This is a genomic window from Erythrobacter sp. S249, assembly GCF_057364975.1.
In genome coordinates, this window is sequence record NZ_CP200287.1 from 2,967,504 (window position 1) to 3,025,174 (window position 57,671).

Annotated in this window: 49 protein-coding genes and 1 pseudogene (2 of these 50 cut by a window edge); 32 read left to right on the top strand and 18 right to left on the bottom strand. The window is 57.7% G+C overall.

All coding sequences use genetic code 11. The features are described 5' to 3' along the window. Positions 1–313, bottom strand: a pseudogene (gene folE, locus AC0V6V_RS14015) (GTP cyclohydrolase I) (its annotated part extends 176 nt beyond the left edge of the window); the annotation flags it as partial. A gap of 432 nt (positions 314–745) precedes the next feature. Between folE and AC0V6V_RS14020 the strand changes: the two are divergent. Further along, positions 746–1,708, top strand: a complete 963-nt coding sequence (locus tag AC0V6V_RS14020) for an RICIN domain-containing protein (protein WP_486165931.1) — start codon at positions 746–748, stop codon at positions 1,706–1,708. Continuing rightward, the gene (locus tag AC0V6V_RS14025) at positions 1,708–2,706 is read left to right on the top strand and encodes a hypothetical protein (protein ID WP_486165932.1); all 999 of its coding nucleotides are present in this window, start codon (positions 1,708–1,710) and stop codon (positions 2,704–2,706) included. The genes AC0V6V_RS14020 and AC0V6V_RS14025 overlap by 1 nt, the downstream gene beginning before the upstream one ends. A 46-nt stretch (positions 2,707–2,752) precedes the next feature. Here AC0V6V_RS14025 and AC0V6V_RS14030 read toward each other — a convergent pair whose 3' ends face one another. Beyond that, the gene (locus AC0V6V_RS14030) at positions 2,753–3,406 is read right to left on the bottom strand and encodes a LuxR C-terminal-related transcriptional regulator (protein WP_486165933.1); all 654 of its coding nucleotides are present in this window, start codon (positions 3,404–3,406) and stop codon (positions 2,753–2,755) included. 65 nt (positions 3,407–3,471) lie between these two features. On the opposite strand from AC0V6V_RS14030, the gene AC0V6V_RS14035 reads away from it, so the two are divergent. Beyond that, positions 3,472–5,466, top strand: a complete 1,995-nt coding sequence (locus tag AC0V6V_RS14035; protein WP_486165934.1) for a sensor histidine kinase — start codon at positions 3,472–3,474, stop codon at positions 5,464–5,466. A 146-nt stretch (positions 5,467–5,612) separates the two neighbouring features. Then, positions 5,613–7,520, top strand: a complete 1,908-nt coding sequence (locus AC0V6V_RS14040; protein ID WP_486165935.1) for a hypothetical protein — start codon at positions 5,613–5,615, stop codon at positions 7,518–7,520. 118 nt (positions 7,521–7,638) lie between these two features. Here AC0V6V_RS14040 and AC0V6V_RS14045 read toward each other — a convergent pair whose 3' ends face one another. Further along, on the bottom strand, positions 7,639–9,543 hold the full coding sequence (locus tag AC0V6V_RS14045) for a DEAD/DEAH box helicase (protein ID WP_486165936.1): 1,905 nt from the start codon (positions 9,541–9,543) through the stop codon (positions 7,639–7,641). 202 nt (positions 9,544–9,745) lie between these two features. Between AC0V6V_RS14045 and AC0V6V_RS14050 the strand changes: the two genes are divergently transcribed. Further along, the gene (locus tag AC0V6V_RS14050) at positions 9,746–10,168 is read left to right on the top strand and encodes a YidH family protein (RefSeq protein ID WP_486166110.1); all 423 of its coding nucleotides are present in this window, start codon (positions 9,746–9,748) and stop codon (positions 10,166–10,168) included. A gap of 51 nt (positions 10,169–10,219) precedes the next feature. On the opposite strand, the gene AC0V6V_RS14055 is transcribed toward AC0V6V_RS14050, so the two are convergent. After that, a complete protein-coding gene (locus AC0V6V_RS14055; protein WP_486165937.1) occupies positions 10,220–11,734 on the bottom strand; it encodes a DUF4403 family protein in 1,515 nt (504 codons plus the stop codon). Positions 11,735–12,026: 292 nt separating this feature from the next. Between AC0V6V_RS14055 and AC0V6V_RS14060 the strand changes: the two genes are divergently transcribed. The 8 genes from AC0V6V_RS14060 to AC0V6V_RS14095 all read left to right on the top strand — a co-directional run bounded on the left by AC0V6V_RS14060 (position 12,027) and on the right by AC0V6V_RS14095 (position 26,128). Continuing rightward, complete coding sequence (locus AC0V6V_RS14060; protein WP_486165938.1) at positions 12,027–13,028, top strand: hypothetical protein; 1,002 nt, start codon at positions 12,027–12,029, stop codon at positions 13,026–13,028. Positions 13,029–13,052: 24 nt separating this feature from the next. Then, the gene (locus tag AC0V6V_RS14065) at positions 13,053–13,529 is read left to right on the top strand and encodes a hypothetical protein (RefSeq protein WP_486165939.1); all 477 of its coding nucleotides are present in this window, start codon (positions 13,053–13,055) and stop codon (positions 13,527–13,529) included. Between the two features lie 71 nt (positions 13,530–13,600). After that, positions 13,601–14,668 carry a hypothetical protein gene (locus AC0V6V_RS14070; RefSeq protein ID WP_486165940.1) on the top strand — a complete coding sequence of 356 codons (1,068 nt, stop codon included), beginning with the start codon at positions 13,601–13,603 and terminating at the stop codon, positions 14,666–14,668. A 59-nt stretch (positions 14,669–14,727) separates the two neighbouring features. Continuing rightward, complete coding sequence (locus AC0V6V_RS14075) at positions 14,728–19,890, top strand: hypothetical protein (protein ID WP_486165941.1); 5,163 nt, start codon at positions 14,728–14,730, stop codon at positions 19,888–19,890. Positions 19,891–19,895: 5 nt separating this feature from the next. Further along, positions 19,896–22,070: a DUF11 domain-containing protein gene (locus tag AC0V6V_RS14080; RefSeq protein ID WP_486166111.1), complete on the top strand. Its 2,175-nt coding sequence runs from the start codon at positions 19,896–19,898 to the stop codon at positions 22,068–22,070. A 70-nt stretch (positions 22,071–22,140) separates the two neighbouring features. Next, complete coding sequence (otsB, locus tag AC0V6V_RS14085; RefSeq protein ID WP_486166384.1) at positions 22,141–22,908, top strand: trehalose-phosphatase; 768 nt, start codon at positions 22,141–22,143, stop codon at positions 22,906–22,908. Continuing rightward, entirely contained in the window at positions 22,905–24,719 is a 1,815-nt protein-coding gene (locus AC0V6V_RS14090; protein ID WP_486165943.1) for a glycoside hydrolase family 15 protein, read from the top strand. Before otsB ends, AC0V6V_RS14090 begins: the two co-directional genes overlap by 4 nt. Positions 24,720–24,763: 44 nt before the next feature. Continuing rightward, a complete protein-coding gene (locus tag AC0V6V_RS14095; RefSeq protein ID WP_486166385.1) occupies positions 24,764–26,128 on the top strand; it encodes an alpha,alpha-trehalose-phosphate synthase (UDP-forming) in 1,365 nt (454 codons plus the stop codon). A gap of 15 nt (positions 26,129–26,143) precedes the next feature. Here the strand turns inward: AC0V6V_RS14095 and AC0V6V_RS14100 are convergent, their stop codons facing one another. Next, positions 26,144–26,602: a response regulator gene (locus tag AC0V6V_RS14100; protein ID WP_486165945.1), complete on the bottom strand. Its 459-nt coding sequence runs from the start codon at positions 26,600–26,602 to the stop codon at positions 26,144–26,146. A gap of 153 nt (positions 26,603–26,755) precedes the next feature. Here AC0V6V_RS14100 and AC0V6V_RS14105 point away from each other — a divergent pair, with 153 nt between their 5' ends. Further along, positions 26,756–27,580 (top strand): tyrosine-protein phosphatase, encoded by an 825-nt coding sequence (locus AC0V6V_RS14105; protein WP_486166386.1) that lies wholly within the window; start codon positions 26,756–26,758, stop codon positions 27,578–27,580. A gap of 61 nt (positions 27,581–27,641) precedes the next feature. Further along, positions 27,642–28,616: a thioredoxin-disulfide reductase gene (gene trxB, locus AC0V6V_RS14110; protein ID WP_486166112.1), complete on the top strand. Its 975-nt coding sequence runs from the start codon at positions 27,642–27,644 to the stop codon at positions 28,614–28,616. A gap of 83 nt (positions 28,617–28,699) precedes the next feature. Here the strand turns inward: trxB and AC0V6V_RS14115 are convergent, their stop codons facing one another. From AC0V6V_RS14115 to AC0V6V_RS14125, 3 genes are all read right to left on the bottom strand, one after another. Then, positions 28,700–29,137, bottom strand: a complete 438-nt coding sequence (locus AC0V6V_RS14115; protein WP_486165947.1) for an MAPEG family protein — start codon at positions 29,135–29,137, stop codon at positions 28,700–28,702. Continuing rightward, complete coding sequence (locus tag AC0V6V_RS14120) at positions 29,134–29,586, bottom strand: MAPEG family protein (RefSeq protein ID WP_486165948.1); 453 nt, start codon at positions 29,584–29,586, stop codon at positions 29,134–29,136. The genes AC0V6V_RS14115 and AC0V6V_RS14120 overlap by 4 nt, the downstream gene beginning before the upstream one ends. Before the next feature lie 84 nt (positions 29,587–29,670). After that, on the bottom strand, positions 29,671–30,645 hold the full coding sequence (locus tag AC0V6V_RS14125; RefSeq protein ID WP_486165949.1) for a threonine ammonia-lyase: 975 nt from the start codon (positions 30,643–30,645) through the stop codon (positions 29,671–29,673). A gap of 44 nt (positions 30,646–30,689) precedes the next feature. On the opposite strand from AC0V6V_RS14125, the gene AC0V6V_RS14130 reads away from it, so the two are divergent. After that, a complete protein-coding gene (locus tag AC0V6V_RS14130) occupies positions 30,690–31,901 on the top strand; it encodes a saccharopine dehydrogenase family protein (protein ID WP_486165950.1) in 1,212 nt (403 codons plus the stop codon). A gap of 22 nt (positions 31,902–31,923) precedes the next feature. Here AC0V6V_RS14130 and AC0V6V_RS14135 read toward each other — a convergent pair whose 3' ends face one another. Then, positions 31,924–32,700: a hypothetical protein gene (locus AC0V6V_RS14135; protein WP_486165951.1), complete on the bottom strand. Its 777-nt coding sequence runs from the start codon at positions 32,698–32,700 to the stop codon at positions 31,924–31,926. Between the two features lie 77 nt (positions 32,701–32,777). Here AC0V6V_RS14135 and AC0V6V_RS14140 point away from each other — a divergent pair, with 77 nt between their 5' ends. Continuing rightward, a complete protein-coding gene (locus AC0V6V_RS14140; protein WP_486165952.1) occupies positions 32,778–33,953 on the top strand; it encodes a carboxynorspermidine decarboxylase in 1,176 nt (391 codons plus the stop codon). Positions 33,954–33,957: 4 nt separating this feature from the next. Here AC0V6V_RS14140 and AC0V6V_RS14145 read toward each other — a convergent pair whose 3' ends face one another. Further along, a complete protein-coding gene (locus AC0V6V_RS14145) occupies positions 33,958–35,007 on the bottom strand; it encodes a DUF3137 domain-containing protein (RefSeq protein ID WP_486165953.1) in 1,050 nt (349 codons plus the stop codon). Positions 35,008–35,119: 112 nt separating this feature from the next. Here AC0V6V_RS14145 and AC0V6V_RS14150 point away from each other — a divergent pair, with 112 nt between their 5' ends. From AC0V6V_RS14150 to AC0V6V_RS14160, 3 genes are all read left to right on the top strand, one after another. Further along, on the top strand, positions 35,120–35,692 hold the full coding sequence (locus AC0V6V_RS14150; protein ID WP_486165954.1) for a LemA family protein: 573 nt from the start codon (positions 35,120–35,122) through the stop codon (positions 35,690–35,692). Positions 35,693–35,899: 207 nt separating this feature from the next. Continuing rightward, positions 35,900–37,120 (top strand): type III PLP-dependent enzyme, encoded by a 1,221-nt coding sequence (locus AC0V6V_RS14155; protein WP_486165955.1) that lies wholly within the window; start codon positions 35,900–35,902, stop codon positions 37,118–37,120. Positions 37,121–37,231: 111 nt separating this feature from the next. Next, positions 37,232–37,915 (top strand): hypothetical protein, encoded by a 684-nt coding sequence (locus AC0V6V_RS14160; protein WP_486166387.1) that lies wholly within the window; start codon positions 37,232–37,234, stop codon positions 37,913–37,915. 85 nt (positions 37,916–38,000) lie between these two features. Here AC0V6V_RS14160 and AC0V6V_RS14165 read toward each other — a convergent pair whose 3' ends face one another. From AC0V6V_RS14165 to murI, 3 genes are all read right to left on the bottom strand, one after another. Beyond that, complete coding sequence (locus AC0V6V_RS14165; RefSeq protein WP_486165957.1) at positions 38,001–38,693, bottom strand: nitroreductase; 693 nt, start codon at positions 38,691–38,693, stop codon at positions 38,001–38,003. 91 nt (positions 38,694–38,784) lie between these two features. Next, complete coding sequence (gene hemA / locus AC0V6V_RS14170; RefSeq protein WP_486165958.1) at positions 38,785–40,005, bottom strand: 5-aminolevulinate synthase; 1,221 nt, start codon at positions 40,003–40,005, stop codon at positions 38,785–38,787. A 113-nt stretch (positions 40,006–40,118) separates the two neighbouring features. Next, positions 40,119–40,955: a glutamate racemase gene (gene murI, locus AC0V6V_RS14175; RefSeq protein WP_486166113.1), complete on the bottom strand. Its 837-nt coding sequence runs from the start codon at positions 40,953–40,955 to the stop codon at positions 40,119–40,121. Between the two features lie 87 nt (positions 40,956–41,042). On the opposite strand from murI, the gene plsY reads away from it, so the two are divergent. The 7 genes from plsY to AC0V6V_RS14210 all read left to right on the top strand — a co-directional run bounded on the left by plsY (position 41,043) and on the right by AC0V6V_RS14210 (position 47,138). Next, positions 41,043–41,639 (top strand): glycerol-3-phosphate 1-O-acyltransferase PlsY, encoded by a 597-nt coding sequence (gene plsY, locus AC0V6V_RS14180; RefSeq protein ID WP_486165959.1) that lies wholly within the window; start codon positions 41,043–41,045, stop codon positions 41,637–41,639. Next, on the top strand, positions 41,636–42,781 hold the full coding sequence (dprA, locus tag AC0V6V_RS14185; RefSeq protein WP_486165960.1) for a DNA-processing protein DprA: 1,146 nt from the start codon (positions 41,636–41,638) through the stop codon (positions 42,779–42,781). The genes plsY and dprA overlap by 4 nt, the downstream gene beginning before the upstream one ends. Before the next feature lie 72 nt (positions 42,782–42,853). Continuing rightward, positions 42,854–42,991 (top strand): hypothetical protein, encoded by a 138-nt coding sequence (locus tag AC0V6V_RS14190; RefSeq protein ID WP_486165961.1) that lies wholly within the window; start codon positions 42,854–42,856, stop codon positions 42,989–42,991. Between the two features lie 90 nt (positions 42,992–43,081). Then, positions 43,082–45,643, top strand: a complete 2,562-nt coding sequence (gene topA, locus AC0V6V_RS14195; protein ID WP_486165962.1) for a type I DNA topoisomerase — start codon at positions 43,082–43,084, stop codon at positions 45,641–45,643. A 267-nt stretch (positions 45,644–45,910) separates the two neighbouring features. Next, positions 45,911–46,240 (top strand): hypothetical protein, encoded by a 330-nt coding sequence (locus tag AC0V6V_RS14200; RefSeq protein WP_486139493.1) that lies wholly within the window; start codon positions 45,911–45,913, stop codon positions 46,238–46,240. Positions 46,241–46,296: 56 nt separating this feature from the next. Beyond that, positions 46,297–46,890: a response regulator gene (locus AC0V6V_RS14205; RefSeq protein ID WP_486165963.1), complete on the top strand. Its 594-nt coding sequence runs from the start codon at positions 46,297–46,299 to the stop codon at positions 46,888–46,890. Positions 46,891–46,955: 65 nt separating this feature from the next. Further along, positions 46,956–47,138: a hypothetical protein gene (locus AC0V6V_RS14210; RefSeq protein WP_486139491.1), complete on the top strand. Its 183-nt coding sequence runs from the start codon at positions 46,956–46,958 to the stop codon at positions 47,136–47,138. A gap of 11 nt (positions 47,139–47,149) precedes the next feature. On the opposite strand, the gene AC0V6V_RS14215 is transcribed toward AC0V6V_RS14210, so the two are convergent. From AC0V6V_RS14215 to lepB, 4 genes are read right to left on the bottom strand one after another with little or no spacing between them, the layout of a single operon-like run. After that, positions 47,150–47,794 (bottom strand): DUF2971 domain-containing protein, encoded by a 645-nt coding sequence (locus AC0V6V_RS14215; protein ID WP_486165964.1) that lies wholly within the window; start codon positions 47,792–47,794, stop codon positions 47,150–47,152. Then, positions 47,791–48,699, bottom strand: coding sequence for a GTPase Era (gene era / locus AC0V6V_RS14220; protein ID WP_486165965.1), 909 nt, complete (start codon positions 48,697–48,699; stop codon positions 47,791–47,793). The genes AC0V6V_RS14215 and era overlap by 4 nt, the downstream gene beginning before the upstream one ends. A gap of 36 nt (positions 48,700–48,735) precedes the next feature. Then, entirely contained in the window at positions 48,736–49,446 is a 711-nt protein-coding gene (rnc, locus tag AC0V6V_RS14225) for a ribonuclease III (protein WP_486165966.1), read from the bottom strand. After that, entirely contained in the window at positions 49,443–50,330 is an 888-nt protein-coding gene (lepB, locus tag AC0V6V_RS14230) for a signal peptidase I (protein WP_486165967.1), read from the bottom strand. The genes rnc and lepB overlap by 4 nt, the downstream gene beginning before the upstream one ends. Positions 50,331–50,380: 50 nt before the next feature. Between lepB and pgi the strand changes: the two genes are divergently transcribed. After that, complete coding sequence (gene pgi / locus AC0V6V_RS14235; protein ID WP_486166388.1) at positions 50,381–51,925, top strand: glucose-6-phosphate isomerase; 1,545 nt, start codon at positions 50,381–50,383, stop codon at positions 51,923–51,925. Between the two features lie 317 nt (positions 51,926–52,242). On the opposite strand, the gene AC0V6V_RS14240 is transcribed toward pgi, so the two are convergent. After that, a complete protein-coding gene (locus AC0V6V_RS14240; RefSeq protein ID WP_486165969.1) occupies positions 52,243–52,629 on the bottom strand; it encodes a helix-turn-helix transcriptional regulator in 387 nt (128 codons plus the stop codon). Positions 52,630–52,871: 242 nt separating this feature from the next. On the opposite strand from AC0V6V_RS14240, the gene AC0V6V_RS14245 reads away from it, so the two are divergent. From AC0V6V_RS14245 to AC0V6V_RS14260, 4 genes are all read left to right on the top strand, one after another. After that, positions 52,872–54,383, top strand: coding sequence for a DEAD/DEAH box helicase (locus AC0V6V_RS14245; RefSeq protein ID WP_486165970.1), 1,512 nt, complete (start codon positions 52,872–52,874; stop codon positions 54,381–54,383). Positions 54,384–54,486: 103 nt separating this feature from the next. Next, positions 54,487–55,833, top strand: a complete 1,347-nt coding sequence (gor, locus tag AC0V6V_RS14250; protein ID WP_486166389.1) for a glutathione-disulfide reductase — start codon at positions 54,487–54,489, stop codon at positions 55,831–55,833. Positions 55,834–55,880: 47 nt separating this feature from the next. Continuing rightward, on the top strand, positions 55,881–56,603 hold the full coding sequence (locus AC0V6V_RS14255) for an SDR family oxidoreductase (protein WP_486165971.1): 723 nt from the start codon (positions 55,881–55,883) through the stop codon (positions 56,601–56,603). 70 nt (positions 56,604–56,673) lie between these two features. Further along, positions 56,674–57,671: the 5' portion of an acyl-CoA carboxylase subunit beta gene (locus tag AC0V6V_RS14260; RefSeq protein WP_486165972.1), read on the top strand. Its footprint extends 535 nt past the window's final position; only the first 998 of its 1,533 coding nucleotides appear in the window; the start codon lies at positions 56,674–56,676; its stop codon lies off the right edge, out of view.

Below are 57,671 nucleotides of genomic sequence, written 5' to 3' on the forward strand. Positions count from 1 at the left end.
AGATGCAGGCCGCGACCTCTGCCGTTAGCCGTTCCTGGATCTGCAATCGGCGGGCATAGCCATGCAGCACGCGGGCGAGCTTTGAGATGCCAACGACCTTCTTATTGGGGAGATACGCAATCGCCGCCTTGCCGGTGATCGGCGCCATGTGGTGCTCGCAGTGCGATTGGAATGGAATGTCCTTCAGCATGACGATCTCGTCATAGCCGCCGACTTCCTCAAATACCCGGCTCATGTGAATAGCGGGGTCTTCCTTATAGCCCTGGCAATATTCAAGCCATGCGCGCCCCACCCGCTTTGACGACGAGGGCAAGGCTGGGCAGAGGAATGGCAATCTGCTACTGCTATTGCACAAATGCACTCCATGATTTCGATGGTAATGCTGGCGTTCGCTCTAAAACCGTTTGTAGCAATGCCGCGCTCCCAAACTTTCCGATCAACACTTAAGGCGAACAATAAGCGGATATCACAGCTGACAACGGCGGGCCGCTTTTGAGCTTCTTCCAATGCGAGGGACATGTCAGCTCAGATTACTCGAGCTTTGGCGGCAAATTCGTTGTGAAACTAAAGCTCTGGAATGTGAGCTTGGCTGGCCTGAAAATTGCGTACCGGCCAGGTACTGAATGAAGCAAAGAGCTGAAAACGACTAAGCTATCTTCACTCGTGCACCAAATTGGGGGATGCACCTCATTCGCATCGCTGGCGATCTGTTGCACAAAGGTTGCCATATTGAGGGGCAACAGCAGTGCTAAATAGAACTATCAATCTGAACAAACAGGCCCAGCTGCGCCTTTGGCTGTGGGCGATTTTGGCGGCGATTGGCATCGCGATCGCAGCTCCCGCTGCGCAGGCGCAAGACAACCGGCCGCGCGCGGCGCTGAGAGATTATACGCAGGTTGCGCCCGGTGAACCGCTGCCGATTGATGGTGTCTGGCGGCTGCGCGAACTGGGCAAGCAGGTCATCATTGAGAACGGCGTTGTTATCGCGATGGAGGAATGGACCCACCTGTTCATTTGGGTGGTTGAGCCTGGCATGGTCACCTCTTCACGCTTGCGCCAAACCGACCGCCAGAAGATGGTCGCCTATGATGAATTGCTGCAGCGAGAGATGGAATGGACACTTCGCGAAGACGGCACTTTGTTTGCCTCGGGCGGTAATGGGCTATTTGATCCGAAATTCACGCTGGCGCCGGTTGAGCTCTCCTATCCCGGGGCATTTGAAGCGATGCGGATCGGCGAAGAGATTGTCCTCACTGAAGATGGCTTTGCCGGGCGGAGCCGCCCCGATCCGATGGAACTGCCGCCAGAGATGACCAGCCCGATCCAAAGCGGCGACGGCATGTGCCTTGATCTGCATGGCCCGGACGTTGGCCAGCAAGGTGGTAGACTGCAGGTGTGGGAATGCCTTGGCGGTGCCAATCAGAACTTCATTTATCTTGAAGATGACGGCCTGATCGTGACGGCCAGCGGGATGTGCCTCGAGGCTGTCGGGCCAGACAATGGCGCGCCTGTACGGGCCTTCGGTTGCGACGGGAACCCGGCGCAAATCTGGTCTGCAAGGAGCGTTGGAGCGCCGGGCGCGGTGAGTTTTGTGAATGAGAACACAGGGCGCTGTCTCGATGCCCATGGGCCGGACTCAGAAACCAATGGCGGCAGAATTCAACTGTGGGATTGCCTTGCCGGTAAAAACCAAAGCTGGAGCCAGTGATGCGCAGCCTTGGAGTATTTATAGCATTGGGGCTTGCGCTTGGAGGTCTGGCCTCAAGCCCTGCGCTTGCTGGGCCAAAGCATCGCCCGATTGAGCTGGTGCGCTGTCACACGCCGCTTGGTTCCGCTGCTATTATCGAGGGAGAGGCGCGCAGCTGGGTCGACAAGAACCTCGGCAGCCCAAAGGCTATGATAGAGGCCTTGGTTGTGCAGTCGGGTTGCTTCACGATCTATGATCCCAGCACCGGGGAGCCTGCGCAGTTCATGCTGAATGTGGTGGCCGGCGACAAGGTGGAAGTCGCGACAGCCACCAATCTCAACAATGCGGGCGTCGCGAATGCGGCCGCTCTGGCGCAGAACAGTGGTTATCGCAGCGGGATGGGCACGGCTGGCGATATCGCTGGCATGGTCCCTCTGGCCGGGGCGGTAGTCAATGGGCTGGCTGGCATGGTTGGGATTGGCAAAAAGAATACGGTGATCACCGGTCTCGCGCTGGTCGATACCGCGCAAAATGCCGCGATCGCATCGGGCACCGGTCTAGTTCAGAAAACCAAACTCAAATTCCATGACGGCGATGACGATGCCATGGCTCGGTCACCGGAGGGTTTTTGGATGCTGGCGGTCGAAGAAGCGGTGGAAGGTAGCCGCTACACCAAGAAAGAGGACGGGCGCGAGATGATCCAAGGGTTCGTCATCGCCTACAACAATATGGTTGCACAGGCGCAAGCTTTGGGCGTGGGACAAACGGCTAGCGATGCGGAGCTTGCCGACGCTCAGGCGGTTGCAGATCCCGAGCCAGTTGAACCTGCTGGGCCGCCACCCGTGGTCGTTGCCGCTGCATCGTTCCTGTATCTGGAGCCGACCCGCGAAGCGGAGACCGTGCGGAGCATCCGGCCCGGCATGGAGCTTACGCCGATCGGTGATTTGCATGGCATCTTCCTGCCGGTCAGTGATGCCTATGGCGTGTTGGGCTGGGTCAGTGTTGAAGACCTGCGCTAACAAGGCCGAGGTCGCCGAGAAAGCGATTGATGCCCGATGTGCCTCTTTAAGTAGAGCTCGCCTCAACCAAGCCTTCGCGCAGTGCATAGGCAATCAATTCAGCCGCCGAGCGCGCCTCAGCCTTGCGCATTACACTGGTCCGGTGCCGGTCGACCGTCTTGATGCTGATACCCAAGGTCTCGCCGATTTCGCGGTTGGTTTGCCCGCTAACGACGAGGTTCAAAACCTGCCGCTCTCGGCTGGTCAGAGGTTCGATGTCCGCCGCGTTTTCAAGCATTTCAGTAAAGCGCCGGCAGACCACCCGGCCGCCCTCCATAATGCGCGGGATCGCAGCGGTGAGTTCGTCCAGATCATCGCTTTTGCAAAAGAGCCCGTCTGCGCCAACTTCGACCAGCTCAGCGATCTTGCCGCTTGCCTCGACACCGGTGAAAACAATTACCTTGCAATCCGGCAGCCAGCGGCGGGCTTCGATCAACACCTCTGTGCCGCCCGCATGGGGCATGGTAACATCCAGCATCAGCAAATCGGGCTGATGTTTTCGGATCGCGCCAATCGCACGAATGCCGTCGCAAACTTGGTCACAAACTGCGAAGCTGTAGCCTTCCAGTGCGTCAGCATTGCTCAGCAATTGGGCCAAGGCCCCGCGAATGATGCTGTGGTCGTCAGCGATCACAGCTTTGAATTCCCGGCCAAATGTCATGGAGCCCCCCGGACCATCACGATCTCCCCCTGCTGCTCACCAGCAAATTGTGTATAGCACAAAAGATGGGTGAGGGGGTAAATCTTTGGGTCGGGCGCGCATGGACATTTGGTCTGTTTGCTGCTGTCGTTTGTGCGGCCTTGGGGTTCGCTGCGATGGCGGCTCCTGCTGCAAATGGGCAAGAAGTCTCAGCGGGCGAAGCCAGTTCCGTGCTGCTGAAGCGGGGCGAACCTGCCGAGCAAGTAGAAGGCAGTGCTTGGTATTTCGTAACGCAAGAGGGTGAAGAGCTCACCAGCCAGCAAGCCTTGACCAAGTTTAGAAGCGGCGGTTTTTCGCGCGGTTACCAATCAACGCAGTCCGAGATTCTGGACGAGCGCCGGCTGTGGATTGCATTGCCGATCAAGGCGGCCGCGGACAATGAAACGAGCATCCGCCGCAGCGTTGGCCTGGGCGGTGTGTTCTATGTCAGGCCCGATGTCTATTTGGTGCAAGGTGGTGCCGCACCGGTTCAGATCCTCGGCGGTGACGCCACCAACAATGCGGAACTGTTAGCGCGCAAGCTCACCTACGTGCACTCCTCCAGCTTCATGCTTGATCCCGGCGAACAGGCGACAGTGCTGGTCAATCTGGCTTCGGTCGACAGGCCATCGATTGGCCTGTTTCGTGAAGGAGAATTGGGCCGCAACCAGATCATCGGCACGATGCTGAAGGCAATCGTATTCCTTTCGTTCATAGGGGTCGGGGTTTGTCTGGTAGTGCTGGGCGTTTTGGCGAACCGGAAGATCACTGCATTGCTCGGGATCGGTTTGACGCTTGCTGCGATCCAAGCAGATGTCTCGCTGTTCGTGACGATCCTTAGCCCCGATTTTGAGACTGCCCGTGCAGCCTGGCGGGCCTGCATTGCGATTGTCTCATTGAGCAATCTTTACATCGTGCTGTTCGCGTTCAGGGGGCGATATGATCGCTTTTCAAACCCTGCGGCGCGTCTGATCATATGGCTGTTGCCGCTAGCCATCGTGGCTGGCCTGTTACACCTCAAATATGACGCCTATCTACTGGTGCTGTATTATGGTGTGCTCTTGGCACTTGTGGCCGTGGTCGTCTTCCGGTTGGAAATGGCCAAGACGCTGCGGCAGATCGTGGTTGGCATTATTGGACTTAGTCCGGTTGTTTTGATTGCCGTTGAGCCGGATCTCGTCGGAACGATCATTCCCGAACTCTCCGTGGGCTTCGTCCGCGATATGGTGCGTCTGGTTGTCGCGGCGACTCTCTTGGTGTTCGTTATCGTAGATATTCGCCGGAGCTTGGAAGAGCGCGACCGGCTGAGGCTGGAACGTATTTCGGCCCTCGAAGCGAACGCGCAAACCAATCGCCGGTTGCTGGAGACCGAAAGAGAGTATTCGCGTGCACGAGAAACGGCTGTCCGCCGCAAGCAGCAACTGGCCTCTGCCAGCCACGACATTCGCCAGCCCTTGGTCGGGTTGAGGGCCTCCATCCGTGAAGAGGCGGATAACTTGTCTCCCGTTCTGCAAGAGCGTCTGAGCGAGGCGGTAGACTATCTCGAAGAGCTAACCCGCGAATACAGCGATCAGGAGGGGGCAGAACAGGCTGTGTCCCGCGCGGAGAACGAAGTGTATTCGCTACAGCTGATCGTGCAAACCGTCGAAGATATGTTTGCTCAGGAAGCCGCGAACCTTGGGGTTGTTCTCAAAATTCAGACTGAGCCATGCGAAACGTCGGTGCCAGCTTTGGCTCTTATTCGCTCTGTCAGCAATCTGGTCGCCAATGCTCTGCGCCATGCCAGTCCCAGTGAAGTGCGCGTCAGCATCCGGCATGAAGACACGTGCCTCATCGAAGTGCGTGATGATGGCAAGGGTATGGATGCGCAGGCTCTTAGCAAGGCTCAGCAGCGCGGAGGCAAGGACGAAGCCTCGAGTGGCGACGGTCTGGGACTTGCGATCGTCCACGATCTGGCAACACGGCATGGATTTTCTTTCAAGCTAACCTCTCGGCCGGGCGAGGGGACTGTTGCAGCGATCAAATTGCCTTCCGCAAGCTAGCGTTCGCGCTACGGTTAGTGCCGCAATTCTGAGGCTCCGCAACAATTGGGGTGTTCACCTCATTCTAGACAGCCAGACCTTTCCCTAAACAGGATCCAGACAAACCCGGTGGGTCGGGTAAGCGGACAGATTTGGGGAATGAGACAATGCGGTTTTCAAAGATCACAAAGGGTTTGAGCGTTTCGGCTTTGGCCGCTGCGATGGTGGCAACGCCGGTGTTGGCGCAGGAAGAGACGGATACTCCAGCGGCGCAATCGACCGCCGATATGGACATCGCGCTGGACGGCGAATTGTCTGATGATGAGAAAACCCTGCTTGTCGCAGGCGGGATTGGAGCGGTTGCCAGGCAGATCGTCAACCCGAGCAAAGGTGCTGCCGATATCGCCAAGAAAATTGGTGAAGCGCAGCGCAGCGGCGGACCAGCAGCTAAGGTTCGTCAGTTGCCGACCTCCACCAATATCGCTGGCCAGAACCTGCGCCAGACAGCGACTTCAAAGCGGCCTACTAGCCTGCGTGATTTGAAGGAGCGCGGTGAGGCGGCCAAGGCCGCTCGGGCAAACCGGATTGCTGGCAGCGCGGACGAACTGGCGGAGATGGAGCGCCGCGGCACCGCAGCGCAAAACGCACGCAAGAAACCGGCGACCACAGCTCGGTCGGTAAATGCGCGGCCTGCCAATATCGCAAATTCCGACCTTGGCCGAGTTATCGAAAAGGGCGAAGCTGCACAGAACGCGCGCCGCGCGCCGAACAGCAGAACTGCTGGCGACGTTCTAAAGGCGCGTGATGCGGCGGAAGGCCCGCGCAATATCCGCAAGATCGATGCGCCAGCGAGCAATCGCGCGGCCATCGGCAAGGGCTCTCAGCTTGATGATTTGGTGGCTCGCGGGAACAAAGCCCGCAGCTCTCGTGAGGCGATCAAGGCCAGCGGCCAAGCCGTGCGCGGGGAGCAGGCTCTGGGCCGCAAGCTGCTTGGCAAAGGTGCCGATGTGCCCAATCTGCTCGCCAAAGGCGATGCGGCGCAAGCCGTGCGTAAGGCAGCCCCCATCAATGAAGCGCAATTGATGCGCGGTATTGCTGATAAGGGCGGCGACATCACCAAACTGAACAACGCGGGACGGACCGCTCAGGCGGCACGCGGCGCGGGCGGTCTTAAGGCCGCCAAAACCGGCACTCAGGCGGCGAAAGCGGCGCAAACGAGCGCAAAGGCTGCGAAGGCAGCCAAGATGGCGAAAACAGGCGCAACCGTTGGCAAAGCGGGCAAAGGCGCGCGTGCAGTCGTTGCAGGCTCCGGCGTAGGCTTGGCCGTTCTGGCCGCAGAGGCGGCGGGCAAGGAGAGCGTCAAAGCGCTGACCGGTGCGGAAATCCAGGATCCGCTAACCACTGGCTTTCAATATGGCGCAGCTATCTTCGACAAAGACGTTTCCATGAAGGACGTCTGGGAGCAGCGGCGCGAACATCACAAGGAAAATTGGACCAACGTCAAAGCGACTTTCACTGAGAAAGGGCGCCTAAAGCAGAACCTGCAAAATTACGGCGCAGAAAAGCGCGAGCAATTTGCCAGAGGGGTCCAGAAAACGGCCGAGTTTGGCCAAAAGGTTGACGCGTTTGATCGCAACGCTCGCAGTGCCATTGAGGGCGAAACAGGCGTGAAACTGGAGCGTCGCACTGATGTCGCCGCGCGCTATGGCGCTGCGCTTCAAGGCGACAAGAAGCTCAAAGCCTTTGGCGAGGTCGCTAAGAGCCGCGCTCAGCATCATCTCAGCAATGCGAAGGCTGCCACGAATTACGCAACTGAGAAAGTTCGTGAGGCAGGGGCGCAAAATCGGGCCGCTGTCGGCCAGGCAACCGGCGCGGACTTGCGGAGCGTGCGGGAGACCACAAACCGCTATGCCGACGCGGCTAAGAGCGACAAGCCTGTTGAGGCCGTAGTCTCCGTCGCGGCTGATCGCGCCAAGCACCACACCGAGAATGCCAAGAAAGTGACTGGTAAGGTTCTGTGCAATGTGGGCAACATCTTCCGCAAGAAGGACAAAGATAAGAAATGCAAGAAGTAGGATGACCTAGCTTGCATATGGCAAAAGAAAGGCTGCGCCGGATTTCCCGAGCGCAGCCTTCTTGCGTTTAGGCCATCACGGCCCGGCGTGTTCAGTGGCAATAGGCCGCGTCTGCGGCCTATTTTGAGTGCTTTTGTTTTTTAAACGGCTTTCCAGGCCCATTTGAGCCATTCTCGTACTTCTTTGCCTTCCGAGGCCCTTTTGCTGCTCCAGCGCCCTCATTTCGAGGCTTTTTCTCGAAGCTCTCGCTTTTTCGGTCATCGCTGCCTTTGCGGTATTTCTTGGGCTTGCCTTTATTCTTATCTTTGCCGCCATGGGCGGGCTTCGCCTTCACGCGAGGCCCTCGATCGCCGTCGCGCGGGCCAGCATGCGATTTGCGATTGCGCCGGGCGGTGTCACGCGGGCCGTGGTCCGACGCTTCGATTAGGATGTTGTCCTGTTCGTCGCCATTGTCGCTGACAGAGCCAGCGCTGCGCGCCACAGCGGAGGCGAACTTGTCGGCAATGGCGCGAGGGATTTGAAAGAAAGTCTCGCTTTGACCAATACGGATCGCTCCGATTTCGTTGCGCGTCACGTGTCCGCGGCGGCAGATCAGCGGCATGACCCAGCGCGGGCCAGCGTTTTGCCGGCGGCCGATATTCATGCGGAACCAGACGGTGTCCTCGAAGCCCGGGCGATGCGTATCCTTCTGCGCTGCGCGGTGGGCCTCTGGGGTGTTTTCGATCAAATCTTCGGGTTCAGGCAGCTTTGAACGGTGCGCTTGCACCAGCATGGCTGCGATCTCTTCGGGTGTGCGCTCGGCCAGGAGTTTGCTAGCAAGCTCCTGATTGGCTTCATCCATTTCAATGGGTTGCAGCAATTTCTCCAGCAGACGCTCATGATCTTTCGCTCGGATCGCCTCCGGGCGAGGAGCGTCGGTCCAATCAGCCTCAATTTTGGCCGATTTCAGCATAGAATCGACCCTGCGACGGCGAGAAAACGGCACGATGAGCACTGCCGTGCCCTTCTTCCCGGCGCGCCCTGTGCGGCCAGAACGGTGCTGTAGCGCCTGCGCGTCGCGCGGAATTTCGACGTGGACGACTAGGCTGAGAGTGGGAAGATCGATGCCGCGCGCGGCCACATCTGTGGCCACGCAAACCCGTGCGCGTTTGTCGCGCAGGGCTTGTAGCGCTTGATTGCGTTCTTGCTGCGAATGCTCTCCGGAAAGGGCGACAACGGCAAATCCGCGTTCTTGCAAGGTGGCATGCAAATGCCGAACCTTGTCCCGCGTCGCGCAGAATAGGATCGCAGTTTCCGCCTCGTGATAGCGGAGCAAGTTGACTACTGAGTTTTCAATTTCAGTCGGGGAGACGGTGATCGCCTGATACTCAATATCGCCATGGCCGCGTTGCTGACTGATGGTGGCAATTCGCAGGGAATTGATCTGATAACGCCGCGCCAAAGCTTCAATTGGGCGGGGCATTGTCGCTGAGAAAAGAAGAGTGCGACGCGATGTTGGCGTTGCATCGAGGATACTTTCGAGTTCCTCACGAAAGCCCATGTCGAGCATTTCGTCGGCTTCATCGAGGACGATAGTAGCCAGTGCGGACAGGTCGAGCGCGCCGCGTTCCAGATGATCGCGAAGGCGGCCGGGTGTGCCGACAACGATGGTTGCGCCAGCGCGCAAAGCGCGGCGTTCCTGCGACGGGTTCATACCGCCAACGCAGGTGGCGATACGCGCGCCAGCCTTGCTGTAGAGCCAGCCAAGCTCGCGGCTTACCTGCAGCGCAAGCTCTCTCGTCGGTGCAATAACGAGCGCCAAAGGTGAGGGCGCGCTGCGCAAGTTACCACTTTCGTCGAGCAGTTCGCCTGCCATTGCGAGGCCGAACGCGACTGTTTTACCAGAGCCAGTTTGTGCGGAGACGACCAGATCACGGCCTAGTGCATCCGCCTTTAGCACTGCCTCTTGGACAGGGGTTGGGGCATCGTAATTGCGTTCGGAGAGGGCCGCCTGAAGGCAGGCTGGAAGGCTTGGAAAACTCATGAATTGATCTCAAATGCAAGTGCGCGCGGAGGCGCGCGCAGCGGCCCAGATTGGCCGGTTAAATGGGGATTGTGGGTAATGGGCGCACGGCGCCCGCAATCTGTTGGGGGTGCCCATACGCGCCTTCTCGGCATTTGGCTTGTGAAAACTTCGGTTTCTGCAGGAAGCTCGGTTAGCGTGGCAGAAAAGTGTCGCCTGCTTGGTGACGCTCTACTATGCCTTGGCAATGGCAGAACAATCGAACAATCAAATGGCTGAGGAGCGCACAGACCTCGCCGAAGACCGAACAGACTGGGCCGAGGATCGCACCCTGATGGCCAATGAGCGGACGTTCGCTGGATGGATGAGGACGGGGCTTGCTTCGGTCGGAATTGGACTTGGTTTCAATGCATTGTTTGGGAAACTTGAACCAATTTGGCTTCCTAAGGCAATCGCGACACTGTTTATCGCGGTCGGATTATTTATCTTCTGGGTTGCTGAACGGAAGGGCTGCTCAGTTCAGTCCAGGTTGAAAGCGCACAAGTCAGAGCCGATTGAGCGAATGAGCATGAAGTTGGTTGCAGGTGGGATGGGGCTAGGCAGTGTTGCGTTGGCAGCAAGCATCTGGATCTTGAAATTCGAATAAGCTTATAAATTCAGCTACATAAATCCTATTTATAAAATCTTTCTAAGATCGCTACTGCGATACGAGTGTACTAGTTACCGAACCAGAAGCGGTCACGGGCATAAATAGACCCTCGGCAGTGGGTATGATTTGGCCGTGTGACAGGTCCGAGATATCAAACGACAGGTTGAAATCACCAGCCTTAATCGACCTCACGCCATCCTTAGCTTTTCCAATCACTAAATTGTAATCATTGCTAAAGTCTTCAACCAGAGATCGCTCTATCTCTTGTTTTACATCCTCGCTGGCCATGATCCGGACCAACAAATCTCCGACTGCGGTGTCCATGTCGCCAAACACTTGTAGGTCTTCGATCCTCACGACCTGGCTGTTTGGTTCACTCAATGGCAATCCAGTCAACCAAATGGTCCCTTTTGCTCGTCCCCAAATTCGGTCCGTCAAATTGCCAATGGGTTCAACCTGAGCCTCGATCCCAACTGCCAACCGGCCGCCTTCGGCCGCATATAGTGTGACATTCTCGAACTCGAGATCGAGCCTGCCGAGTTCTTCTTTTGCGATGCCGCGTTCAGCCACTCGTTTGAGCGCGCGCAAAAGAACCGGTTCAAGCTGATCGTAATTGGCGAGCACAGGCAGGGTGACCTCAAAACCCGTATCGCGCGTGATGCCAGCATTGCTGCCCAGATTTTTCGGTTCAGGCACTGCTGGCTTGTCGCCAACGAAAATACCGAGCTTTGCGCGCAGCATTGCCTGAGCGGTAACACGGCGAGCGGATACCTGAAGATTGCCCGTTCCGATCGCTGTCGGGTTGAGCTGCATCCAAACTGGCGGATTGTCAGCATTCAGCGAGAGGGTTGTGAAACCTTGCTTCCAGAGCTGGTCCACTTGTGGACGCAGATTGAGCGCTGACAGTTCACGCTCAAGCGTTTTCTCTGCTTTGGCCAGAATTGGTGCCAGTTCGGCATTGGCGCGCCGGGTGAAACGGATGCGTTGCCCCAGAACATCGATACCGGGTTCCTTGGACCACTGGTAAGAAACGCGAACATCAGGCTTTAAGCGCCAATTCTGCGCAATTCCGACCTGCGCTGTCAGCCTAACATTGGCTGCGGCCGTCGCGGTCTCACGCTTGATGATCCCACCGACATCGCGTGCCTGTATCTCAGCTGAGACAGGGAAACTGACGCTCAGTGCGTTGCCTCGCCCGGACAGGCGCATCGGTCCGCGCTGAATTTGTCCAACCAGCTGGCAGCTGATTTTTGGGGTTCGCCCGATCTCCCGACCAAGCACTCGGATCGTTTCGCGCGGAATGCACTCCTCGATCTGCTCATCAATCGAGTAGAGTGTGCGCGGCACCTCACGCTCCAGGGAGTGGCGGATCGTCTCCAACGGAACACCGAGTTCAGTGACCAGTACGGATTCTTCGGTCGGATATTGCGCCGCAGGTTCCATCCGGGCCGGGGCAGGGGCATCGACGATCCGAATGTGGAACCAGATCAGATAGGCGGCAACAACGCCAATCAAAGCCGCAATCAAAGCAAACGAAACCAAGAGTTTATGCTTGGTTTGCATGCTTCCAGCCCGGCCCAAGAGCGATTGAGTGTCTGCGGTCCCCATGTTCAGCGATCGTAAGCGGTTTGAGCGGCCAAAGCCAATCATGGCGTTAGTCTCGCGGGAAAAGTCGCGCAAACGTCAGATATCAAGCGAGTTTTGGTAAATTCTGAGTGAAGATCTGGCCAAAAGCGCTGAACGCCGGATTAACCGCGTCGCTAAAGTGTTAAATCTTGTTTCAAATGGCAGGAATCCGCGGTTTTTCGCCAACTCCAAACAGTTCGTTAACCATTACTGCGTATTTGTTCTACGTATGAATACACAGAACCCATTTAAGTCCGCATTGGCTAACACGTTCGCCTCGGCTCTCGCCCTAGGTGCCTTTTCACTCGTTGCAGTGGCTCCGGCGCATGCCGCCGGGGTCGATGCAGGTACGCTGATTGAGAACACCGCGACGGCGACCTACGAGGACGGGAATGGTCCGCAAACGGTCGACTCCAACACCGTTACGGTGCTGGTTGACGAACTGCTCGATGTGACTGTCACCTCGCTGGACTCTGGTCCGGTAGGCACCACGCCTGGTGATGCAGTGCTCACGTTCGAGCTTACCAATCAGGGCAATGGCCCAGAGGCGTTTGAGCTGACCGCTGATCCAGCGGTTGCTGGTAACGACTTCGATACGACGGTTGATGGCATTGCGGTCGATACGAACGGCAACGGCACATACGATCCGGGTGTCGATCAAATCCTGACAGGTCCAGAAACGACCGCAGTGCTCAATGCAGACGACACGCTGACAGTTTTCGTACTGGTCACCGTGCCTGCTGGCGCGACCGATACGGAAGAGAGCGACGTTGAGCTGACAGCGGAAGCGGTCACTGGAACGGGCGCGCCGGGAACCAGCTTCTCTGGACAAGGTGTAAGCGGCGGTGATGCGATCGTTGGCAGCACTGGTGCCGATGCAACCGCAACGGGTTCACTGCTGGTTGGGATCACAACAGTCGATCTCGTCAAGTCTGCGACCATCGTCGATCCATTCGGCGGCACCAGCGCGGTTCCAGGCTCAGTCGTGACTTTCACCATCTCCGCTGAAGTCGCAGGCAGCGGCTCTGTTGACGATCTGACAGTCACCGATGCCTTCCCGACCGACACGACTTACGTGGCCGGATCTCTCACATTGGCGGGCAGCACTTTGACCGATGCCAGCGGAGATGACGCGGGCGAGGCCAGCGCAACCGGCATCAGCGTCGATCTGGGCACAGTCGCCGGCGGCACTACCCAGGCAATCACTTTCGATGTCACCATCGATCAATAAGAAAATAGACAAAGGTCTGATAAAATGAAACTTCTTGGACAAATTTGCGCGGCTCTAATGGTTGTTGCCATCCCAGCCGCTCCGGCAATCGCTCAAGGCAACCCAATTGTCTTGTCTGGTGACGTTATGGCTGTGAAGACCAGCACTGACGCTGCTGGAAATGAGCAGACCGAATTGGTCGAGCCAAATGTTATCGTACCGGGTGATCGTCTGATCTTCGGCACCGATTACAACAATTCTGGCTCTGAAACGGTGACTGACTTTGTCGTCACTAACCCACTTCCAGGCGCCGTTGCGCTGGCATCTGATGCCGACGCTGAGCTGACTGTGTCAGTTGACGGCGGCAATACTTGGGGAGTGCTGAGCTCTTTGACCGTGACGGGCGAGGACGGCGCAAGCCGCGCTGCGCAGCACGGCGATGTCACACATGTTCGATGGACGCTTTCCTCGGTTGCACCGGGTGAAACAGGTCGTCTCGAATATCCAGCAATCATTCGCTGAACAGCGAGCGATAACCGCCAAGCCTTGCGGGCGGAATTCATGACGCAGGGCACACGCAGAGGAATATTAAAATGAGACCTTCAACCCAATGGTTGGGCACAGTGAGCGCTGCCGCGCTCATCGTCATGTCCAGCACGCCAGCGATGGCTGTGGGAACGAATGCTGGTGACTCTATCACCAACAACGTTTCCGTAGCTTATCAAGTTGGCGGCGTAGATCAAACTGAAGAAACAGCGTCGGATACTTTCACCGTTGACCGCAGGGTCGACGTGGTCGTTGATTTCACTGGTGCCGGCAATACATCGGTATCCCCAGGTGAACAAAATGCCGTACTTGCGTTCGAAGTAACCAACCTTTCGAACGACACGATCGATCTCGATCTTACGACTGCGCTGAATTCGGGCACAGCCGCGAACATCGCCAATTTCGAGATATACATCGACGCGGACAATGACGGTGTTTTGGATGCTGCTGAGCTTACAGCTGGCCCGGTAACCTTCCTTGACGAAGTTGTTGAGGACGAAACCGTCGCAGTTCTCGTCGTTGCCGACATTGGTCTGGGCGCAGTTGATGGCAATACATTCGATGTCGTCCTGACTGCTGATGCACACGCGGCTTCGGGTACTGCAGGTTCGCTCGGTGCTGAGCTGACAGCAACACCAGGCGGAAACACCAGCGGTGTAGACACGGTTCTGGCTGACGGCGCTGGTACAACCGATAGCGCCAACCAAGGTGACTTCTCGGATCTTGGTACATATGAAGTGGCCGCTGCTGCTGTGACTGTTGCGAAGACCAGCGCGATCATCAGCGATCCAGTCAACAACACGACCAATCCGAAAGCCATCCCGGGTGCAATCATTGAATATTGCATCACCGTGGCGAACGGTGCAGGCGCGGCGACTGCCACCAGCGTTAACGTGAACGACTTGCTGCCAGGCGATGTGACGTTTGTCCCAGCGTTCGGCATCTTCGTTGACGGCGATGCGGCCTGTGCCAACGGTACGAACGGCGTCCCAGGCGGCGACGCTTCGTTTAGCGCGGGCTCTGGTCCAAGCGGCGAAGACGAAGTCTCTGGCACGTTGAGCGATATCGCAGCTGGCCAAACGCGCTCGCTCTATTTCCGCGTCGAAATCGACTGATAGAGCGGACTTAGACTTTGCGTGTAGCCCTTTCTCTAAGCCGACTGGCAGCAGCACTTATGTTAGTGCTGCTGCCTTTCGTCGTGCTTGGAGAGGGGGCACGCGCGCAGTCTGCCACCACCACTACCAATACAATTACCAATATTGCCGAGGCGACTTGGCAGTTTAATGGCACTCCGGCGAGCACCAGCTCAAACGAAGTAACCATTGAGGTAACGCAGGCACCGCCTGAAATTCGTGCTCTTCGTTCTGCGCCAAGCGGCGTGGTTGACCTCTCTTTCCAGGCGCCACTTTGCAATGTCGCTGGTCAAGGGGTGCAAGGCATTGGCGGTCCTAACCAAACTACGGTCCAAATTACCGGCGCAGAGCCCACAAGTGTGCTGCGCCCGGGCCAAGATTTGCTGTTTGAGGTTCAAGCAGCGGCTGGAAACGTCGATTCTGACGCGATTGACAGCCTAAATGTCGTGATCACCACCAGCTCTGGCGACAGAGAGACCGAAACAATCTTCGAAACTGGCGCAAATACGGGTATTTTCGTCGGTCAAATCCCAACACGCCGGGCTCCGCCTGCTGCTGTTCAAGGCGATTGCCGCCTGAGCATTGCTGATGGTGAGACGATCCAGATTGCTGCTTCATTGGTCGGGCAAGACGATATTATCGTTCAAACCGATGTTGAGGTTCTGGCTGATCCATTTGGCGTCGTGTTCGATAGTGAGACCGGTGAGCCTGTTGATGGTGCGGTCGTCACTTTGGTTGATGATGCGACCGGTTCGCCAGCGATAGTGTTTGCCGAAGATGGTGTAACCCCTTGGCCTTCAACGGTAATTTCTGGGCGGCCAATTACTGATGGCGCTGGCAATGTGTTCACAGTTGGGCCAGGCGAATACTGGTTCCCGCTTACATCGCTGGGTCGTTATCGCCTGATTATAGAGCCGCCGGAGCCTTATACCGCGCCTTCTGTGGTCTCGCGCGACGCGCTTGCGCAGCTGACTCGGCCCGATGGCCGTGAATTTGTCATTCAGGACGGCTCATTTGGTGGGTCGTTTGAACTGGTTGATCCAACCCCGGTTCAAATCGACATTCCGCTTGATCGCCCAAGCCTCGACATAGGCCTCACCAAAACGGCCTCGCGTGAGCGCGTGCAGCCGGGCGATGTTGTGTTTTACACGCTGACGGCGACGAACCCAGATCCCGCGCGAGTTAAGCGCGAAGTTACTCTGAGTGATATCGCGTCATCGTCGCTGCGTTTTCGTGCGGATAGCGTCCGAATTGATGGCGCTGAAGATCCCGATGCGGTGACATTCGCACCTGATGGCAGCGCCTTGTCGATTGCCCTCGGCGATATTGCCGCAGGTGGATCGCGCCGTGTCACATATGCGATGGTTGTCCGCGCAGACGCGTCTCCAGGACGCGCTGCGAACAATGCGCAAACTATTGATTCACTTGGCCGAATTGCACGGGCAAGCGCCGTTATTGACATTGAGCGCGACGGCATTGCCGACCGCATGACGATCATTGGCCGCATCACCGCTGGGCCATGTTCGCTGCGCAATCCGCGCCGCGGCATTCCAGGCGTACGCGTCATGCTCGTAGATGGCAGCTTCGCAATCACGGATGCCGATGGCCGCTATCACTTTGAAGGCGTCGTACCAGGCACGCACGTGGTCCAAGCCTCGCGCATGACTCTGCCTGAGGGTGCACGTTTCGTGGATTGTCATCGTTCAACCCGCAGCGCGGGCAGTGCCAATTCACGCTTCATCATCGGCCAGGGCGGCAGCCTGATGGTCGCAGATTTCCACGCGATCGTGCCTGAAGGCGCGCTCGAACCGATTGCACCTTTGGCTGAAACCACGCCGGAGGGCGCAATCGCACGCGAAATTGACGCTCAGGCAGCTCCTACGGCCACGCCAGCTCAGCTTACCGGCGGCGAAGACGTTCTTGGCGGCGGCGGCGCTCTGCGGGCAGAACGTCCGACGCTCGGCGCTGTCCAAGAGCAAAGCGCACCAGCGCCTTCACCAACAACCGATTGGATTGCCTTGGGCGATGGTCCAGACGGCTGGTTGACCCCAGAAGTAGACCACAACCCGCGTGCGCCCGCCATTCGCGTGGCGATCCGCCACCGTAAGGGGCAGAAGATTGTTCTGCGCGTTGATGGCGAGCCGGTAAACCCGCTCACTTTTGATGGCACCAAGAAGCCTCAGCGCGGCAAGTTTGCCGTCAGCACCTGGCGCGGCGTCCCATTGGACGGCGAGCGCACGGTGTTGGAAGCGGATGTGATCAATTCCTTTGGCGAGATCAATGAAACGATCACCCGCGAGGTGTTCTTCACAACCTCACCTGCAAAAGTCGAGCTCGTACCAGAACAATCGAACCTGATTGCTGATGGCCGGACCCGTCCTGTCGTCGCGGTGCGTGTGCTTGATCGCAACAACCGTCCGCTGCGCGAAGGCGTCTCGGGCGAATTCATGCTGAACGCCCCTTACGAGAGCGCAGAGCAGATTGATCGTCAGCAATTGAACCAGCTTACAGGTCTTGCACCAAGCTCAGCTCGTTGGGTTGTTAAGGGCAGCGATGGCATTGCGCACATCGAACTGGCACCGACCATGGTGTCCGGTTCGCTGCGTTTGGACTTCCGCTTTGATGATGGCGACATTGTTCGCACTCAGGAACTCGAAGCATGGATTGAGCCGGGCGATATCGAATGGACCATCATCGGTCTTGCTGAGGGCACTGTTGGCGCGAAAAGCGTTGCTGATAACATGGAGCGCGCGGGCAACTTCGCCAGCGATCTGGGCGATGATGCGCGCGTTGCGCTTTATGCCAAGGGCAGGGTGCTGGGTCGGTACCTGCTGACGCTGGCCTATGACAGCGCGAAACAACGCGAAGATCAGCGCGTGCTCGGCGCAATTGATCCGCAGGCTTATTACACAGTTTTCGCCGATGGCTCGAGCCGCCGGTTTGACGCGGCTAGCCGTGAAAACCTCTATGTCCGCATCGAGAGCTCAACATTCTACGCGCTGTACGGCGATTTTGAAACGGGCTTTGATCAGACTCAGCTTGCACGCTACAATCGCACGGCAACTGGCCTGAAGGGCGAGGCTCGCTTTGGCCAGGTGAAGGCGCAAGCCTTTGCCGCAGAGATTTCAACCCGCCTTCGCCGTGATGAAATTCAGGGCCAGGGCATCAGCGGTCCATACCGCCTGTCGAGCCGTAGCATCCTCGCCAACAGCGAGCGTGTTACACTTGAGGTTCGCGATAGGTTCCGCTCTGAACTGGTTGTTTCTTCGAGAGAATTGTCTCGATTTATCGATTATGACATCGATCTGCTGTCGGGAACGATCACCTTCTCTGAGCCAGTGCTCAGCCGTGATTTTAACCTAAATCCACAGTTCATTGTAATTAATTACGAAATTGATGGCTTGGGTGAAGGCGAACTTAATGCTGGCGTCCGTGTCGACTGGACGAGCAAGAGCGGCAACCTTCGTATCGGCGCCAGCGCGATCACCGACAAAGGCGAGGGCGCTCGCACCAATCTGGGCGCAATCGATCTGCGCGCTCAGCTGGATGAAAACACCGAACTGCGCGCTGAGCTTGGTCTGAGCCGCACTGAGGGCACAACCTCCAATGGTTGGTTGGTTGAGGCTCAGCACCAAACTGGCAAGCTCGACTTGCTGGCCTACGCCCGCTCGCTCGACGCCGATTACGGTGTTGGTCAGCAGAACGGCGCAGAGCAAGGTCGCCGCAAGTTTGGCGTCGATGGCCGTCTGCTGATTAGCGACGACCTCAATCTGGTCGCCAGCGTTTGGCAAGATGACAGCCTGACCGACGACAGCCGCCGCCGTGCCGCTCAGCTGCAATTGGGCTACACCACGCAGAACACCGACCTCACCGTAGGCCTGGCGCATTTCAACGATCGTCTGGCCGATGGCACGCGCAACAAGTCGACTGTGGTCGAAGGCGGCATCAGCCAGCGTTTCCTCGACAACAAGCTGGAACTCAGCGCGACCAGTGCCATTGCTCTGGACGCGACAGAGAGCGTTGATCTGCCGACCCGTCATCGGTTTGGCGCTCGCTATGCCATCACAAACGATATTCGTCTGGTCGGTCAGTATGAGATCGCCAATGGCGAGAACATCAATGCCCGCACTGTTCGCGGCGGCATCGAAGTGACCCCATGGCAGGGCGCGCAAGTCGTTACGACGCTGGGCCAGCAAAGCATTGGCGAGTTCGGCAATCGCAGCTTCGCAGCCTTTGGCCTGTCGCAATCTCTCCAAGTCAGCCCGGCGCTGACGCTGGATGCGACAATCGACGGCAGCCGCACGCTGAATGGCGAACCGGCCGCGATCAATGTGATCAACGCTGATCAACCTGTTGCAAGCGGCGGCCAGCTGACGGGCAATTCTCAGTTTGAAGACTTCACCGCGGTTACTCTTGGCGCTGCATGGCGCAAGGATCGCTGGAGTGCGACCGCTCGCGGCGAATACCGCGATGGCGAGTTTGCTGAGCGTAAAGGCCTTACCGTTGGCGCGATCCGTCAGTTGGGCCAAGGCAGCATCGTCGGCTCCGGCGCGACATGGACCGAAGCGACCGCTGAAAACGGCGCGACCACAGAGATTTTTGACGCAAGCCTCGCTTTTGCGCACCGTCCGGACTCTTCCGAATTCGCGACCTTGGGCAAGCTTGAATATCGCAGTGACACCGTTCGCGGAGCAATCGCTGGCGAAGCGGGCGCTGCTGGCCGCACGGCTCTGACCGTGACCGGCGATGCGCGCTCGCGCCGCTTGGTAGCAAGCGTCTCGACCAATTGGTCACCAAGCGATTGGGACCGCGATGACAATGGCAATCTGCGCCAGACCCGCCGCGATGAGCTGTCGCTGTTTGTTGGCGGCCGTTACAATCTCGACCGTTTCGAAGGCACAGAATTTTCTGGGACAAGTGTATTGGCCGGGCTTGATGCGCGCGTCGGTATCGGCGAGCGGTTTGAGATCGGTGCAACCACCACTGTTCGCGCAAACCTGGAAGATAATGTCACCAGCTTCTCATATGGCCCGCACATCGGTTTCGTCCCGGCGGACGGCATGTTGCTGACCGTGGGTTACAATGTCGAAGGCTTCCGCGACGAGGACTTCTCGGCAGCGCGCAACACCGATAAAGGCGTGTTTGCTTCGATCAGAGTAAAGTTCGACACCGACACATTCAGCTTCTTGGGGCTGGGTCGTTGAGCGCTGTGGCAACCTATTATGCCCGCGCGCAGCTCGCTCTGTTTGCGCTGATAGCGGCGGTATTCGCGCTTATGCCGAGCGTTGCCAATGCACAGACGGCAACCGTTGATTGGGCCGACGCTGGACTGCCAAGTCTTGATACGTTGCCCCAGGGGACCACGGTTGTGGCTGCGGCTGATGGGACAACGGCGACGGTGAACTGGTCGCTCCAAACCGTAGGGGGAGGTGCTGTCACCCCTGCGTTTGCGAATGACTTTGTAGCCTATTTTTCGGGACAAGCCGGCAATGGGCAATCTCCCCTGTTTATGGGGATTAACAATACGTCGTACGATCCCAACGACAAAATCACTGTGACTATCACCCTGAGCCGTGCAGTCTCTGATCTGAATTTTGCCCTTAGCGACGTCGATTTTGGCAATTATACCGATGCGGTTGAGGTCTATTTTGATGACGATTTGACGGGTGGGTTTACAAACGCCGCAACGAACAACGCCTTTTGGTCAATTGGATCGGCGGTAACGCGCACCAACGACGCGACTGTCAATGGTTGGATCGGCAATACTGGTTCAGACCAATTCACAACTGACGGAGATGTAGCTTTTGACTTTGGTTCTCAGCAAGTTCGGCGCATCCAGATTGTCTATTTTAGTTACACGGGAACCGGTGATCCTGGGAACCAGTGGACAACAATCTCGGACCTCTCGTTCGCTGCACAAACAGCGGACCTGTCGCTTACCAAAACCTTGCTCGGTTCACCGCCCAGCACCGGCGGTTTCGTGACGTGGCAACTGACCGCGACCAATTCGAGCGCTTCTGATACAACCGCCAGCGGGATCATTGTTGACGATACATTCCCGGCAAGTTTTACCTTCGATGGCTCTAGCGGCGACGGCAGCTTTAACCCTGGGACGGGTGAGTGGACCGTCGGTACTTTGGCTCCCGGCGCCAGCGCGACGATCAACATTCAGGGTTTCATTTCTGCCGCTGCGGGAAGTACGGTTACCAACACTGCAGAGATCATCGCGAGCAGCGTGCCCGACCCAGATTCAACCGTAGATAACGGAGTGACGAGCGAAGACGACTTCGCCTCCGAAAGCTTTGTGGTCGCGGCCAATCCACCCAGCACGCCGCCTGTCTTGGCCTGCCCTGCGGGCCAGTCAGTCTTCGATTGGGATGCGGTTGCGTGGGCAGCGGGCAGCCTCAACAACAGCTATCAACTGAGCACCTGGGGAACGATTGAATTCGATATCGTTTCCAGTGCAAACCTGACCAGTCGGGCATCATTTGGCGGCCAAACACCAATCCTGACGACGGCAGTCTCTGGCGGCCTCAGCCCAGCTCAAGATGCTCTCGCCTTCAACACCAACAACGCTAACCGCGACCAGGAAGTTGTCACCACGGTTACCTTGCCGCGCGTGGTGACCGGGGCGCAGTTCACCGTCTTTGATATTGACCAGTCATCCAGTTTTCAGGACCGCGTTACGGTATTCGGCCTGTTGAATGGGGTGGTGGTGAATGCGGTGCTGACCAGTGGCAACGCGAATACGATCAGTGGCCCTTCCTTGATTGGTAGCGGCGGAGCAGGCGACACCACGAACAACGGTGATGGTACGTTCACCTTCCTCGATCCGATTGACACTATTGTGATCGAATACGGCAACGGCCCCGGTGCGCCGGCCAATCCCGGGAACCAGAGCATCGCGATCCATGATTTCACCTTCTGTACGCCAGAATTGCCCAACATCTCGGTGACTAAGATCAGTTCGGTCATTTCCGATCCGGTGAACGGTACCACCAATCCCAAGGCAATTCCCGGCGCTTTGGTCGAGTATCTGATTACGGTATCGAACACCGGCCCAGGCGCGACCGACGCGGACAGCGTTGTCGTGACCGATGATGGTCCGGCGGATGCGAAAATGTGTTTGATTTCAGAGGCGAGTGGACCAGTTATCTTTGCTGAGCCGGGCGCGAGCACTGGTCTGACATACAGCTTTGCCAGCATTGGATCGGGAACGGACGACCTCGAATTCTCCGACACCAACGGCAGCAATTTTGGCTACAGTCCAGTCGCGGATACGGACGGCTGCGACAGCGCGGTAACTGACTTCCGCTTGAGCCCTAGCGGCGCAATGGCGGGCAACAGCACATTTACGCTGCGCGTCCGCTATATCGTCGAATAAGAGCGGCAGGTTCTTGGCCGTGCATACGTAATGCGCTGCCTGCCCGATTGACCTGACACAGCGAGGGTATATGTCGCTCGTAATGGCCGCGACCCCTGACCTCTCCGATCCGCCATCCCTTGCTTCTTTGGCCGCGGGCGGAGCAGTCTCGCTTTTCCTCGATTTTGACGGAACACTGGTTGATCTGGCTTCAAAACCTGATGCAATCTCGGTGCCAGAGGGGCTGGGGCAGGGTCTGTCCGAACTCGCCCGCCAATTGGAACAACGCTGCGCTCTCGTTAGCGGCCGATCGATAGCGGAACTCCAGCAATACATCGGCTCAGCGTCGCTGGCCTATGCAGGGTCTCACGGTGCGGAAATGCTGGATGCTGATGGCGCATTGTTGCGGGCACAAGATCACGGCCTTCCCAGCGCTATTGAGGCAGCCTTGAAAGCCTTCGCTGATGAGCATGATGTCGCATATGAAGAGAAGCCGCATGGCGGCGCACTCCATTATCGCAGCGCGCCCGAAAAGGCGGATCTCGTGCATGGTTTTGCCGAACAGCTGGCCGCTGAGCATGGCTGGCGCGCGCAAAGCGGCAAATGCGTGGCAGAGCTCGTCTCCCACGGAGCAAGTAAGGGCGAGGCGGTGCTCGCATTCATGCAAACACCGACCTTTGCCGGATCACGGCCCGTCTTTATCGGCGATGATTTGACCGATGAGGCCGGGTTCGAAGCCTGCCAGAGCCTCGGCGGGATTGGGATTGTCGTCGGCGAGCGAGCAACAAACGGAGCAGAAACTATGGCGCAATTCGCTTTGCCAGACGTGGCGTCTGTGCATGATTGGCTTGGACTATGAATAACCCCATTGTGCACGTTCCCAACCTCGAGCTTTGGCCAATTGGCAATTGCCAAGTTTCCGGCCTTGTCGACAAAACCGGAGCATTGGTGTGGGGCTGCGTGCCGCGCGTTGACGGCGATCCAGTTTTCTCCGCTCTGCTCAATGGTGATCAGCGCGATGCCGGGATCTGGCGCTTCGAGCTGGAAGGGCAGGTTAGCTCGTCGCAGGAATACATTCGCAATACGCCAAATCTCGTCACGACTTTGACGGCGGATGATGGCAGCGCGGTCGAAATTCTCGATTTCTGCCCTCGTTTTGAGCGGTCGGGACGAATGTACCGGCCGGTTGCCTATGTCAGGATCGTCCGCCCCATCGCGGGAACGCCGCGGATCAAAGTCGTGCTCAACCCGACCAAGAATTACGGCGCGGAGCTGGCCGAGACCACCCATGGCACCAACCACATCCGCTATATCGCGGATAAGCAGTCGCTGCGTTTGTCGACCGATGCGGCGGTTGGATACATTCAGGAAGGCCGCGCCTTTCGCGTTGAAGCGGACACGCATTTCTTTCTTGGGCCAGACGAGCCCTTCGTCGGGAACCTGCGCGAAGCCGTCCGCTCCATGGAGCAAAAGACGCGCAAATATTGGCAGCATTGGACGCGCGGTCTGCACATTCCATTGGAATGGCAAGACGAGGTCATCCGCTGCGCGATCACGCTGAAACTGTGCCAGCATGAAGAAACCGGCGCGATTGTCGCTGCGCTGACGACGTCTATCCCAGAGGCGGCCAATACGGAGCGCAATTGGGATTATCGCTACTGCTGGATCCGCGATTCCTATTATACTGTGCAAGCGCTAAACCGATTGGGCGCGCTCGATGTGCTGGAGAAATATCTCGCTTATCTGCGCAACATCGTGGACGGCGCGAAGGGCGGTCAGATCCAGCCGCTCTATTCGGTGATGGGGCAAAGCGAGCTCGATGAAACCACCGCCGCGCATCTGGCCGGCTATCGCTCTATGGGGCCAGTGCGGCGCGGGAACGCGGCCTACAAACAGATCCAGCACGATTGCTATGGCCAAATTGTTTTGCCGACGGTCCAAGCGTTTTTCGACCGGCGCTTGCTGCGCACAGCCAAAACCGAAGACTTCGAGGCGCTCGAAGAAGTCGGTGAAATGGCGTGGAAGATGCACGATCAACCCGACGCGGGCCTGTGGGAATTCCGCACCCGGCAAGAGGTTCACACTTATTCGGCGATCATGTGTTGGGCGGCTTGCGACAGGCTTGCGAATGTCGCGGAGCGGATCGGTCAGAGTGATCGCCGCGCCTATTGGCAAGAACGCGCAGACGCCATTCGCGCGCGCATTGAGAAAGATGCTTGGAAAGAGGGTCAAGGCGATCAAGGCGGCCATTACGGCGCGAGCTTTGAGAGTGATTACCTCGACGCGAGCCTCCTTCAAATGGTGGAGCTGCGCTTCCTTTCGCCTGACAATGAGCGTTTTCAATCGACCTTCGCCGCCATCGAGCGTGATCTGCGCCGGGGCGATCACATGCTGCGCTATGCTGCAGAGGATGACTTCGGCGCGCCAGAGACCGCGTTTAACGTCTGCACATTTTGGCTGATCGAGGCCCTGCATTTGGCGGGGCGCGATGCCGAAGCGCGCACTTTGTTCGACACCATGCTAAGCCACACTACGCAAAGCGGCCTGCTATCCGAAGACTTGGATTACGAAACTGGCGAACTGTGGGGGAACTTCCCGCAGACCTACTCGCTAGTAGGGGTAATCAATTGTGCCGGACTGTTGTCCAAATCTTGGAGTGAAGTGCGATAACCCGCCCAAAAAACAAACTCGTCGTCATTTCCAATCGTGTGGCCGTGCCCAAGGCGCGGGGCGCGGCTGGCGCTCAAGGTGGGCTGGCGGGCGCTCTCAACGCGGCTCTTAAAGAGAACGGCGGATTATGGTTTGGCTGGTCGGGCCAGGAAAGCGAAGATCGCACCGGCAATATGAATATCCAGCGCGGCGATGGCGTGACCACCGCGACGATCGATTTGTCCAAGCGCGACGTTGATGAATATTACAACGGATACGCGAATTCGACGCTGTGGCCGCTGTTTCACTACCGGATCGATCTCACTGAGTATGAAAGCAAAACCGGCAAAGGGTATGAGCGCGTCAATGACCGCTTTGCCGATAGTGTGCTGCCTCTAATCGAGGAAGATGACCTCGTTTGGGTGCACGATTATCACCTCATCCCTTTGGGAGAGCGACTACGCGAACGCGGCGTCAAAAACCGCATTGGTTTCTTTCTGCATATCCCTTGGCCGCCCACCCGGCTTCTGACCTCGCTGCCATTTCATGAGCGGTTGGTGCGGACCTTGCTCGACTATGATTTGATCGGCTTTCAAACTGAAGAATGGCTTGGAAGCTTCCTGCACTATTGCGAAAACGAGCTTGGCGCTGAGGTTGATGAAACGACTGGCCGCATCGCCTTTGAAGGCCGAGAGACGCGGGCTAAGGCCTACCCGATCGGGATCGACTGGGACCATTTCCAAAGTCAGGGCGCGAATGAAGAGGCGAAGGCCGCTGAGCAGCGCTTCCTCGCTTCAACCCGTAATCGGACCGCGATGATCGGTGTTGATAGGCTCGATTATTCCAAAGGCCTGCCAGAACGTATCGACGGCATTGGGCGGTTTTTCGACCAGCATCCCGAGCGTACCCGTGATTTGGTGTTTATCCAGATCGCTCCACCGAGCCGCGAAGATGTTGATAGCTATCAGCAAATTCGCGCGGAGCTGGAGCAGAAGACCGGGCAGATCAACGGCGCGCGAAGCGAGGTGGATCTCGTCCCGATCCGCTATGTGAACCGGGGGTACAGCCATGCGGAACTGTACGGCTTTTTCCGGGCATCGAAGATCGGCTTGGTGACCCCGCTGCGCGATGGGATGAACTTGGTGGCGAAGGAATATGTCGCTGCGCAAGACCCGGACGATCCCGGCGTGCTGCTGCTGTCCGATTTTGCTGGCGCGGCTCAGCAACTTGGTTGTGACGGGAAGGGGGCCGTCTTGGTCAACCCGCACAGCCCTGACGATCTGGCGCGCGCGATCAACCTTGCGCTCGACATGCCTTTGGCTGAACGCAAGAGCCGTTTCGAAGCGATGCTCCCAACGGTGCGCGATGACAATATTCAGGAATGGACGCTGGATTTCTGTGGCGATCTGGCAGACCCAAACGCTAAGTAAATCGGGCAGATCGAGTTAGATCGCGCGCCGCACTGCCATGCTTGGGTCGGGCCCCCAGCCAGAGCTTTGTTCGAGATAGGTTCGAAGGTCGGTATGCCCCCGGCCAGCGCGCAGCTGGATTAGGCGATCGATGCGACCCGTCAGCTTCTTTGGTTCAAACGGCTTGCGAATGTAGTCTTGTGCGCCGGCGTAAATTGCTTGTTCCTCGTCGCGCACTCCGCTCATGGCGGTGAACATGATCACTGGCAGATCATAGAGTGAGGCAGAGCTACGGATCTTTCGCAGCAAGGTAGAGCCTGACATGCCTGGCATGTTTTGATCGAGCAGAAGAACGTCGGGGCGCCTTTTTTGTAAAAGGCCCCATGCGTCTACGCCGTTAGTCACCCACCCACAGGCGTGCCCAGCGTCAATGAGCGCTTCTGAAGCGAGGCCTGCGACGATTTCATCGTCATCGGCGATAAGGACATAAGCCATCGTGTATTCCGTTTTGTCATCTCTCCCCGTCCGTCTCCGGCTTAGCCCTAAGCGGCTCAATTTACGCTTTCCGCTTGCCTACGCGGTAATGCCTAAATCGCCGCCCCACTTGGCTGATCCCTGCAATCCTCCACGCCACCAAACGGACGGACGTTGCCGTTCGACGGCGCGCCTGTCACTGTCCGCGGCATGATTCGAGAGCATGATCCAATCCCGTTCGAGCAGACTGACGGCATTCACAATTTTCGCGATTATGGCGGCTATGCCGTGGCGGGCGGTGGCAGAGTGCGCACAGGCCTGTTGTTCCGCTCTGGTCAGCATATGGAGGCGAGCGATGCTGACCTAGAGCTGATCCAGCGCCTCGATATTCGCACCATTGTCGATCTGCGCGGCAGCAGCGAGCGCAGCGGATTTCCTTGTCGTCGCCATGAGGAATTCTCGGCGCAGGTAATCGCTTATGATGGTGAGACCAGCAACTCGCCCCCGCACGAAGCGGCTGGCGCTGCCAAGATGACGGCAGAGAAAGCGCGCGAGCGGATGATCGCCGTTTACACCCGAATGCCGGTAAACCCCGCGATGATCGAGATGTTCACGCGCTATTTTGAGTCTTTGGCGAACCGCGATGGCGGCAATTTGGTCCATTGCTTTGCGGGTAAGGACCGCACTGGGATTGCCGCCAGCCTGCTGCTGCATTTGCTCGGCGTGCACCGCGATGATGTGGTGACAGAGTTTCTGCGCACCAATGATGCGCCCACCGTCCATATTCTCGAACGTCAGTCGCTCCCGCGCATGCTCGCGCATTATGGTGACATTCCAGCAGAGGCGCGGCGTAATCTGATGGGCGTGCTGCCCGAATATATCGACACCTGCTTTGCGGAAATTTCCCGCGATCATGGCTCGATCGATGCCTATCTTGCGCAAACTTTAGGTGTGGATGAGGCAAGGAAAGCTCGCCTTATAGAGCGGTTGGTGGCGTGACAAGCGGGCTTGCGATCCCCATATCTCACGCCAACGAAATTGAATTTTGAAAGATACGATTATGGCTACCCATCACACGAAGATGCTGATCATTGGCTCCGGCCCCGCGGGTTACAGCGCGGCCATTTATGGTGCGCGCGCCATGTTGGAGCCGATTGTGGTTCAGGGGCTTCAACCTGGCGGTCAGCTGACCATCACCACCGATGTGGAGAATTATCCCGGCTACCGTGAGGTGGTGCAGGGCCCATGGCTGATGGAAGAGATGAAAGCGCAAGCCGAGCATGTCGGAACGCGGATGATGTGGGACACCATCGTCTCGGTCGACCTTGAAGGCGGCGCGCCGTTCAAGGCCATTGGCGACAGCGGCGATGAATATATCGGTGAGACGCTGGTGATCTGCACTGGAGCGCAAGCCAAATGGCTCGGCGCACCCGGAGAGCAAGAACTGGGCGGTAAGGGCGTCTCAGCCTGCGCGACCTGCGATGGCTTCTTCTATCGCGGCAAGAAGGTCGCCGTTATTGGCGGCGGCAACACAGCCGTTGAAGAGGCGCTCTACCTCACCAACCATTCCGACGATGTGACACTGATCCACCGCCGTGATGAACTGCGCGCCGAGAAGATCCTACAAGACCGCCTGATGAAGTCGCCAAAGATTTCGGCGCTGTGGAACAAGACGGTGAAGAGCTTTGAAGCGGGCGAAGACGGGGCGCTGCATCATCTTGTGCTGGAAGACACGCAAACTGGCGAAACGTCGACACTCGAAGTGGACGGTGCATTTGTGGCGATTGGCCATGCGCCCGCGACTGAACTGTTTAAGGGCAAACTTGCGATGGATGAGAGCGGTTATCTCGACGTCGAACCGGGCACGCCTAAGACCGCCATTCCCGGCGTCTTTGCTGCAGGTGATGTGACCGACCACGTCTATCGTCAGGCTGTTACTGCCGCAGGAATGGGCTGTATGGCGGCGCTCGATGGAGAACGTTTCTTGGCCGCACGCGAAGATGCCGAAGAAACCGTCAGCGAAGCGGCTGAGTAAAAGTGCGAGCGCCGCTAGGCGCTAATGACAAACGAAAAGGGGCTCCAAAGCGGAGCCCCTTTTTTGTGGGTGAGTTAGGCGCTTTAGAACAAGAGGATCAGCGCCGCTTTGCCGATCAACGCTGTCAGCACGACGCTGGACAAAGCGAATAGAACGAAGCGCACCATCACCCTGTTCGCGGTCACTTGGATCAGCGAGTGCGCCACGCGTAGTCCGACGTAAATCCAGGCCAGCAACGCATTTGGGCCATCGCCCGCGCCAATAATCGCAAGAACCACTGTCACCGCGTAGAACAGGGTCGGTTGTTCATGCAGGTGATTGTAATTGTCTGCCTTCCAATTGACCTTTTCCGGCAATTGTTGGCGCAGACTGGCGCCGGTTGTGCCGACCAGCTTTGTCGGGTCTTCGATGTCAGGCGATTTGTTCATAGCCGGAATGCGGGTCGCATACATCCAGGCCCACATGATCATCGTCCAGATCATCAGCGCGACCGCAGGTTGAAGGATCATCGTATCAATCATGTTGGAAGAGCTCCGGGATTATAGAAAAGAGTAGCCATGACGGCCCGAATGGCGAGCACTATCAGGATAATCGTGCTGGCTAAAAACAGAGCAAAGCGAACTGGCAATTTGTTCACCAGAATTTGCCAAAGCGAATGCAGAATACGTAGCGCGACATAGCCCCATGCGAGCAAGACATCCACGGCGCCGGCGCCCATAATCGCAAGGATTACAACCGTCGCGTAAAACAATGTCGGTTGCTCATGCAGATGCGTGTGATTGTGTGCGGGCCAATTCGCCTTATCCGGGATCACCCCTTCGAGATCCTGCCCGCGTCCGCCGGCCTTGCCTGACAGTTTGGACTTGTCGACCTTCGCAAGCGAGCCAAAACGTGGCGGTATGATCCAAAGCAGGACGATGATTGTCCATACCACCAGCACCGCGGCGGGTGCGAGTATTTGCGCTTGCATGATTGTCTCCCTCTTGACCTCTAACTGCGAGAGCCAATTCAGATTGTCAAATGTGGCTGAAAGTGCGGCGTGATTGGGCGAGGTCTATCCGGCGATGGTCTTCGCAAAGTCCTCAGGATCGGCATTGCCGCCGGTCAGCACGATGACCGTACGCTCATCAAGCGGCACTTTGCCTGCCAGCGCAGCGGCAAGAGCGGCGGCTCCGCCGGGTTCCACGACAAGGCGCAGGTTCGCAAAGGCCCAGCGCTGAGCTCCGAGGACTTCATCATCTGTCACGGTTACACCTGGCTCTGCCCTTCCAGACAAGAGATCGAGGTTTATCTGCTTGGTCGCGGAGGGTTGCAGCGCGTCGCAAACCGTCTTGGGTGCGTCTGCGGCGGCCGTGACCAACTCTCCAGAGGCAATCGCTTGTCCGACCATGTCCCAACCGACCGGCTCAACCGCGTAAATCTTAGCTGATGGGCAGGCGAGGCCGAGGCCTGCCGCAAGCCCCCCGCCGCCGCAGCAGGCCAGGATAGCGCTTGGCTCTGCGCCCAATTGCTCAGTGATTTCGATGCCGGCGCTGCCTTGCCCTTCTATCACCCAAGGGTCGCCAAAGGCATGGACCAATGTGCCGCCGCGTTCTGCAATCAGTTTGGCTGCGACTTCATCGCGATCTTCGCCGGGGCGCTCATACAGCACAATATCCGCGCCGAGTGCGCGCGTGTTGTCGAGCTTCACCTGCGGTGCGTCGCGCGGCATCACGATTGTTGCATTGATGCCCAGTTTGTGCGCCGCCCAGGCAACGCCTTGCGCATGGTTGCCGCTGGACACGGCCACGACCCCGCCAGCGCGCTCTTCGCTCGTCATTGCCGAAAGCCGGTGCCATCCGCCGCGGATCTTAAAAGCTCCGACAGGCTGCAAATTCTCCGCCTTCACCCAACACCGCGTCTCATTAATCTTGACTTGCAAAAGCGGTGTTGGCGGCAAAATTTCAGCAATCTTGCGGGCTGCCTCGAGAACCCCGTCTCGGGTTGGATTTTTTGTAAGTTCTTGGATCATTTGTCGGCCATAGCGCATTGCATTAGAGCGCGCACAAGATTCGAATTTGAAAGGCCGTAATTATGTCGACAGTTTTGGTAATCGGAGCAGGCGGGGTCAGCTCGGTGTGCGTTCACAAGATGGCCCAGCTGGGCGATATCTTCACTGACATTCATCTGGCCAGCCGGACAAAGTCGAAGTGCGACGCGATTGCCGCCAGTGTCAAGCAGCGCGAAGGCGCGGACATCAGCACCTACGAGATTGATGCGGAAGAAGTGCCTGCGATGGTCAATCTGATCCGTCAGATTAAGCCGAGCCTCGTCGTCAATCTCGCGCTGCCTTATCAAGATCTGCCGATCATGGATGCCTGTCTAGAAACCGGCGTGCATTATCTCGACACTGCCAATTACGAACCAAAGGACGAGGCCAAGTTCGAATATCACTGGCAATGGGCCTATCACGACCGGTTCAAAGAGGCTGGCATCATGGCGCTGCTCGGCTCGGGCTTCGATCCTGGGGTGACCAGCGTTTTTACGATGTGGCTGCGTAAGCACAAGCTGAAGACCATCCGTCAGCTCGACATTTTGGATTGCAATGGCGGCGATCATGGTCAGGCCTTTGCGACCAATTTCAACCCAGAGATCAATATCCGCGAAGTGACCGCGCCTGCGCGGCATTGGGAAAATGGCGGCTGGGTCGAAACCCCTGCAATGCATGTAAAGACCGAGTTTGATTTTGAAGCGGTCGGCCCGCGCAACGCTTATCTGATGTATCACGAGGAGCTGGAAAGCCTCTCCAAATTTGTCCCCGAACTGGAACGTGCACGGTTCTGGATGACCTTTGGTGATGAGTATATCAAGCACCTGACCGTTCTGCGGAATGTTGGCATGACCGGGATTGAGCCTATCAAATATCAGGGCAAAGAAATCATCCCGCTGCAATTCCTCGCCGCCGTTTTGCCAAAGCCCGAGACTTTGGGTGAGAGCACCACAGGCAACACCAATATCGGCGTGATCGCGACCGGCGAAGCCTTGGATGGTTCGGGCGAGAAGACCTTCTACATCAATAACATCTGCAGCCACGAGGCCGCCTACGAAGAGACCGGCAACCAGGGCGTGAGCTACACCACAGGCGTGCCGGCAATGATAGGCAGCGCGATGATGCTTGGTCGGACTTGGTCAGGCGAGGGCGTGTTCAACATGGAGCAGATGGACCCCGATCCCTTTATGGAAATGCTCAACGCGCACGGCCTTCCTTGGAACGTGAAAGAGCTTGATGGGCCAGTTGATTTTTGATCTGACCGCGGCGTGCTTGCGTTCAATAACCAGGCACAATCTCACAAGATGGATCGCCCGCGCACACGATTGTTTTGCGAGCATTCCCCATTGCCGTGAGGTTGGCTGTTTGGAGCTGAATGTAGGTCTGCAAGGCCCACCTTGCCCATATGTCTCCGACGCCAGAAAGTCTGCGAGCTTGATTTTTTGCAGGGGCTGAACCCTGCGCGCGGCTGTCGGCGACTTCCTTCGCGGGATCGAGGTTGAGCCACAGGCTCGCTGGCACAACCCAGCCGCCCATGCTCGCGTATTTATCGCGCGGGGCGACAAAGGTATGCACACCGGTCGAACGGGCATCTTTTTTGCTCAACCTGCCATAAAGTGCCATCGCTGCAATCCGGTAAGGTGCGCCATTGCGCGTCCCATCGGCGATGTAGCTTATTCCCTGGCCACCTTTATCGAGCAGTTTTGCTCCGGGCATGGGGTGGCTTGCGAGGATTTTGACATTTGTGATCCCCCCCGATTTTGCAGAAGCAATAAGCGCTGCTTTTAGATCATTACCTGGATGGTCATAAAACCAGGCGGCGCTCCCTTTGTGCTGTGTGGTGCCGGGGCGGTGGAGATACTTCACCCCTTTTGGCAGGCCGCTTGTGACTTTCTTCCAGCCCACAAAGGTCTCAACGCCTAACCCACTTTTGCTCGTGATCGGTTGAGGAGCTTGAGCCAGTGCGACAGGGGGCAGTGTCCCTGAAAGAAAAAGTGCAGCGGTAATTGTGAGTATGCGACGCAATGGTAAGCCCTCCCTTGTGTTCGCAAACATGCCGTCTATCTCCTGCCAGTCTAGCTTCGGGTAGCCACTCGTGCAAAACCTGCGACAAAAGGAGTTGATACTCAGCAATGCAAACGCAAGCCGGTGATCCGGGCGCCTTCGCCCAATTCGATTTGAACCGCGTCGAAAGCCCTGCGTTCGTGGTGGATGCGGCAAAGCTGCGCGCGAACTGCCAGGTGCTGGCAGAAATTCGCGATGAGGCGGATATCAAAGTGCTGGCAGCGCTAAAGGCGTTCTCGATGCATGCCGTTGCGCCATTGCTTGGGGAATATCTGGATGGAGCGACATGCAGCGGCCTGTGGGAAGCGCGGCTGGCGAGCGAATATTACGATGGCGAGATCGCGACATATTCGCCCGCCTACAAGCCCGATGAGCTTGAGGAAATCTGCCGCCTGTCCGATCATGTGATCTTCAATTCACCGACGCAAATGGCCCGCGCGGCTGTTATTCTGGAGCATGCACGGCACACAGGAGGCGATGTTGATGTGGGCTTGCGCATCAATCCGATGGTGCAAGCCGGGGAAGTCGCCAAATATGACCCCAGCGCGCCCGGCTCGCGACTTGGCTTTCCCATCGACCAGCTTACCGAAGGGCACATGCAGGGCGTCGATGGCATTCACTTTCACAATCTATGCGAGCAGACATTTGAGCCATTGCAGCGCACTTGGGACCGCGTCTTCGATGCGATTGAGCCATTTTTCGGGCAGCTCAAATGGATCAATATGGGCGGTGGGCATCACATCACGCGGGCAGATTACGAGCGTGATGCGCTAATCCAATTGCTCAAAGACGCCCGCGAAGACACAGGCGCAGAGATTTATCTCGAGCCGGGCGAAGCGATTGCGCTTGATGCAGGGATATTGGTCGGCACTTTGCTCGATACAGGCTTTAACGAGGTGCCGATTGGGATCACCGATGTGTCGGCCACCTGCCATATGCCCGATGTGTTAGAGGCGCCGTATCGCCCAGCGATGCTGGGCGAACTTCAGGATGATAGCGTGCCCATTCGTCTTGGCGGGCCGTCTTGCCTCGCTGGGGATGTGATTGGTGACTATCGCTTGCCGGTAAAGGCCGATCCTGGCGCCCGCTTCGCATTTCTCGATCAGGCACATTATTCCATGGTGAAGACAAACACCTTCAACGGTGTGCAACTGCCCAGCATTTGGCTGTGGGACAGCGAGACAGACAATTTGGAATGCGTGAAACGGTTTGAGTATGAGGACTTCAAGGACCGTTTGAGCTGACGGCTTACAGGCCCTTACGACCAAACCCGCCGCCAAGTGCGGAGCTGCCAGCGCTCAAATTGCGCGCATCGTCGACGACAACGCCGTCAGGGCTGCGGCCAGCGTTCTCATGGCCACGCTCGCTCTTGTTAATAGCCATGGCCAGCTGCGCGAGGGAGGCGAATTGTTTGGCGGTTTCTTCCGCGCGTTCGCGGTCACCCGATGCGTCGATGCTGCCGCTTTCAAACAGGTTTCCGCTTTCAACCGCGATGATCATTTCGCCCTTGCGGAAGACCGCGCGAACAGCGTCGCCGGAGAATGCCCGTTCAATTCCGATCAGGTGCTCAACATAAGTGGGATCGACTAGTGTTCTGGCCTCCACCTGATCATCGCTCCACACTTCAAACACGTCTTCGAAGGCGGGGTGGACCTGATCGACATAATCTAGCCGGTGTCCGTCAAAGCTGGCATGATCAGCGCGGCCGCCCAGGCCAAACCACTTCTTATGCTTGCCTGCTCGCTGTAGCAGCGTGGTCGAATGGAAGCGGCGTCCAAATTGCATCTGGATGATTGCGCCGCGGAACACTGTCACCCAGCGTTGATCTTTTCCAGAGCCTTTGCTCTTCTCCAAGTGCGCCTCATAAAGGCGGAAGTCATGGCCTTCGATCCCACCAAACCATTGGTCCTCAAAGGCATCGCGATCATAGTGTGGTACCAGGCCATATTGCTTGGCAGCATCGAATTCATCACCCGGTTCGACATCGTGATCGTAGTGGACGCCCAATTCGCCCGCGATGGCGGAATTGATGCCGATTTTGATCTCTTTTTTCGCTTGTTGGATTGGGGCGTACGCCCAGCTGCCAGCTGCTATCCCTGCCAACACGCTGATCATGAGCTTGATCGAGAAGCTCCAGGCTGGACCAAACCATAAGAACGCCAGCAAAGGCAGCAAAATAAAGGCGGATGTCACGCCACGGCTTGAGGCTTTCACCTTCGCCTCGGTGCGCATGCCTTGCTGTGCGTCGAGCCAGCTACCCAGCTCTCCGCCCATCAGCTTGTTAACATCGGCACGCATCGCTACGCTTTACTCCCTTAACCATTTTCCGCGTCAGGCCCCTCGGCATCGTCGCTAACCCTTAACTATTTGACGTTAATATAGGAATATACAGTTAAGAAAGAGGTGTGAGATGGGCGAGATTTTTGGATGGTTTTGGACATCGGCAATTGTGGTTATCGCGGTTGGCGCGGTTTTGCTCGTTATTGGGATCTACAACCGGCTGGTCGCTTTGCGTCAGAACGTGCGCCAAGGGGTGGCCGATATTGACGCCCAATTGCGTCAACGCCACGATCTGATCCCTAACCTGGTCAGCACCGTTCAGGGCTATGCCAGCCACGAGAAAGAGACGCTCGACAGCGTGATCAGCGCCCGCAACGCCGCCGCTTCTGGTGAGCCAACATCTGGCAGCGAGCAACAGCTCAAACTCTCGCTCGATCGCTTGCTTGCACTGGGTGAGGCCTATCCAGACCTCAAGGCGAACACTAACTTTCAAGAGCTTCAGCGCGAGCTGGCTGAGACGGAAGACAAGCTTGCCGCCGCTCGCCGTGCGCTCAATGCGGCTGCGGCTCAGTTCAACGCTGCGCGTGAGAGCTTCCCAGCCGTTCTCTTCGCTGGAATGCTTGGTTTCAAAGAGGCGGATTTCCACCGTCTCGATGATAGCGAGAAGGGCACTGTCGATCAGGCCCCGCAGGTTGCGTTTTAGACTGCAGCCCCAATGTCGGGTCCAAGCCGCCCGTCCAAATTGCACATTTTGAGTTGCGGAGGCGCCATTTAGGCTTATATGCGCGCTTCCGCTGCCGACCCCTCTTAGGAGGGTGGGGCCTCTTGATCGCAAGACCGTAAGGCAGCCTTGTTCAGAACCTGGGTTAGGCCATTGGCTTGATCTGCATCCTTCTGGGGGTCCCTTCAGTTGCATAATTATCCTGACGAGATTTTTTCCGATGCAGCGGCGGTAGTCAGCGCGGTAACGCCTGACGAACCGATCATTCTGAACCGCCCGCATGCGGCTTTACGCGCAGCTCGATTCTTCACAGAGAAGTTTCCGGGCAAGACGCTCTATGCCGTAAAGGCCAATCCCGCGCCGTCGCTCTTGCGTGTGTTGTGGGAGGCGAATGTGACGCATTACGACGTTGCGTCGATTGCTGAGGTGCGTCTGGTCCGTGCAGAGCTGCCCGAGGCGGAGCTGTGCTTTATGCACCCGATTAAGACCCGGCGCGCGATTTCAGAGGCTTATCACACGCACAAAGTGCGCACGTTCAGCCTCGACACCGCCGAAGAGCTGCACAAGATCGTCGAGGCCTGCCGCAACCCAGAAACGGGCGCTGCGGCGGATGACTTGCGTCTGTGTGTGCGTATGCGCGTCTCCAGCGAGTATTCTGAGCTGAGCCTGGCGAGCAAGTTTGGCTGCGATCTGCTCGAGGCTCCGGCCTTGCTTCAGGAAGCGCGCCAGCATTGCGACTGGCTGGGTGTGTGTTTCCACGTTGGCAGTCAGGCGATGACACCGTTTGCCTTTGTCCAGGCGATTGATCGCACGCGTGCCGCCATCGCCGAAGCCAGCGTGGTCATCGATATGATTGATGTCGGCGGGGGCTTTCCCAGTATCTATCCCGGCATGGAGCCGCCTCCTTTGGAGGATTACTTCGCGCTGATTTCTCAGCATTTCGAAGCGCTGCCGATTGCCTATAATGCGGAGCTGTGGTGCGAGCCGGGCAGGGCGCTGGCAGCGGAATATTCCTCGCTCGTCGTCCAAGTCGATAAGCGCCGGGGCGAAGAGCTGTTCATCAATGATGGCGCATATGGCGCGCTGTACGATGCGGCGCATGTCGATTGGCGTTTCCCTGTGAAGGCGCTGGCCGACAATCTGCGCGATCCAGAGGTTGATTTCGCCTTTTACGGGCCGACCTGTGATGATGCGGATTATATGCAGGGACCATTCCCGCTGCCCGGTGACATTCAGGCCGGAGACTATATCGAGATCGGTATGATCGGGGCGTATGGCGCCGCGATGAAAACCGGCTTTAACGGCTTTGGCAATGCGGAAGAATTTACCGTTGCCGACGAACCAATGCTGAGCCTATTCCGCGGCGACAGACAGCGGCCCGAAAGCGACAATGTGGTGAGCTTGCGGTAAATAGCGGAACCAGCGGGTTTCGTTCCAACCAGCTCGCCGATTTAAATCTGCGATTGTTGTGAGAAGTTGTAGCGACTTGACCGAGTCCACACGAGCCGTGAAAACAAGACTATGCCAACAAACCCCACACCTTGGAAAAAAAGTCGGACATTAGGGGACATTTATGGCGGCAGAACAAAAAGAAGGTTCTCCGACAATATTTTTCGGCGCTTCCATTCCATTTCCCGACCTTCTCCCAATGACGAGCTTCCAATCCTAATTGAGGACAATCCCTCTAGAGATTTCTTCTTTCCCCTGAGCGGTGAGGAGGTGATTGCAGCGATCAAGGCACTTCCAAAGCGAGATTATGCGGGGATTACCCACGTATGGCTTAGGAGGTTGAAAAAGAAGGACTACCTCGATGGTTCGCAGCCGTACGCCACGTTTTCCTGTGGCAACGGGGTTCGACTAATTACCCTTTATCCGTTCCCCGTCAGCCTGACATATTCCTTTGGTCGGAAACGGCCACCAAACACTACGTTCAATGACGCCAAGCGTTTTGGAGGAATGATCAATCAGGTCGGCAAACATTGGCAATCCAAATGGAGCCACAACTCGCTCCGCAAATTCTACACCCACGTCCTCTATCATGAAGTTGGACACCATGTTGATTGGTACCGTCGCCTCTGGAGCCAAGCCAACTCGAAAGAGCTTGAGGAAGCCGCAGAACAATACGCGTTTGCAAAAACTGCGACTGCACAGCACTTGATCAATCGCTTAGATAACATCCGAGAGAAACTAAAGGGGTGCGACTGAGCTACCTGCCGAGTTAGTCTAACGCCTTCAATTGAGTTGTTAGCGCTCAGTCGAGTTTTGGTGCAGTGTTCTGAAAAGCACTAAGTCAATCAAACCCCACAAACCGGGCCGCCTCTGAAACCTCGCGCCGCGTGATCTTCACTGGGTTCGCTGGAAACTCCTCGTCAGGCCAGCCCAGCGCCACCGCTTTCATGATCACCTGATCGTCTGGAACGCTGGCATGTTCGCGCACGACGGGTGATTGCATGATCCCTTGGCTGTTGATCACACAGCCAAGACCGCGGCTCCATGCTGCATTGACCAGTGCGGTGGTCACTGCGCCGCAATCGAATACTGTATCGTCAGCGTCGGACAGTTCTTTATCGTAAGTCACGATCACACAAACGGGCGCATCGAATTGGCGGAAGCCGCGCAGCACCCAGTCTTGCCGTTTTTCCTTGTCCTCGCGGCCAATCCCCATTGCTTCGAACAGCTGGATCGCGCAGCCAACCTGCCTGTCGCGGTGGATGCCTTCGAATGCGTGGCCTTTGCGAAATTCGCGGCTGTCAGGCTCTCCGGCGAGAATGCGCTCCGTGTTGCCTTTGCGGATGCGATCCAGCGGCTCGCCAGTGATTACGTGGAAATGATAGGGCTGGGTGTTCATTGATGAGGGTGAGCGCATTGCCATTGCCAGCACCTCTTCAATCAGTTCCTGCGGGACCGGCTTATCAAGATAGCCTCGGATTGACCGACGGCCTAGCACGACTTCGTCATACTTCTGATTGGGATTGCCGCTCACGTACTTTTCTCCTGATGGTTCAGGCGAGTGCTAGCGCATTGCTGAAGTACAGCAAAGGACGTTACGGCGCGGCGGTGCAGCCGTTGCCCGGTTATGCGGCTTTGAGCAATTCCATGTCGAGGCGGTCCCAGATCTCGACCAGGGCCTCGGTTAGCTCGTCCATCATTTCGGCCGTGTGCATCGGGCCGGGTGTAAAGCGCAGACGCTCTGTCCCCCGCGGCACTGTGGGGAAATTGATCGGCTGCACATAGACGCCATATTCGGCGAGCAGCACGTCGCTGATCTTCTTGGCGCGAACAGGATCGCCGACCATCAGCGGGACGATGTGGGTGACGCTGTCCATCACCGGCAGGCCCGCATCGCGCAACTTTTCCTTCAGCAATTCAGCATTGGCTTGCTGCGCATCGCGCTCTTCACTGGAGCTTTTGAGATGCTTCACAGAAGCGAGCACGCCTGCGACCAGCACTGGCGAGAGCGAAGTGGTGAAGATGAAGCCCGGGGCGTAGCTGCGGATGCAGTCGATCACCCGCGTGTCAGCAGCGATATAGCCGCCCATCACGCCGAATGCCTTGCCCAAAGTGCCTTCGATAATGTCGATCCGATGCGCGGCCTTATCACGCTCTGAAATGCCGCCGCCACGTTCGCCATACATGCCAACAGCATGCACTTCGTCGATGTAGGTGAGGGCGTTGTATTTCTCGGCGAGGTCGCAAATTTCGTGGATGGGGGCGACATCGCCGTCCATCGAATAAACGCTTTCGAACGCGATCACTTTGGGTGTGTCGTGATCCTCTGCGGCCAGCATCTCTTCCAAATGCGCCATGTCATTGTGACGGAACACCCGCTTCTCACAGCCGGAATTGCGGATGCCCGCAATCATGCTGGCATGGTTGAGTGCGTCGGAAAAAATCACGCAGCCGGGTAGCAATTTACCCAGCGTGGAAAGCGTCGCATCGTTGGAGACATAGCCGCTGGTAAAGGTCAGCGCGCCTTCTTTGCCATGCAGGTCGGCAAGCTCTCGCTCCAGCTCGACATGAAAGTGCGTGTTGCCGCCAATATTGCGCGTACCGCCAGAGCCTGCGCCGACATCGTGCAGCGCGTCTTCCATCGCGGTGATGACTTTTTCGTGCTGGCCCATCGCCAGATAATCATTGGAGCACCAGACCGTGATCGGCTTTGGCCCATTGTGGCCATGGAAGCACCGGGCGTTGGGATAGGCGCCTTTGTTGCGCATGATGTCTATGAACACGCGGTAGCGACCTTCCTCATGAAGGCGGTCGATCGCTTTATCGAAGACGTTTCCGTAGTTCACGCGTTGTGCTCTTCGTTTCGCCCGATTGACTCGGACCGTTAGTGGGCGCGATTTAGGCAGTAGAGCGAACCAATTCCAGCGCTATCTTTGCGAACGGTTTGCATATGCTCTGCTTAAAATCGATCAATCTGATCGATTTCATAAGTCGCGAGGGTGCCTTTGAGTTCCTCAAGAGTGCTTATGTCCCCGGTTGTGACCGCGCGATTAGGGCCATTTCGGATAAATTCCTGACCATCTAGTAAGTGCGCGATCCGCCTCGCAATGCCCTCTGCTCCGTCGAGGAAGCGGATGTCTGGCGGCATTCCCAGCTCGTTCACCGCCACATCCATCAATTCGTCTTCGAGCAGTGGGAAGTGCGTGCAACCGAGCACGATCCGGTCGAGCTTCATCTCATGATCGTGCTCGCTTAAGCCTTCGAGGGCCGCCTTCAGAACCGCGCGGTCCACCGGCCCTCCGCGCAGCTTGCTTTCGGCCTCGTCCACCAGGTCCGGCGCGGCAAAGCGCAGCAATTTGCCCTGTTTGACAAACTCCGCCTCCAATCGGTCGACATAGGGTTGGCGCACAGTCCCCTGCGTGCCGAGCATTCCGATAACGCCAGTTTTGCTGGTGAGCGCAGCAGGTTTGATCGCTGGGACGGTTCCAACAACTGGAATTTCCAGCACATCGCGAACCATATCGAGCGCAATCGTGCTGGCGGTGTTGCAGGCGATACAGGCAAGGCGCGGCTGGTAGCGCTCGCTCATCCGGCCAAGCAGCCCGGCGACCCGCGCCGCTACTTCAGCTTCGGTCTTCTTGCCGTATGGCAAGCCAGCGTAGTCAGCCGCCAGAATGATCGGAGCACCGGGCAATGCGCGGCGCACCGCATCATAAATCGTCAGCCCGCCAACGCCGGTGTCGAGTAGAAGGATCGGGGCGTCGGGACTGGTGATCGGATTGGACCTTGTTGCAATAGCTTGTCGAACAGCCGCCTTTTACTTAGGCCTTGCGAAAAGGGAAGCGGCAGCCGACCTAAGCTCGTGAAAAGGGGCATTACGATCATGGAACCATTGCTAGCCGCCTTGTTGGGATACGCCTTTGGCTCGGTCCCATTTGGCCTGCTGCTGACCAAAGCGGCGGGAATGGGCGATGTGCGCGACATTGGCAGCGGCAATATCGGCGCGACCAATGTTTTGCGCACCGGCAACAAGGGGCTCGCGGCGGGCACATTGCTGCTCGATTTGCTGAAAGGGTTTGCGCCAGTGTTCCTCGCCGGATTGCTCTGGCCAGGTAAAAGCGGGCAAGTCGCGATGGCCTTTGCTGCCGGCGGCGCGGTGATCGGTCATTGCTATCCCGTGTGGCTGAAGTTCAAAGGAGGGAAGGGCGTTGCCACCAATGCGGGTGTTGCGTTTGGCCTGGCTTGGCCCATCGGCCTCGCATACGCCGGTATTTGGATCGCGATGTTGGCGATTTTCCGGATTTCTTCGCTGGCCGGGATGAGCGCAGTTGTTGCAGCGGCTGCAGCGGCCCCGCTGTTTGGCTATCCGCAATTCTTTCCGGTGCTGGCGGCGATTGCGGGTCTGATCATTTATCTCCACCGCGAAAATATTGGGCGCTTGGCAAAGGGTGAGGAGCCCAAGATCGGCAGCTCAAAATGAGCGCGTCTGGGCGCGGCGACAAAGGACTGACCCAGCTTGAGGCGTTTGCCCGGATTCGTCTTCTTAGATCGCCCAATATCGGCCCGGTTAGCTATCGCCAGCTGCTCGCGCGGTTTGGCAACGCGGTTGCAGCGATTGAGGCTTTGCCAGAGCTGGGCGGCCGCGGAAAGCGCACCTATCGTCCGGCGCCGCGCGACAAAATCGAGCTAGAGATCGAGGGAATCCAGCGGGCAGGGGCAAGCTATCTGTTCCATGATCAGCCCGACTTTCCGCCTCTGCTTGCGGAAATAGAAAGCGCGCCGCCAATCATCACCTATCGCGGAGACGTGAGGTTGGCGTCGAAGCCCTGCGTGGCGATGGTCGGAGCGCGCAATTCATCCGCTGCAGCTGTGAAGCTTGCGCGGCAGTTCGGGCGTGATTTGGCAGAGCGGGGCTATTCCGTTGTCTCAGGCCTTGCGCGCGGGATTGACGGCGCGAGCCACGAAGGCGCGCTGTCTGCGAGTGCTGGCACGACCATCGGCGTGATCGCCAGCGGGATCGATATTGCTTATCCGCCGCAGCACTCTGAGCTGCAAGAGCAGATTGCGCGTGAAGGCTTGCTAATCGCGGAGCAACCGCCCGCCACTCAGCCGCGTGGGAGCCATTTCCCCAGCCGGAACCGCATCATCGCCGGACTGGCTGCAGGCACATTGGTCGTCGAGGCCGCGCCAAAATCCGGCTCGCTCATCACGGCACGTTTGGCTGGTGAGGCAGGTCGCGAGGTCATGGCGATCCCCGGTTCGCCGCTCGACACACGAAGCCTCGGTTGCAACCAGTTGATCCGCGATGGCGCGGTTCTGGTCCAATCGCCTGAGGAGGTGACTGAGCTGCTCGAAAGTTTCGCTGGGACGCCGCGCTCGCGCTTCAACGTGGTGGCCGAAGGGCGCGAGGACTATGACTTTTCAGAGCTGGATGGCACGGATGTCAGCTTAGAGGACACAGGCGCGATAACCGCCCTTTTATCGACCGCGCCTGTTGCCGTGGATGAGCTGGTGCGGCAATCGGGCGCGCCAATGGCTCTGGTTCAGATGGCGTTGTTGGAATTGGAAATCACCGGCGAACTTGAGCGGCATTCGGGCGGCCGAGTGAGCTTGGCAGGTTAGGGGCATAATGGAACTTTCAAACGAGGCGATTAAACTGCTCGGGCGCGCCTGTTTTGAGGCGTTCAGAAAAACATGGGAACCCCAGCGATCTATCTCGTGATGGCGACAATATTCTCCAGCCTTGGCTCGCTAGCGATCACCGCGATAGGCATCGCCAGCTACTCGCTGCTGCATGATGGCGCGGCTTCACTCAACGAAGTTTTCGAATAATTGCCCACTTGACGGAATTAATTGCGCGGCTCCACCCTCGCGCGTACGTGCACACGTGAAGGCACAGCTTAGGAACTAGACAGAACCACCATGCAGCTTGTTATCGTTGAATCGCCGGCCAAGGCGAAGACTATCGAGAAGTACCTCGGCAAAGACTTTAAGGTCTTGGCGAGCTATGGCCACGTCCGCGATTTGCCGCCCAAAGATGGCAGCGTGCGGCCCGATGAAGACTTCGCGATGGATTGGGAGCTGTACCGCGACAAGCAGAAGCGCTTTAAGGAAATCGCCGATGCAGCAAAGGGCGCGAGCCGCCTTGTCCTCGCGACCGACCCTGACCGGGAAGGGGAGGCGATCAGTTGGCACGTCCAGGAATTGCTGAAGAAGCGTAAGGCTCTGCCGACCAAGGTTGACCGGGTAACCTTCAACGCGATCACCAAATCTGCCGTCACGACCGCAATGAAGTCACCGCGAGAGCTCGATACCGATTTGATCGATGCTTATCTCGCGCGCCGCGCGCTCGACTACCTGTTTGGTTTCACTCTGTCGCCGGTCCTGTGGCGCAAGCTGCCTGGGGCAAAGTCGGCTGGCCGGGTGCAATCGGTTGCCTTGCGGCTGGTGGTTGACCGGGAACGTGAGATCGAAGCGTTCAATCCGGTCGAATATTGGTCTGTTCTCGCCAAGATGGAGCACGATAGCACCGCATTCGATGCGCGCCTCGTTAAGTTTGATGGAAAAAAGCTGGGCAAGCACGACCTTGGCAATGAAGGTTCCGCTATGGCCGCCAAGGCTGCGGTTGAGGCCGGGCGCTTTACGGTCGAAGAGATTGAGACCAAGCCGCTCAAACGCAACCCATCACCGCCATTCACAACCTCAACGCTACAGCAAGAGGCCTCGCGTAAGCTTGGCTTCTCAGCCAGTCACACCATGCGGTGCGCGCAATCGCTCTATGAGGCGGGCGCAATCACATATATGCGGACCGACGGTGTGCAGATGGACGGCAGCGCGATTGCTGCTGCGCGTGATGCGATTGATGAGCGGTTTGACAGCTCTTACAAGCCGGAAAAGCCTCGTTTTTACAGCACCAAAGCGAAGAATGCTCAGGAAGCGCACGAAGCGATCCGTCCAACCAATTTCTCCAAAGACAAGGCTGGTTCTGGCGACGAGGCGAAGCTTTATTCGCTGATTTTCAAGCGCGCCATGGCGAGCCAAATGTCGGCCGCGCAATTGGAGCGCACGACGATCACGTTGCGCGATGCGACGGGCCAGCATGAGCTGCGCGCGACCGGCCAGGTCGTGAAATTCCCTGGTTTCTTTGCGGTCTATCAAGAGGGCTTTGATGATAAGTCTGATGACGACGAAGAGGGCTTGCTTCCGGCTATGTCGAAGGGCGATGCTCCCGCCAAGAAGGGCGTCGAGGCCAATCAGCACTTCACCCAGCCGCCGCCGCGCTTCTCTGAGGCTTCGTTGGTCAAGCGTTTGGAGGAGCTCGGGATTGGCCGTCCTTCCACCTATGCTTCAACGATCCAGACGATCCGTGACCGCGACTATGTGCGAATGGAGAAAAATCGTTTCCACGCAGAGGATTCCGGGCGTCTCCTAACTGCTTTTCTAGAGCGTTTCTTCCCCACCTATGTGGCGTATGACTTTACCGCTGGCATGGAAGACGAGCTCGACACTGTCTCTGATGGCGGTGAGGATTACAAAGAGCTGCTTGCCAAGTTCTGGAAGGATTTCAAACCCAAAACCGAAGAGGTGATGGAGAAGCTTCCCTCGGAGGTGACTGAGGCGCTTGATGAGTATCTGTCAGACTATCTCTTCCCGCCGACCGAGGACGGCGAAGATCCCCGTCGCTGCCCACTGTGCGCGACCGAGGGGCGCGAAAATGGCAGGCTGAACCTGCGCGGCGGACGCTTCGGTGCGTTTATCGCTTGCGTCAATTACCCCGAGTGCAAGTTCACACGCCGCTTTGCCCAGCCCGGCAGCGATGGCGATGATGGCAGCGCCGATGGCGTCATGGGTCAGCACCCGGAAACGGGCGAGGACATCCACCGCAAGACTGGGCGTTTCGGCCCCTATGTCGAGATGGAGCACGAAGAGAAGAAGAAGCGCGCCTCCATTCCCAAAGATCTCGATGATTTTGATCTCAATTGGGCGATCAAGCTGCTCGATTTGCCGCGGATCATTGGCGCGCACCCAGAGACTGGTAAGGAAATCGAGGCGGCGATTGGTCGCTACGGGCCTTACCTGCGCCACGATGGTAAGTATGCGAAGCTTACCAGTACGGTCGACGTGTTCGAAACCGGTATGAATGCGGCGGTGACGCTATTGGCGGAGGCGGCCAATCGCAAGGGCGGCGGGCGGCAAAAGGCCGAGCCCATCAAGACCTTGGGCGAGCACCCGACCAGCGGCGGCGAGATCAAGGTGATGCCGGGGCGCTATGGCCCATATGTCACCGATGGAAACGTCAATGCGACCATACCCAAGGACGTGAAGCCAGAGGATATCGAAGCAGCGCAGGCAATTGAGCTGATCGATGCTCGCGCGGCCAAGGGGCCTGCGAAGAAGAAACGCAAGAAAGCCGCCCCAAAGAAGAAGACATCGGCGAAGAAGAAGGCGCCTGCGAAAAAGGCGGCAAAGGCTGACGCAAAGTAGGGGAGGGAGCGTCCCAGCGGCGCTTCAGTTCATCACCGAATCTGCCAAAAAGCAGGCCGTTTCCGTGCGAGCCTTGGCGCACGTCCGCGCTCACTTGGTAAATGGCGAATAGGGTAAATCCCTGTTTAAACACGTATTCCCACTGATGCGGCAGGAAAATTGTGGTTTACGAGCTCTTGTTTGCAAATCGTCAAGTATTGTCCCGTATCAGAGTCTCGACGGCCGAGGTGCGAGCGCGCACAGGCCAACAGTTAGAGGCCGAACCACGTGATCGAAATCGAAGTTCAAAACGAGACGCATCAATCTCAGGAGCGTATGCGCTTTGCCGCTGTGCCGCGTATTGGTGAGGGGTTGCGCTTGCGCGAACCCGACGGGATCTGGGCCAGCTATGATGTCTTAGACGTGTGGTATCAGAAGGCTGAATTTGGCGACGTCTGGATGCCATATGTGCACGTTTGCATGACGCCGGGCGAAGGCGAGAGTGCCGATGAAACTGCCAGCGATCCGCTTGGTGCGCCAGTTGTCGCGTCGATGGAGGCGCAATTCCAAGGCGCCGTCTCAGCGCAAGACGGGGAGCTTGAGCCATTCAAAATCTAATCAAACGCACCACCGGCCCGAAGTCACCTTCGGGCGAGGCACGGCTTAAACGCTCTATGGAAGGTAAGACGCTGGCTGAAAAGCTCGCCGAAGCCAAAGGCGACCCTGTGCCCGAAGACGATGTGGTAGAACCCCAGGTTGAAGCCGATCAGCCCGCCGAGGTGAGCGAAGCTGCTCCAGCACCAACACCCGAGGCTCCTGCGGCGGAGAACGCTGGCGATACCGCAGCGATTGTTCGCGCAGCCAAGGCCCAGCGTGAAGGCGCTGCACCTCAGCAGGTTGCTACAAAGACGTGTCTGATCGTTGATGACAGCCGCGTGATCCGCAAGGTGTCCAGCAAGATTGCGAAGAGCCTCGGCTATTCTCCGATTGAAGCGGAAAATGGCGAAGAAGCTCTTGCGCGTTGCAAGAAGTCAATGCCGCAATTGGTCCTGACCGATTGGGAAATGCCGGAAATGGATGGTTTGGAGTTTGTGACCAAGCTTCGCGCGATCCCGACCCCGCATGCGCCGACCATCGTGTTCTGCACGTCAAAAGGCGATGTTGCCGACATTCATGAAGGCATCAATGCGGGCGCGGATGACTATATCGTCAAGCCTTTTGACGAGCCAAGCCTTCGCGCCAAGCTCGAACAGCTCGCTGCTAAATAAGCGTTGAAGTTCAATCGTTCGCGCGAGCCCTCGCTATTGCGGGCGCATGCGGCTAGTCAGCTGCCATGGGCAAAGAACGATTTGAACGGCACAAGCAACCCTGGAACGCTGAAGAGGCGGGCCGGCTGAAACTGCTTGCGTCGAAGGGACAGGGCTTAAAGCAGATCGCAAAGGCCCTGAACCGCAGCGAAGATTCGACCAAGAGCTTCGCCAAGCAGCAGAAGATCAAGATCGCGAAAAAGCGTTAGATTTTAGCTTTTTAACGGGCGGCCAAATCCCGCCCCGCGTCTTTCCATGCTTTGCTGTTTGTCAGGCTGCTGGCGCGCAGGGAAATCTTCGCATCAGGCACGATTTCCTTAATGATGCTGCGCAAATTGTCGCTTAGGCTTGGGGGCATCCAGGGGCTGAAGGTGATGCTGCTGATCCACGATAGTTCAATCGGCAGATCGGCATATTCGCGCACGTCCTCACATTCAGCGATAATGCGCCATTCGCGTTCGTCGGAATAGCCTTCGCGTTTGGCGAAAGGCAGTGTTTTGATACCAGATGATGCCTGGTCTTTGAGCGCCTGCACGCTCATGTAGTTCACCGCCCCCGCGCGAAACCCGTCTGTTTTTTCAACGGCTTGCTCTAGCGGCTCGCGGTGAAATTCAATCGCGATCCCATCCATGCCTTGGGTGAATACCCGCCAGTGATGATAGGTCTCTTTGGCCATGGTACAGCACAGAGCCAGCACCGATTGTGATGCTATCTGTGAGCGATAGAGGTCCATGAAATAGGCGTCATTCGCATCGTCCCATTTCGAAGGACTGAGCAGGACCAGCTTCTCTTGCCTCAAGGTTTGCAGCGCGCTCGACAAGGTCGTGTAGCGCTTCACAAACTTCCTGAGGGGGCGTGTGCTCATTTGACCCAGTCGAGCCCCATTTCTTCAAACACTTCTTTGTCCTCGGACCAGCCTTCTGAGACCTTCACATGCAGGAACAAATGCACCTTCACACCGAGGATTTCTGCGAGTTCTTTACGCGCGGCCTCGCCAATGGCTTTGATCCGCTGGCCGCCTTTGCCGAGCACGATTGGCTTCTGACTGTCGCGAGCGATCACGATTTGCTGGCGCACCTCGACCGAGCCGTCTTTGCGAACCTCGTAGCTTTCTGGCCTAACGGCAGCGTCATAAGGTAGCTCTTCGTGCAGCTGCAGATACAGCTGTTCGCGCGTGATTTCTGCTGCCAGCAAACGCTCTGATGCGTCTGAAACCTGATCTTCGGGGTAATGCCATGGTCCCTCTGGCATCATCTCGGCGAGCTTTGACTTGAGCTCGTCCACGCCTTCGCCATTCAGGGCAGACACAAAGTAAATCTCCGCAAACTCAACGAGTTCACCCAATTCCTGAGCGAGCGCCAGCAGAGGCTCTTTCTTTGCGCGATCAACCTTGTTGAGGACCAGGATCTTACGCTCGGGGCGCTTAGCGAGCGCCTCCAACAGCGGCATCAGCTCGTGCCGGCGCTGTTTAATGGGATCAACGATCAGCAGCACGGCATCGGCGGCTTCTGCGCCTTCCCAAGCTGCGCTTACCATTGCGCGGTCCAGCCTGCGGCGAGGTTCAAAAATACCGGGGGTATCGACCAAGATCATTTGTGTGTTTTCATTCCCGTCCTGATGCAGGGCGATGCCGAGCATGCGGGCGCGGGTGGTTTGCGCCTTGGAGGATGTGATCGCGACCTTTTGGCCGACCAATTGATTGACCAAGGTGGATTTGCCCGCGTTGGGCGCGCCAATCACGGCGACGGCGCCGCATTTCTGCTTAGTCATTGGACTGCTTCCTCGCCGCGATATTTGTACCAATGCTCATCCGAAGCGCTCCATAAATGCTTTTGCGGCCTGCTTTTCGGCCTCTGATTTGCTTGCCGCGATTGCTTCTGCCTCCCCAACCTTGTGCACGCTGACTTTGACGGTGAAGCGCGCGGCGTGGTCTGGCCCGCTGCGGTCGACCACTTGGTATTCCGGCGTGCGGTGACGGTTGCCAGCGGCCCATTCTTGCAAGGCAGATTTGGGATGCTTTGCCTCGCCCGCCTTTCCGGTGAGCTCATTGGCCCAAGCGCGGTAGATGAAATCGCGGGCGGTCTCGAACCCATGCTCGATGAAGCACGCGCCGATCATCGCCTCCATCACATCGCCAAGGATATTGTCGCTATCCGCGCCGCCATCATCGCGGGCCTGTTTACCGAGACGCAAATGGTCGGGCAGGCCAATGGCGCGGGCGATGCGGGCGCAGGTTGCGCCGCTGACCAAGGCGTTCAAGCGCTGCGACAGCTTGCCTTCTGGCGCATCGCCATCGCGGTAAAGCCAATCGGCCACCGACAATCCAAGCACGCGGTCGCCGAGAAATTCGAGCCGCTGATAATCCTTGGGCGTCGGCGCGCCATTGGGCAGGTTGCCCTGGACACTGCCATGGGTGAGTGCCTCCAGCCATGCGGCCTCCTTGGCCACGTCCAGGCCAAGCTTGCTCAGCCACTCGGTCGTTTCCGGGCCAAGATGATCGAGGGGAGGGGCGCTCATAGCGACTTGCCCAAGCGGCTCCAGCGCGCCGCGCTGAACCATGTCCAAGGTTTGATCCATTCCGAACCGCCATCGGTCGACCACATCAGAATTGTCGCACGGCCGACCAGATTGTCTTGTGGGACCAGCCCGACACCGCCGCCAGCGCTGGCGGGAAAGCGGCTGTCTTGTGAATTGTCGCGATTGTCGCCCATCACGAACATCCGGCCTTCGGGCACGATGACCGCATCCATATTGTCCGCCCCTGTTGGGCCAAAGTCGAGCACGTCGTAGCTCACGCCATTGGGCAGGGTCTCGCGAAAGCGTGGATAGGCGCAAATGTCCTGGCCATCCGTGTCACTGCGCAGTTCCGCACCCCAAGCGCAGCTGGTGTTGCCCGATACGGGAATGACGAAGTCTTCAATCCGCACCTTGGGCACGGTCTCACCGTTTAGGACGACTTGCCCGTCGACCATGGCGACACTGTCACCGGGCAGCGCAATTACACGCTTAATGTAGTCGGTGCCATCAATCGGATGTTTGAAGATAGCGACATCGCCTGGCTCTGGCGCGCTTGCGAGCACGCGGCCCGGCACAATCGGTGCGCCAAACGGCATGGAGTTATCAGAATAGCCGTACGGCCATTTTGCCGCGAGCAAATAGTCGCCGTTCCACAAATGCGGCAGCATGCTCTCAGACGGTATCGAGAATGGCGAGAACACCAGGCTGCGAAAAACCAGGACGACGAAGACCAGTTTGAACAGGAAAAATGCAAAGCTCCCGAGGCTCTCCTGCTGTTCCTCTGCCTGCGCTTTTGGGGCCGCAACATCGCCGGCATCGTCGCTTGTCGCCGCGCATACGTCACCAGAGCTGGGCGCAGCATCAGTTTGGGTCTTAACATTCATCGCGTGCGTCCCTAGTCGCGAGTAGCCTATCACGCCAAGGATATTTGCCCATGACCGATCCGATTTCCACCACTTGGGACGCTATTTGCGCCCTGCCGCAGCCGAAACTGAGCGAATTGTTCGCCGCTGATCCTGATCGTTTGGAGAAGCTGAGCCAGCGTTTGGAGGCCTCATTTGGTGAGCTGGGCGATCTGGGCATCCGGTTTGATTGGTCAAAAACGCATCTCGATGATGCGATCCTTGATCAGCTTGAGGCTTTGGCCAAGGCGATGGACTTTGACGCTCAGCGCGAGGCATTGTTCGGCGGCGGGATCGTCAACCCAACCGAAGGCCGCGCAGCGACCCACGGCGCAATGCGCGGCAGCGGAACCGAGGTGGATGTGGAAGAAGCGCAGGCTCTGACCGCGCGGATGGGCATGCTGGTCGAGGCGATCCATCAAGGCGCTTTGGGAGAGATCAACCATCTGATCCATATAGGGATTGGCGGGTCAGCCTTGGGCCCTGATCTAGCGGTTGATGCTTTGGCCCGCGATCTCAGCCTGGTGGACGTTCACGTTGTCTCGAACATCGATGGTCTCGCCCTGGAGCAAGCTTTTACAGCCTGCGATCCGGCGACCACTCTGATCGCGATTGCGTCAAAGACTTTCACCACCATTGAAACCATGACCAATGCGGCGAGCGCGCTGAAATGGCTTGGCGACAACGGCGTGGATGACCCGAGTGGCCGTGTGATTGCGCTCACCGCCAATCCAGAAGGCGCGGTGCAATGGGGCGTTGATGAAACGCGCATCCTGCCATTTCCAGAAAGCGTCGGCGGACGCTATTCACTGTGGTCGAGCATAGGTTTTCCGGTCGCGCTGGCGGTCGGCATGGACGATTTTCAGGCAATGCTCGCCGGGGCGCAGGCGATCGACACGCATTTCCGCGAGGCGCAGGGCCAGGCGAACCTACCGCTGCTCGCTGCCTTTGCCGACCAATATTACACCCGCGCCCGAGGGTGCCAGACCCGCGCTGTGTTTGCTTATGACGAGCGGCTCGATCTGTTGCCCGACTATTTGCAGCAGCTTGAGATGGAATTGAATGGCAAGAGCGTGACGGCCAAGGGTGAACCTGTGGACCGCCCAACCGCCGCCGTAACTTGGGGAGGCGTAGGCACGGATGCTCAGCACGCGGTGTTCCAATTGCTGCACCAGGGCACACATCTGATCCCGGTCGATTTCATCGCCAGCATTGCGCCCGGCGACGAGCTAGACCCGGCGCATCATAAGAGCTTGCTAATCAATTGCTTCGCGCAAGGCGCCGCTCTGATGGCGGGCGGCAATATGTCCGCCGATGGCAAAGATCCCGCGCGCGCCTTCCCCGGGGACCGGCCCAGCGCAATGATCCTTGTCGATGACCTGGATGCCGCGGCGCTAGGCGCATTGATCGCGTTTCACGAGCATCGCACTTTCGCCAACGCAGTGCTGATGGGCATCAACCCGTTCGATCAATTCGGCGTCGAGCTGGGCAAGAAAATGGCCAAGGACATTGATGCAGGCGAGGGCGACTTTGACGCGAGTACTAAGGCGCTGATGGAAGCGGCGGGGATGGCTTAAGAGGAGGGTTTTTCAGAATTGCTCGATACTTCTAATGTCCCACCAACTTTGCTCGAGAATGATGGTGGTCGAAAGGAAGGGTTTTTCGGGTGACATCGTTTGGCCCAGATGACGCTAGAAACGCCAATCAGCATTAATGCAATTGCTGCGCCAACCGCAACGATAACTACGGCAATCAGTAGTGCTAGGCCTAAGTATTCAATCATTCCTGGTGCTTACACCCTGCCCTTCAAGGGGCAGAGCAGTCGAAACACTTTGTACACAGGTGAATTAGACCATAGTCAATAGTTACAGAGACTTAGGTGTCTCAAAATTGATCATAGATCAGACGAAATATTGTTATTCATCTCGAATACGAGCCGCTCACGCTCGATCGAGCGCCCAATTGCTGTGGTAAGCGAGGGGTTTGCATGGACTTGTGCCGGAAAAGCCCGCTCAATTGCGCCAGCCCGTACGCGACCTACTGTTTGTTGAAGGTTGTACTTCGTTACCCATTCAATAATTTCGACCGCATTCCAAATTTTCTTTTGCCCGTTCTTTTGAGAGTGAGCCGGAAAATCAGGTTCTTGCATCCTTCTGTATGTCGTCGCTCGGCTCCAGCCTGTTAGCCGTATTATGTCTCTAAGGGTCATACCGCCCTTGAACCTGGAAAGGCGCGAGATTTGAAAAGGTATGGTTTTTGAGCGGGTTTTTGGGCGAGGCATCGCTAAAAGTTAGTCGAGTAGAATGTTTGATTCCATATTTTTGATGGACTTTCTCCCGCTTCTCCCCCAAATGCTGCACCAGCGAAGCGCGCGAGCCAGCGTGAAGCGGCGATTGCACTAAACAATCTGCCCCGGCCGCGCCTCGGTTTATTTCACAGACTTCCCTTTTCACGCGGGCGGTTATTACCCCCGCGCCGCGCGAGCTAAGTCTCTGCGCGCCGCAAATATATTGCGAATTATCAATGACAAATCCATCTGAACAGTCGGTCCAATTTGAAGACCTCGACCTGTCACAACCTATTCTTCAGGCATTGGACCTGAAGGGCTACACCACGCCAACCCCGATCCAGGCGCAGGCGATCCCGCCCGTGCTGGAAGGTCGCGACCTGCTGGGTATTGCGCAAACAGGCACCGGCAAAACGGCCGCATTTATGCTGCCCAGCATCGACCGGCTTCGCGAGAGCGACAACCAGATCCCGTTCAAATCCTGCCGCATGTTGGTGCTCGCGCCGACCCGCGAGCTGGCCGGGCAAATCGCCCAAAGCGCTAAGGATTACGGCGCGATGGCGGGCATGAAAGTCCACTCAATCGTCGGCGGCACCAGCGTCAATAAAGACCGGAACAAGCTGCACCGCGGCACCGATATCCTCGTGGCGACGCCTGGGCGCTTGCTCGATCTCATCGACCAGAAAGCGTTCAACCTGTCCGGCGTCGAAATCCTGGTCCTCGATGAAGCGGATCAGATGCTCGACCTCGGCTTTATCCACGCCCTGCGCCGGATCAGCCAATTGGTGCCGAAAGAGCGCCAGACACTATTCTTCTCGGCCACCATGCCGAAGCAGATCAAGGAGCTGGTGAAAGGCTATTGCCACAACCCAGTGCAGGTCTCCGTCACTCCGGAATCGAGCACGGCGGAGCGGATTGATCAGTACCTCTTCATGGTGCAGCAAAATGAGAAGCAATCGCTGATCGAAATGGTGTTGTCTGGCCGCCATGAGGTGCCCGGCAAGATTGAGCGCGTGCTGGTCTTTACCCGCACAAAGCACGGTGCAGACCGCGTCGTGAAGAAACTGGCTCAAGCCGGCATTGGCGCCAATGCGATCCATGGCAACAAATCACAGCCTCAGCGGGAGCGGGCGCTTAGCGAATTCAAACGCGCCAAAACGCCAGTGCTGGTGGCAACCGATGTAGCCGCGCGCGGGATCGATATTCCGGGCGTCAGCCACGTCATCAACTACGAATTGCCCAATGTGCCAGAGCAATATGTCCACCGCATCGGCCGCACCGCGCGCGCCGGCAAGGACGGCGTGGCTATTGCATTTTGTGCTGAGGATGAGCGTGCATACCTGAAAGATATCACCCGCACGACCGACGCTGAGTTTGAGCGGCTAGACCTGCCTGAAAACTTCCGCGCCGTTGTAGAGGGCGTTGGCCCGACTAAGCCTGCGCCGCGCGGTCAAAACCGTGTTGCCAAGAAAAAGGTTCGCCCGAAACCCTTTGGTGGTCAGCGCTCCGGCGGCGGAAAGCCGCAGGGTGATGGCGCTGGTGGCGGCGATGGCCGTCCTCAAGGCAAGCCCAAGCAAAAGCACGGCGCGCGCAAAGGCCGCCCGAACCGCAGTGGCGGCGGTGGTGGCCGTCCTGGTGGCAACAGTGGCGGCGGTCGTCCGGGCGGCGGCGGTGGTCGCCCGGGAGGCGGTGGCCGTGGTCGTTCAGGCGGCGGCGGGCGCACTGGCGCTCGCACTTCGCAAGGGTAACCAAGCGGCGCTGTTGCGCGAATAGCTCTTCAAATCGTCTGCGCGCTTGGCAAGACCCCGCTGGGTCGCCATATCGCGCGCAGCATTAAGGAGCATCGCCGCAATGGCCGAGTATGATTTCGATCTCTTCACTATCGGAGCAGGGTCCGGCGGCGTCCGCGCCAGCCGGATAGCCGCCGCTCATGGCGCGCGTGTTGCCGTGGCCGAGGAATACCGCGTCGGCGGCACGTGCGTCATTCGTGGGTGCGTGCCGAAAAAGATGCTCGTCTATGGTGCGCATTTTGCCGAAGACCTTGAGGATGCGCAGCAATTTGGCTGGACCATCGAGGGCAAGAGCTTCGACTGGGTAAAGCTGCGCGACCATGTGCAGACCGATATCGACAGGCTGGAGGGCCTTTACGGTGAGACGCTCGGCAATCACGGGGTGGAAGTGTTCCGTGAGCGTGCAGAGATTACTGGCGATCACGAGATAACGCTGGCTAGCGGCAAGGTCGTCACCGCGAAGTACATTCTGATCGCCACCGGGGCGACGCCTCAGCGGCTCGAGTTTCCGGGCGCAGAACATGCGATCACCTCCAACGAAGCGTTCCATCTCGATGAACTGCCAAAACGCGTGATGATCGCGGGCGGCGGTTATATTGCGAATGAATTTGCGGGCATCTTCAACGAGTTTGGCAGCAAGGTGTGCATCGTCAATCGCTCTGATCAATTGCTGCGCGGCTATGACGAAAGCCTGCGCGATCGCTTGCTCCAGATCAGCGTGATGAAGGGCATACAATTCCACTTCAACACCACATTCAACGCGATCACCAAGAACGATGATGGCTCGTTGCATGTTGAGCTGAACGGGGACGATAACGTCGATGTCGACATGGTGATGTTCGCCACTGGCCGGCGGCCGAATATCGATGGCCTTGGCCTAGAGACCGTCGGCGTTGAAACTGGCGACGGCGGCGCAATCAAGGTTGATGAATTCAGCCAGACCAATGTCGATTACATCTATGCCGTTGGCGACGTGACCGACCGCGTGCAGCTAACCCCGGTTGCGATTCGCGAGGGCCATGCTTTTGCGGACACAGTCTTTGGCGACAATCCGCGTACGGTCGACCATTCCTGCATTCCAAGCGCAGTCTTCAGCCACCCGCCTATCGCGGCGGTTGGCATGACGGAAGGCGAAGCGCGCAACAAACTCGGCAACATTAAGGTGTTCCAGTCCGACTTCCGCCCGATGAAAAACGTAGTTGCTGGCCGTAATGAGCGCGGGCTTTACAAGATGATCGTCAATGCGGCGACAAACCAAATTGTTGGCATCCATATGATCGGGCCGGAGTCGCCAGAGATCATGCAGGGTGCAGCCATTGCGGTGAAGGCTGGGCTGACCAAGGCGGACTTTGACGACACGGTTGCGATCCACCCGACCATGGCGGAGGAACTTGTACTCCTGAAGTAGAGGTGGGGAACTGGCGCTGCCGAAGTGGCCGCGCTAGTCTCCGCGTCATGGATCTCAAAAACAAAACCATATTGCTCACCGGCGGCACCGCCGGGATTGGGCGCGAAATGGCGCGCCAGTTGAAAGCCAAAGGCGCGCATGCCGTGCTCACCGGTCGCAATCCAAATCGGATAGCGGCAATGCGGGACGAGGGCTTTGAGGTGCTTTCAGCCGACCTCTCCAATGCCGCTGGCGTAGATGCGCTGCTGGCGGAATGGGGCGAGCGGGAGCTCGATATCCTGATCAATAATGCCGGGCAGTTGGTGGACCATGATTTCCGCAAAATCCCTCCTGATCCGAACGCCGCAGATGACTGCATTTACGCCAATCTCAACGCGCCGATCCGCCTGATCCAAGGGCTCATGACGAAACTACAGTCTGCCCCTGAGGCGGCAATCGTCAACGTTACCTCGGGCCTAGCCATCGCGCCTGCTGCGCGTCAGCCGATTTATTGCGCGACCAAATCTGGCCTGCGTTTCTACACCCTCGCCTTGCGCCAGCAGCTCAAGGAGACGCAGATCAAAGTCATCGAAGCATTGCCTCCGGTCGTCGATACGCAAATGAACGACGGCAATCCGATGAAGAAAATGCCCGCTGAGGAATGCGCGCGGCAAATCCTAGAGGCAATTGAGAAGGGCCGCGACGAGGCGAATATCGGCATGACGAAGGCTCTGCGCGCGATGGAATCGATTTCACCTGCTGTCGCCAAGCGAATAACTCTGCCCTTTTGACCGATTGACGCTGCTGCGCTCGTGCGGCAACGACCTCAGCATAACTTACAACAAATGCAGGGGCACCCAGATGTCTGCCAATATCGCTGAGATGGAACGCCGCAGAGACGCTGCCAAAATTGGCGGCGGGGAAAAGCGCATTGCCGCGCAGCACGCCAAAGGCAAATTGACCGCGCGCGAACGGCTCGACGTTCTGCTGGACGAGGGCAGTTTTGAAGAGCTCGACACATATGTTGAGCATGACTGCGTTGATTTCGGCATGGCGGATCAGAAAATTCCGGGCGACGGCGTGGTCACCGGCAGCGGCACGATCAATGGTCGCCTTGTCTATGTTTACAGCCAGGATTTTACGGTTTTCGGCGGCAGCCTGTCGAAACGCCATGCGGAGAAAATCTGCAAGGTGATGGACAATGCGATGAAGGTCGGTGCGCCTGTCATCGGCCTCAACGATTCCGGCGGGGCCCGCATTCAGGAAGGTGTCGCCTCGCTTGGCGGTTATGCGGACGTTTTCCAGAAGAATGTGCTGGCAAGCGGCGTTGTGCCGCAAATCTCGCTGATCATGGGGCCATGCGCAGGCGGCGCGGTATACTCGCCAGCGATGACCGACTTCATCTTCATGGTGAAGGACAGCTCCTATATGTTCGTAACCGGGCCTGAGGTGGTCAAGACGGTGACGAATGAGGAAGTGACGCAAGAGGAGTTGGGCGGCGCGGTGACGCATACGACGAAGACCAGCGTTGCTGACAATGCGTTTGAGAACGACATTGAGACCTTGCTCTCAACGCGCAAATTCTTCGATTACCTGCCGCTGTCCAACCGCGAAGAAGCGCCCGAATATATCACCAGCGATCCGTGGGACCGTGAAGAGCCATCGCTCGATACGCTGATCCCGGACAATGCGAACCAGCCCTATGACATGCATGAGGTGATCGCGAAGACGCTGGACGAGGGCGATTTCTTCGAAATTCAGCCCGCCCATGCCGCCAACATTATCTGCGGCTTTGGCCGTGTAGAAGGGCGCACCGTGGGCGTGGTCGCGAACCAGCCGATGGTGCTTGCTGGTGTGCT

Coding starts and splice junctions, on each gene's coding strand:
- AC0V6V_RS14025 (WP_486165932.1), top strand. CDS start 1,708: ATGCGCAGCCTTGGAGTATTTATAGCATTGGGGCTTGCGCTTGGAGGT.
- AC0V6V_RS14030 (WP_486165933.1), bottom strand. CDS start 3,406: ATGACATTTGGCCGGGAATTCAAAGCTGTGATCGCTGACGACCACAGC.
- AC0V6V_RS14035 (WP_486165934.1), top strand. CDS start 3,472: ATGGGTGAGGGGGTAAATCTTTGGGTCGGGCGCGCATGGACATTTGGT.
- AC0V6V_RS14040 (WP_486165935.1), top strand. CDS start 5,613: ATGCGGTTTTCAAAGATCACAAAGGGTTTGAGCGTTTCGGCTTTGGCC.
- AC0V6V_RS14045 (WP_486165936.1), bottom strand. CDS start 9,543: ATGAGTTTTCCAAGCCTTCCAGCCTGCCTTCAGGCGGCCCTCTCCGAA.
- AC0V6V_RS14055 (WP_486165937.1), bottom strand. CDS start 11,734: ATGCAAACCAAGCATAAACTCTTGGTTTCGTTTGCTTTGATTGCGGCT.
- AC0V6V_RS14060 (WP_486165938.1), top strand. CDS start 12,027: ATGAATACACAGAACCCATTTAAGTCCGCATTGGCTAACACGTTCGCC.
- AC0V6V_RS14065 (WP_486165939.1), top strand. CDS start 13,053: ATGAAACTTCTTGGACAAATTTGCGCGGCTCTAATGGTTGTTGCCATC.
- AC0V6V_RS14070 (WP_486165940.1), top strand. CDS start 13,601: ATGAGACCTTCAACCCAATGGTTGGGCACAGTGAGCGCTGCCGCGCTC.
- AC0V6V_RS14075 (WP_486165941.1), top strand. CDS start 14,728: ATGTTAGTGCTGCTGCCTTTCGTCGTGCTTGGAGAGGGGGCACGCGCG.
- otsB (WP_486166384.1), top strand. CDS start 22,141: ATGTCGCTCGTAATGGCCGCGACCCCTGACCTCTCCGATCCGCCATCC.
- AC0V6V_RS14090 (WP_486165943.1), top strand. CDS start 22,905: ATGAATAACCCCATTGTGCACGTTCCCAACCTCGAGCTTTGGCCAATT.
- AC0V6V_RS14100 (WP_486165945.1), bottom strand. CDS start 26,602: ATGGCTTATGTCCTTATCGCCGATGACGATGAAATCGTCGCAGGCCTC.
- trxB (WP_486166112.1), top strand. CDS start 27,642: ATGGCTACCCATCACACGAAGATGCTGATCATTGGCTCCGGCCCCGCG.
- AC0V6V_RS14115 (WP_486165947.1), bottom strand. CDS start 29,137: ATGATTGATACGATGATCCTTCAACCTGCGGTCGCGCTGATGATCTGG.
- AC0V6V_RS14120 (WP_486165948.1), bottom strand. CDS start 29,586: ATGCAAGCGCAAATACTCGCACCCGCCGCGGTGCTGGTGGTATGGACA.
- AC0V6V_RS14125 (WP_486165949.1), bottom strand. CDS start 30,645: ATGCGCTATGGCCGACAAATGATCCAAGAACTTACAAAAAATCCAACC.
- AC0V6V_RS14130 (WP_486165950.1), top strand. CDS start 30,690: ATGTCGACAGTTTTGGTAATCGGAGCAGGCGGGGTCAGCTCGGTGTGC.
- AC0V6V_RS14135 (WP_486165951.1), bottom strand. CDS start 32,700: ATGTTTGCGAACACAAGGGAGGGCTTACCATTGCGTCGCATACTCACA.
- AC0V6V_RS14140 (WP_486165952.1), top strand. CDS start 32,778: ATGCAAACGCAAGCCGGTGATCCGGGCGCCTTCGCCCAATTCGATTTG.
- AC0V6V_RS14145 (WP_486165953.1), bottom strand. CDS start 35,007: ATGCGTGCCGATGTTAACAAGCTGATGGGCGGAGAGCTGGGTAGCTGG.
- AC0V6V_RS14150 (WP_486165954.1), top strand. CDS start 35,120: ATGGGCGAGATTTTTGGATGGTTTTGGACATCGGCAATTGTGGTTATC.
- AC0V6V_RS14160 (WP_486166387.1), top strand. CDS start 37,232: ATGCCAACAAACCCCACACCTTGGAAAAAAAGTCGGACATTAGGGGAC.
- plsY (WP_486165959.1), top strand. CDS start 41,043: ATGGAACCATTGCTAGCCGCCTTGTTGGGATACGCCTTTGGCTCGGTC.
- dprA (WP_486165960.1), top strand. CDS start 41,636: ATGAGCGCGTCTGGGCGCGGCGACAAAGGACTGACCCAGCTTGAGGCG.
- AC0V6V_RS14190 (WP_486165961.1), top strand. CDS start 42,854: ATGGGAACCCCAGCGATCTATCTCGTGATGGCGACAATATTCTCCAGC.
- topA (WP_486165962.1), top strand. CDS start 43,082: ATGCAGCTTGTTATCGTTGAATCGCCGGCCAAGGCGAAGACTATCGAG.
- AC0V6V_RS14205 (WP_486165963.1), top strand. CDS start 46,297: ATGGAAGGTAAGACGCTGGCTGAAAAGCTCGCCGAAGCCAAAGGCGAC.
- AC0V6V_RS14210 (WP_486139491.1), top strand. CDS start 46,956: ATGGGCAAAGAACGATTTGAACGGCACAAGCAACCCTGGAACGCTGAA.
- AC0V6V_RS14215 (WP_486165964.1), bottom strand. CDS start 47,794: ATGAGCACACGCCCCCTCAGGAAGTTTGTGAAGCGCTACACGACCTTG.
- era (WP_486165965.1), bottom strand. CDS start 48,699: ATGACTAAGCAGAAATGCGGCGCCGTCGCCGTGATTGGCGCGCCCAAC.
- rnc (WP_486165966.1), bottom strand. CDS start 49,446: ATGAGCGCCCCTCCCCTCGATCATCTTGGCCCGGAAACGACCGAGTGG.
- lepB (WP_486165967.1), bottom strand. CDS start 50,330: ATGAATGTTAAGACCCAAACTGATGCTGCGCCCAGCTCTGGTGACGTA.
- pgi (WP_486166388.1), top strand. CDS start 50,381: ATGACCGATCCGATTTCCACCACTTGGGACGCTATTTGCGCCCTGCCG.
- AC0V6V_RS14240 (WP_486165969.1), bottom strand. CDS start 52,629: ATGCCTCGCCCAAAAACCCGCTCAAAAACCATACCTTTTCAAATCTCG.
- AC0V6V_RS14245 (WP_486165970.1), top strand. CDS start 52,872: ATGACAAATCCATCTGAACAGTCGGTCCAATTTGAAGACCTCGACCTG.
- gor (WP_486166389.1), top strand. CDS start 54,487: ATGGCCGAGTATGATTTCGATCTCTTCACTATCGGAGCAGGGTCCGGC.
- AC0V6V_RS14255 (WP_486165971.1), top strand. CDS start 55,881: ATGGATCTCAAAAACAAAACCATATTGCTCACCGGCGGCACCGCCGGG.